Source organism: Paenibacillus farraposensis, assembly GCF_020736845.1.
GTDB lineage: Bacteria > Bacillota > Bacilli > Paenibacillales > Paenibacillaceae > Paenibacillus > Paenibacillus farraposensis.
Map to the genome: position 1 here is coordinate 57672 of NZ_JAFFQR010000029.1, position 57671 is coordinate 115342.

At 46.9% G+C, this 57671-nt stretch carries 53 protein-coding genes, 1 tRNA gene and 4 pseudogenes (1 of these 58 only partly in view); 33 read left to right on the forward strand and 25 right to left on the reverse strand.

The features are described from left to right. Window positions 1-1793, reverse strand: partial view of an alpha-glycosidase gene (locus JO375_RS05545; RefSeq protein ID WP_229523512.1) — the 5' portion only. The gene continues 10 nt to the left of window position 1, outside the view; 1793 of the gene's 1803 nt are visible here — the first part of the coding sequence; it begins with the start codon at window positions 1791-1793; the stop codon falls past the left edge of the window. Window positions 1794-1942: 149 nt separating this feature from the next. Between JO375_RS05545 and JO375_RS05550 the strand changes: the two genes are divergently transcribed. Genes JO375_RS05550 through JO375_RS05570 form a run of 5 tightly spaced genes read left to right on the forward strand, consistent with a single transcriptional unit; the run spans window position 1943 to window position 6465 of the window. Further along, complete coding sequence (locus JO375_RS05550) at window positions 1943-2617, forward strand: response regulator transcription factor (protein WP_229523513.1); 675 nt, start codon at window positions 1943-1945, stop codon at window positions 2615-2617. Next, window positions 2617-4047, forward strand: a complete 1431-nt coding sequence (locus tag JO375_RS05555; RefSeq protein WP_229523514.1) for a sensor histidine kinase — start codon at window positions 2617-2619, stop codon at window positions 4045-4047. Before JO375_RS05550 ends, JO375_RS05555 begins: the two co-directional genes overlap by 1 nt. Before the next feature lie 59 nt (window positions 4048-4106). After that, window positions 4107-5024, forward strand: coding sequence for an ABC transporter ATP-binding protein (locus JO375_RS05560; RefSeq protein WP_229523515.1), 918 nt, complete (start codon window positions 4107-4109; stop codon window positions 5022-5024). Continuing rightward, a complete protein-coding gene (locus JO375_RS05565) occupies window positions 5021-5737 on the forward strand; it encodes an ABC transporter permease (RefSeq protein ID WP_229523516.1) in 717 nt (238 codons plus the stop codon). Before JO375_RS05560 ends, JO375_RS05565 begins: the two co-directional genes overlap by 4 nt. Continuing rightward, window positions 5737-6465 (forward strand): ABC transporter permease, encoded by a 729-nt coding sequence (locus JO375_RS05570; RefSeq protein ID WP_229523517.1) that lies wholly within the window; start codon window positions 5737-5739, stop codon window positions 6463-6465. Before JO375_RS05565 ends, JO375_RS05570 begins: the two co-directional genes overlap by 1 nt. A 93-nt stretch (window positions 6466-6558) precedes the next feature. Here the strand turns inward: JO375_RS05570 and JO375_RS05575 are convergent, their stop codons facing one another. Next, complete coding sequence (locus JO375_RS05575) at window positions 6559-7515, reverse strand: L-lactate dehydrogenase (protein WP_229523518.1); 957 nt, start codon at window positions 7513-7515, stop codon at window positions 6559-6561. 533 nt (window positions 7516-8048) lie between these two features. Here JO375_RS05575 and JO375_RS05580 point away from each other — a divergent pair. Continuing rightward, entirely contained in the window at window positions 8049-8858 is an 810-nt protein-coding gene (locus JO375_RS05580) for a MerR family transcriptional regulator (RefSeq protein WP_229523519.1), read from the forward strand. 153 nt (window positions 8859-9011) lie between these two features. Then, window positions 9012-9833, forward strand: coding sequence for a serine/threonine protein kinase (locus tag JO375_RS05585; RefSeq protein ID WP_229523520.1), 822 nt, complete (start codon window positions 9012-9014; stop codon window positions 9831-9833). A 142-nt stretch (window positions 9834-9975) separates the two neighbouring features. Here the strand turns inward: JO375_RS05585 and JO375_RS05590 are convergent, their stop codons facing one another. Both JO375_RS05590 and gntK read right to left on the reverse strand, forming a co-directional pair. Continuing rightward, a complete protein-coding gene (locus tag JO375_RS05590; RefSeq protein ID WP_229523521.1) occupies window positions 9976-10155 on the reverse strand; it encodes a hypothetical protein in 180 nt (59 codons plus the stop codon). Window positions 10156-10262: 107 nt separating this feature from the next. After that, on the reverse strand, window positions 10263-11816 hold the full coding sequence (gntK, locus tag JO375_RS05595) for a gluconokinase (RefSeq protein WP_229523522.1): 1554 nt from the start codon (window positions 11814-11816) through the stop codon (window positions 10263-10265). 186 nt (window positions 11817-12002) lie between these two features. On the opposite strand from gntK, the gene map reads away from it, so the two are divergent. The 3 genes and pseudogenes from map to JO375_RS05610 all read left to right on the forward strand — a co-directional run bounded on the left by map (window position 12003) and on the right by JO375_RS05610 (window position 14422). Beyond that, the gene (gene map, locus JO375_RS05600; protein WP_229523523.1) at window positions 12003-12749 is read left to right on the forward strand and encodes a type I methionyl aminopeptidase; all 747 of its coding nucleotides are present in this window, start codon (window positions 12003-12005) and stop codon (window positions 12747-12749) included. Window positions 12750-12993: 244 nt separating this feature from the next. Then, window positions 12994-14044 (forward strand): annotated as a pseudogene (locus JO375_RS05605) (transcriptional regulator); the annotation flags it as partial. A 213-nt stretch (window positions 14045-14257) separates the two neighbouring features. Continuing rightward, complete coding sequence (locus tag JO375_RS05610) at window positions 14258-14422, forward strand: aspartyl-phosphate phosphatase Spo0E family protein (RefSeq protein WP_229523524.1); 165 nt, start codon at window positions 14258-14260, stop codon at window positions 14420-14422. A gap of 386 nt (window positions 14423-14808) precedes the next feature. Here JO375_RS05610 and JO375_RS05615 read toward each other — a convergent pair whose 3' ends face one another. Continuing rightward, entirely contained in the window at window positions 14809-15357 is a 549-nt protein-coding gene (locus JO375_RS05615; RefSeq protein ID WP_229523525.1) for a TetR/AcrR family transcriptional regulator, read from the reverse strand. Window positions 15358-15474: 117 nt separating this feature from the next. Here JO375_RS05615 and JO375_RS05620 point away from each other — a divergent pair, with 117 nt between their 5' ends. From JO375_RS05620 to JO375_RS05630, 3 genes are all read left to right on the forward strand, one after another. After that, window positions 15475-16518: an SDR family oxidoreductase gene (locus JO375_RS05620; protein WP_229523526.1), complete on the forward strand. Its 1044-nt coding sequence runs from the start codon at window positions 15475-15477 to the stop codon at window positions 16516-16518. A 56-nt stretch (window positions 16519-16574) separates the two neighbouring features. Continuing rightward, window positions 16575-16844: a hypothetical protein gene (locus tag JO375_RS05625; RefSeq protein ID WP_229523527.1), complete on the forward strand. Its 270-nt coding sequence runs from the start codon at window positions 16575-16577 to the stop codon at window positions 16842-16844. Between the two features lie 309 nt (window positions 16845-17153). Continuing rightward, window positions 17154-17363 (forward strand): hypothetical protein, encoded by a 210-nt coding sequence (locus JO375_RS05630; RefSeq protein WP_229523528.1) that lies wholly within the window; start codon window positions 17154-17156, stop codon window positions 17361-17363. Between the two features lie 284 nt (window positions 17364-17647). Here the strand turns inward: JO375_RS05630 and JO375_RS05635 are convergent, their stop codons facing one another. The 3 genes from JO375_RS05635 to JO375_RS05645 all read right to left on the reverse strand — a co-directional run bounded on the left by JO375_RS05635 (window position 17648) and on the right by JO375_RS05645 (window position 19184). Beyond that, a complete protein-coding gene (locus tag JO375_RS05635; protein ID WP_229523529.1) occupies window positions 17648-17797 on the reverse strand; it encodes a hypothetical protein in 150 nt (49 codons plus the stop codon). A 245-nt stretch (window positions 17798-18042) separates the two neighbouring features. Continuing rightward, complete coding sequence (locus tag JO375_RS05640) at window positions 18043-18540, reverse strand: CcdC family protein (RefSeq protein ID WP_229523530.1); 498 nt, start codon at window positions 18538-18540, stop codon at window positions 18043-18045. Window positions 18541-18707: 167 nt separating this feature from the next. After that, window positions 18708-19184, reverse strand: a complete 477-nt coding sequence (locus JO375_RS05645; protein ID WP_229523531.1) for a disulfide oxidoreductase — start codon at window positions 19182-19184, stop codon at window positions 18708-18710. A 237-nt stretch (window positions 19185-19421) separates the two neighbouring features. Between JO375_RS05645 and JO375_RS05650 the strand changes: the two genes are divergently transcribed. Further along, window positions 19422-20048, forward strand: a complete 627-nt coding sequence (locus JO375_RS05650; RefSeq protein WP_229523532.1) for a nitroreductase family protein — start codon at window positions 19422-19424, stop codon at window positions 20046-20048. A 168-nt stretch (window positions 20049-20216) separates the two neighbouring features. Here JO375_RS05650 and mprF read toward each other — a convergent pair whose 3' ends face one another. Continuing rightward, window positions 20217-22859: a bifunctional lysylphosphatidylglycerol flippase/synthetase MprF gene (gene mprF / locus JO375_RS05655; RefSeq protein ID WP_229523533.1), complete on the reverse strand. Its 2643-nt coding sequence runs from the start codon at window positions 22857-22859 to the stop codon at window positions 20217-20219. A 212-nt stretch (window positions 22860-23071) separates the two neighbouring features. Between mprF and JO375_RS05660 the strand changes: the two are divergent. Together JO375_RS05660 and JO375_RS05665 are read left to right on the forward strand one after the other, a co-directional pair. Beyond that, window positions 23072-23251, forward strand: a pseudogene (locus tag JO375_RS05660) (AAA family ATPase); the annotation flags it as partial. Window positions 23252-23476: 225 nt separating this feature from the next. Continuing rightward, on the forward strand, window positions 23477-24679 hold the full coding sequence (locus tag JO375_RS05665; RefSeq protein ID WP_229523534.1) for an MFS transporter: 1203 nt from the start codon (window positions 23477-23479) through the stop codon (window positions 24677-24679). Between the two features lie 62 nt (window positions 24680-24741). Here JO375_RS05665 and bioC read toward each other — a convergent pair whose 3' ends face one another. The 7 genes from bioC to JO375_RS05700 all read right to left on the reverse strand — a co-directional run bounded on the left by bioC (window position 24742) and on the right by JO375_RS05700 (window position 32138). After that, entirely contained in the window at window positions 24742-25608 is an 867-nt protein-coding gene (bioC, locus tag JO375_RS05670; protein ID WP_229523535.1) for a malonyl-ACP O-methyltransferase BioC, read from the reverse strand. Further along, window positions 25598-26332 carry an alpha/beta hydrolase gene (locus JO375_RS05675; RefSeq protein WP_229523536.1) on the reverse strand — a complete coding sequence of 245 codons (735 nt, stop codon included), beginning with the start codon at window positions 26330-26332 and terminating at the stop codon, window positions 25598-25600. Before JO375_RS05675 ends, bioC begins: the two co-directional genes overlap by 11 nt. Next, entirely contained in the window at window positions 26329-27495 is a 1167-nt protein-coding gene (gene bioF, locus JO375_RS05680) for an 8-amino-7-oxononanoate synthase (RefSeq protein WP_229523537.1), read from the reverse strand. Before bioF ends, JO375_RS05675 begins: the two co-directional genes overlap by 4 nt. Further along, window positions 27479-28219, reverse strand: a complete 741-nt coding sequence (gene bioD / locus JO375_RS05685; RefSeq protein WP_229523538.1) for a dethiobiotin synthase — start codon at window positions 28217-28219, stop codon at window positions 27479-27481. Before bioD ends, bioF begins: the two co-directional genes overlap by 17 nt. Before the next feature lie 14 nt (window positions 28220-28233). Then, window positions 28234-29601: an adenosylmethionine--8-amino-7-oxononanoate transaminase gene (gene bioA / locus JO375_RS05690; RefSeq protein ID WP_229523539.1), complete on the reverse strand. Its 1368-nt coding sequence runs from the start codon at window positions 29599-29601 to the stop codon at window positions 28234-28236. 351 nt (window positions 29602-29952) lie between these two features. Continuing rightward, the gene (locus JO375_RS05695) at window positions 29953-30909 is read right to left on the reverse strand and encodes an ArsR/SmtB family transcription factor (protein ID WP_229523540.1); all 957 of its coding nucleotides are present in this window, start codon (window positions 30907-30909) and stop codon (window positions 29953-29955) included. A 269-nt stretch (window positions 30910-31178) separates the two neighbouring features. After that, window positions 31179-32138, reverse strand: a complete 960-nt coding sequence (locus JO375_RS05700) for a flagellar export protein FliJ (RefSeq protein ID WP_229523541.1) — start codon at window positions 32136-32138, stop codon at window positions 31179-31181. 339 nt (window positions 32139-32477) lie between these two features. On the opposite strand from JO375_RS05700, the gene JO375_RS05705 reads away from it, so the two are divergent. Continuing rightward, complete coding sequence (locus tag JO375_RS05705) at window positions 32478-33110, forward strand: NAD(P)-dependent oxidoreductase (protein WP_229523542.1); 633 nt, start codon at window positions 32478-32480, stop codon at window positions 33108-33110. Window positions 33111-33155: 45 nt separating this feature from the next. Further along, the gene (locus JO375_RS05710; RefSeq protein WP_229523543.1) at window positions 33156-34880 is read left to right on the forward strand and encodes an NAD(P)H-hydrate dehydratase; all 1725 of its coding nucleotides are present in this window, start codon (window positions 33156-33158) and stop codon (window positions 34878-34880) included. Here JO375_RS05710 and JO375_RS05715 read toward each other — a convergent pair. After that, window positions 34864-35358: a hypothetical protein gene (locus JO375_RS05715; RefSeq protein WP_229523544.1), complete on the reverse strand. Its 495-nt coding sequence runs from the start codon at window positions 35356-35358 to the stop codon at window positions 34864-34866. The two genes, JO375_RS05710 and JO375_RS05715, sit on opposite strands and share 17 nt — an antisense overlap. A gap of 222 nt (window positions 35359-35580) precedes the next feature. On the opposite strand from JO375_RS05715, the pseudogene JO375_RS05720 reads away from it, so the two are divergent. Beyond that, a pseudogene (locus JO375_RS05720) lies at window positions 35581-36385 on the forward strand (HAD hydrolase-like protein). 69 nt (window positions 36386-36454) lie between these two features. Here JO375_RS05720 and JO375_RS05725 read toward each other — a convergent pair. The 3 genes from JO375_RS05725 to JO375_RS05735 all read right to left on the reverse strand — a co-directional run bounded on the left by JO375_RS05725 (window position 36455) and on the right by JO375_RS05735 (window position 40336). Continuing rightward, window positions 36455-36607: a 3-oxoacyl-[acyl-carrier-protein] synthase III C-terminal domain-containing protein gene (locus JO375_RS05725; protein WP_229523546.1), complete on the reverse strand. Its 153-nt coding sequence runs from the start codon at window positions 36605-36607 to the stop codon at window positions 36455-36457. Window positions 36608-36950: 343 nt separating this feature from the next. Beyond that, window positions 36951-37982: a ribonucleotide-diphosphate reductase subunit beta gene (locus tag JO375_RS05730; RefSeq protein ID WP_229523547.1), complete on the reverse strand. Its 1032-nt coding sequence runs from the start codon at window positions 37980-37982 to the stop codon at window positions 36951-36953. A gap of 20 nt (window positions 37983-38002) precedes the next feature. Continuing rightward, entirely contained in the window at window positions 38003-40336 is a 2334-nt protein-coding gene (locus JO375_RS05735; protein WP_229523548.1) for a ribonucleoside-diphosphate reductase subunit alpha, read from the reverse strand. Window positions 40337-40857: 521 nt separating this feature from the next. Here JO375_RS05735 and JO375_RS05740 point away from each other — a divergent pair. Beyond that, window positions 40858-41211 (forward strand): MTH1187 family thiamine-binding protein, encoded by a 354-nt coding sequence (locus JO375_RS05740; protein ID WP_229523549.1) that lies wholly within the window; start codon window positions 40858-40860, stop codon window positions 41209-41211. A 74-nt stretch (window positions 41212-41285) separates the two neighbouring features. Next, window positions 41286-41357: transfer RNA gene (locus JO375_RS05745), tRNA-Thr, on the forward strand. Window positions 41358-41478: 121 nt separating this feature from the next. On the opposite strand, the gene JO375_RS05750 is transcribed toward JO375_RS05745, so the two are convergent. Beyond that, the gene (locus JO375_RS05750; RefSeq protein WP_229523550.1) at window positions 41479-41649 is read right to left on the reverse strand and encodes a hypothetical protein; all 171 of its coding nucleotides are present in this window, start codon (window positions 41647-41649) and stop codon (window positions 41479-41481) included. An 876-nt stretch (window positions 41650-42525) separates the two neighbouring features. After that, window positions 42526-43350: a hypothetical protein gene (locus JO375_RS05755; protein WP_229523551.1), complete on the reverse strand. Its 825-nt coding sequence runs from the start codon at window positions 43348-43350 to the stop codon at window positions 42526-42528. 573 nt (window positions 43351-43923) lie between these two features. Here JO375_RS05755 and JO375_RS05760 point away from each other — a divergent pair. Next, window positions 43924-45057, forward strand: a complete 1134-nt coding sequence (locus tag JO375_RS05760; protein WP_229523552.1) for a fibronectin type III domain-containing protein — start codon at window positions 43924-43926, stop codon at window positions 45055-45057. Window positions 45058-45364: 307 nt separating this feature from the next. Here JO375_RS05760 and JO375_RS24725 read toward each other — a convergent pair whose 3' ends face one another. Next, on the reverse strand, window positions 45365-45934 hold the full coding sequence (locus tag JO375_RS24725; RefSeq protein ID WP_322098699.1) for a hypothetical protein: 570 nt from the start codon (window positions 45932-45934) through the stop codon (window positions 45365-45367). Window positions 45935-46560: 626 nt separating this feature from the next. On the opposite strand from JO375_RS24725, the gene JO375_RS05770 reads away from it, so the two are divergent. The 5 genes from JO375_RS05770 (at window position 46561) to JO375_RS05785 (ending at window position 50519) form a co-directional block, all read left to right on the forward strand. Beyond that, entirely contained in the window at window positions 46561-47406 is an 846-nt protein-coding gene (locus JO375_RS05770; protein WP_229523553.1) for a discoidin domain-containing protein, read from the forward strand. A gap of 172 nt (window positions 47407-47578) precedes the next feature. Next, entirely contained in the window at window positions 47579-47659 is an 81-nt protein-coding gene (locus JO375_RS24955; RefSeq protein WP_007428610.1) for a putative holin-like toxin, read from the forward strand. A gap of 568 nt (window positions 47660-48227) precedes the next feature. After that, entirely contained in the window at window positions 48228-49112 is an 885-nt protein-coding gene (locus tag JO375_RS05775) for a glycosyltransferase family 2 protein (RefSeq protein WP_229523554.1), read from the forward strand. Between the two features lie 417 nt (window positions 49113-49529). Beyond that, entirely contained in the window at window positions 49530-49790 is a 261-nt protein-coding gene (locus tag JO375_RS05780; protein ID WP_229523555.1) for a hypothetical protein, read from the forward strand. A 135-nt stretch (window positions 49791-49925) separates the two neighbouring features. After that, complete coding sequence (locus JO375_RS05785; protein ID WP_229523556.1) at window positions 49926-50519, forward strand: dienelactone hydrolase family protein; 594 nt, start codon at window positions 49926-49928, stop codon at window positions 50517-50519. A gap of 36 nt (window positions 50520-50555) precedes the next feature. Here the strand turns inward: JO375_RS05785 and JO375_RS05790 are convergent. After that, a pseudogene (locus JO375_RS05790) lies at window positions 50556-51245 on the reverse strand (ArsR/SmtB family transcription factor). A 234-nt stretch (window positions 51246-51479) separates the two neighbouring features. On the opposite strand from JO375_RS05790, the gene JO375_RS05795 reads away from it, so the two are divergent. Continuing rightward, the gene (locus JO375_RS05795) at window positions 51480-53147 is read left to right on the forward strand and encodes a CoA-disulfide reductase (RefSeq protein WP_229523557.1); all 1668 of its coding nucleotides are present in this window, start codon (window positions 51480-51482) and stop codon (window positions 53145-53147) included. On the opposite strand, the gene JO375_RS05800 is transcribed toward JO375_RS05795, so the two are convergent. Next, window positions 53132-53500, reverse strand: coding sequence for a VOC family protein (locus JO375_RS05800; RefSeq protein WP_229523558.1), 369 nt, complete (start codon window positions 53498-53500; stop codon window positions 53132-53134). The two genes, JO375_RS05795 and JO375_RS05800, sit on opposite strands and share 16 nt — an antisense overlap. 141 nt (window positions 53501-53641) lie before the next feature. Here JO375_RS05800 and JO375_RS05805 point away from each other — a divergent pair, with 141 nt between their 5' ends. The 5 genes from JO375_RS05805 to JO375_RS05820 all read left to right on the forward strand — a co-directional run bounded on the left by JO375_RS05805 (window position 53642) and on the right by JO375_RS05820 (window position 57635). Continuing rightward, window positions 53642-53962: a hypothetical protein gene (locus JO375_RS05805; RefSeq protein ID WP_229523559.1), complete on the forward strand. Its 321-nt coding sequence runs from the start codon at window positions 53642-53644 to the stop codon at window positions 53960-53962. A gap of 268 nt (window positions 53963-54230) precedes the next feature. Then, window positions 54231-54353: a hypothetical protein gene (locus tag JO375_RS24480; RefSeq protein ID WP_267497667.1), complete on the forward strand. Its 123-nt coding sequence runs from the start codon at window positions 54231-54233 to the stop codon at window positions 54351-54353. A 138-nt stretch (window positions 54354-54491) separates the two neighbouring features. Further along, the gene (locus JO375_RS05810; RefSeq protein ID WP_229523560.1) at window positions 54492-54800 is read left to right on the forward strand and encodes a hypothetical protein; all 309 of its coding nucleotides are present in this window, start codon (window positions 54492-54494) and stop codon (window positions 54798-54800) included. Window positions 54801-55557: 757 nt separating this feature from the next. Next, the gene (locus JO375_RS05815; protein WP_229523561.1) at window positions 55558-57060 is read left to right on the forward strand and encodes an HD-GYP domain-containing protein; all 1503 of its coding nucleotides are present in this window, start codon (window positions 55558-55560) and stop codon (window positions 57058-57060) included. A 227-nt stretch (window positions 57061-57287) separates the two neighbouring features. Continuing rightward, entirely contained in the window at window positions 57288-57635 is a 348-nt protein-coding gene (locus JO375_RS05820; protein ID WP_229523562.1) for a hypothetical protein, read from the forward strand. Window positions 57636-57671 lie beyond the last annotated feature (36 nt).

Sequence of the window (57671 nt, forward strand, 5' to 3'; positions counted from 1 at the left end):
CTTTCGGCTGTGCCCTTCCCCTTTTGCGCAGGCTTCATGGACCCGGCAGGTGCTGTCTTCAGCACAGCGTAGCCGTAGGGTGAAAGCCTGGCATGCAAGCCCTCCGGTCCAGTGGACCACTGGCTTTCGCCAAAGGCCAATTGCCATTCCTGCTCGGGAATGTCCAGCTCAAAAACGTGCTCCTCACCGGAACGGTTGAGCAGAACAAGCAGCACTTCCTCCTCGCTGCGGCGCTCGTAGGCAAGGGATGAGCCTTCTGGCCGTGCCTCCAGAAACGTAAGGCTTCCCTTACCGCGGAAGGCCGAATGCGCCTTGCGAAGCGCAATCAGTTCGCGATAAAAGTCGAATAGCTCATGATCCTGCTTGTTGGTGTCCCACTCCATGCACTTGCGGCAGCCTGGGTCGGCTTCTCCATCCAGGCCGATCTCATCACCGTAGTAAATGCAGGGCGCGCCCATGTACGTGAATTGGAACATAGCGGCCAGCTGCATCAGCCGCTTATCACCCCCGCACAGCGTCAGCAGGCGCGGCGTATCGTGGCTGTCCAGCAGGTTGAAGGCCACTTCGGATGCCTGCTGCGGATAGCGGGCCAGCTGTTGCCCGATGGCAAAGGCAAAGCTTTGGGCATCAGTCACTTTTTTGACGAAAAAATCATTCACCGCATAGGTGAACGGATAATTCATCGTCGCGTCGAACTGGTCACCCTGAAGCCATTCTGACGATTCATTCCACATTTCGCCCAAAATATACGCATCCGGATTGGCCTGTTTGACCGTCGTACGGAATTCTCGCCAGAAGGCGTGATCCACTTCGTCAGCCACATCGAGCCGCCAGCCATCAATGCCGATCTCCTCGATCCAATACTTTGCCACCCCCAACAGGTACTTTTTGACCTCGGGATATTCGGTGTTCAGCTTGGGCATCATCGGCTCCAGGCCGAATGTATCGTAGGTTGGTGTGCCGTTGACCACTTCGAGCGGGAAGCTATGTACATGGAACCAGTCCTTGTAGGGTGAGGCTTCGCCTTTTTCCAGCACGTCAACGAATGGCTTGAAGGTACGCCCTGAATGGTTGAACACCGCATCGAGCAGTACCCGGATTCCCCGGTCGTGGCAGGCGTTCACCAGTTTTTTTAATATCTCCTTGTCTCCGAAATACGGGTCCACCTCCATATAATCCTCGGTATCATATTTGTGATTTGTTGTCGCCTTGAAGACAGGGTTCAAATACAGTGCGTTAATCCCCAGTTTGCTCAGGTAATCCAGATGATCCAGAATACCCTGCAGATCGCCACCGAAAAAATTGTCTTTTTGCGGCGTGCCGCCCCATGCCTCGGCATCGTTCGGGCTAATGGAAGGGTCTCCGTTGGCAAACCGTTCAGGGAAAATCTGATAAAATACGGCATCTTTTACCCATGCGGGAGGCTTCAAAATATCTATCGGATTCAAGAATGGGTATTGGAACAGATTATCTGCATTTTCAGGCTCCTGGGTCGTAAAATCATTCTCATGCATCCACAGGCGTTCCTCGCCATCTTCCAGCAAAAATCCGTATTTTAACCGGCGATGAGTCGGTTTGACAATGCATTCATAGTAATCAAACCGTCCGTCCGTGGCAAACTTGGACATCGGAACAAGCTGCCGGGTACGGTCCCAGTCGTATTTGTCTACGGTTAGAGCGTGAACGGCAGTCAGGTCATTTTTCTTGGTGCGAAGCCGCAAAAATATCGTTTCATGATCATAACCAAAAGCCCAATTCCGTTTCGGGTGATGGTATATCGCTTCCAGTAGCATGGAATAGCCTCCTTTTTGGCGAGTAAATAAATTTGAAATCGGATCGCGTATGTCGTATAAGGTAGTTATTAACCTTTTTGGTTGGGTTATGTACCATACATGATATAATGCCCATTCCATAAAAGAAAAACGATAAGCAGGTGTCAGATATGAAAACCAATGTACTCTACATTGAAGATGATCAGGATATCGGTGTCTGGACGCATCAGTACCTGGAAGAACACAATTACGCTGTGAAGTGGCTGCGCAGCGGGGAGAAGGCGATGGAAGCAGCACGTTCGTGCCAATTAGTGATTTTGGATGTGATGCTTCCCGGTCTGGATGGTTTCACCATTGGAAAACGGCTCAAAAAAGAATGCCCCGAACTTCCGATTCTTATGCTGTCAGCGCGTACCTCCATTGACGATAAGCTGCAAGGGCTGGATTTTGCCGACGATTATGTGACAAAGCCTTTTCACCCGGATGAGCTTATTGCGCGGATGGAGATTTTGCTGCGCCGATCGGGAGCTGTACCCGAGGAATCCTTACAGCTGGGGCATCTCTCCGTGTTTTCTCCGGATAACCGGATTATGAACCGTGATACCGGGGAAGAGATTACGTTAACAGGCAAGCAATATCATATTTTTGCTTATTTGCTGCGGCATTTGGGCCAGATTATGACGAAGGAGCAAATGTATGAGGCGGTATGGGGAGATCCGTATATTGACGGAGACAAAACCCTGATGGTCCATATTCGGCATCTGCGCGAGAAGCTGGAGCTTGATCCTGCGAATCCCCGAATCATAGAGACAATCCGTGGTGTAGGCTATCGGGTGAAGGCATAATGAACGCGCTGCGTAAAGGTTGGAATAGGCTGCACCGTAGCCCGAGGCCTGGTCAGGGATGGAGATTTCGCAGTTCATTGTTGTTCCGCTATCTGCTCATTATTGTGGTTGCCATGCTGCTGTTGCCTATTGTGTTGCCTGCTACGGTAGTTTTCTATAGTCTGTTGATTAAATGGGAATCGGATCTTAAGCCTAAAAATCCACATTACCCCTCCAGCAGCTTTACTATAAATAGCTGGCATCGCGAAGCCATTGCTTTGAAAGGGGCAGCACCAGAGCAAATATCAGCCCGCCTGCGCCAAATACAGCGAGACACGTTCCCGGATTCACAAATATTCTGGGTGAATGCAGCCGGGAGAACAAGGCTGGAACTACCCGCACAACCGGATGTCCCGAAACAATGGAGCGCATCGCAGGCGATAGCTTTTATGAAGCAAGTAAGCGATGAGGGACCGCTTACGATCGTGGCCTTTATTGGCGGCGGCAAAGACGATATGAACCAGGGCTATATGGTATTAAAAGTGCCCCGTTCCTTTTTTGAGCAGCCGAATACGAATATCAGCATGTTGCTATACAACCTCTTTTTTATTGTATTGGTGCTGGCCGGTTTTATATTCGTGTCTCTTCTATTCTTTGTAGGTATCCGGCGCAGGCTGGTACGGCTCCAGGCGGCCATGTCGCAGCGGGGCGAGGATGGGCTGCCTATTCTTGTGACCACCGGACGGCCGGATGAAATCGGCAAGCTGGAGGAAGCGTTCAATCAGATGGTTGAGCAGTTGGCAGAGAGCCGGGGACGTGAGCGTCAGGAGGAAGAACTGCGCAAAAGGCTGGTTGCCGATCTGTCACACGATATTCGGACGCCGCTTACGGTTGTGCGCAGCCATTTGTACACACTGGATGCGGAAAATCTGAGTGTCAGAGCAAGGCAGTCCATTACGTTAATGGAAAACAAGCTGAAAGACCTCGGCAGTCTGATCGACAATCTGCTCATCTATAATTTACTGTCCAGTGGCAAATACACATTGAATAATGAACCGCGCGATATCCTGCGGCTGGTGCGGGAGTGCGCGGCCAGTTGGTATCCCGTATGGGAGAAGGAAGGCTTTGAAGTAGATATCGACCTGCCTGAGCATAGTATCGTATGGAAGGTCGATGAGCAGGGCTTCCGCCGCTTGCTGGATAATATTTTCCAAAATGTAGTTCGCCACGCCGCTTCAGGCCGCTATATTGGTATTCATATACAGGAGCATCACGGGAAATCGTCATTAGTTATTGCAGATAAGGGGCCTGGCATGGAGTGGCAGTCCAGTGAAAAGGGGACCGGCATTGGGCTGGCGATTACGGAATTGCTGGCTCGGGAAATGAATCTGAAGAGGGATATTGTCAGTTCTTCTGCTGGCACACAAATCCGTTTTTTAAACAAAACTTAAACAAAGGATTCCCTCAGCTTTAAACTTGGTACGCTACGATAGGTATCGAGGTGAGGAACTTGAACGAATCCATTATTGAAACGAAAGGTCTCAGTAAAATATACAAAGGCCGTGTTGCAGTTAATCAATTGGACCTGAAAATAGGACGTGGAGATATTTATGGCTTTCTGGGCCCGAACGGAGCGGGCAAAACGACAACGATCCGAATGCTGCTCGGACTCATTCGCCCGACCCGCGGAACGATTCACATATTCGGACAGGATATTCGCAGACATAAGCTCGATATTTTGCGTAAAGTCGGCTCCTTGGTAGAATATCCTTCGTATTACGGTCATTTGAATGCAGTCGAAAATCTGGAGGCAATTCGCCGCATTTTGAATGTGCCCAAAGCGAACATTGCGGAAGTATTGGAGGTCGTCCGGCTGACCAAGCATGCCAAACGTCCGGTCAAAGGCTACTCGCTGGGAATGAAGCAGAGACTGGGCATTGCAGCTGCGCTGCTGGGGAATCCTGAAGTGCTTATTCTGGATGAGCCTACCAATGGTCTGGACCCGGAGGGCATTCAGGAAATGCGTGAACTGATTCGCTCGATGCCCAAGGAACGGGGGATCACCGTCCTGGTATCCAGCCACTTGCTGAGCGAAATTGAGCAGATGGCCAGTACCGTCGGTATTATCCGTGAAGGAGAACTGGTCTTCCAAAATACAATTCACAATCTCCGTCAGGAATCCTCAGGAGGAATTCGTATCGTAGTATCGGAGCCGGAGGGCGCTCAGCTGATTGCACGTGAGCAGGGGTACCATTCGGTAAAGAACGGGGCTGCGCTTGATTTTGAAAACATGAACGATGCGGCTGTTGCGCTACTGATCAGAAGATTGGTCGAAAACACGCATGCTGTGTATCGTGTGGAGGAACGCCGCAAATCGCTGGAGGATATGTTTATGCAAGTGGTAGGCAAGGGAGGGGGCTCCCTATGATGCTGCGAGCGCTGACTGCGGATCTGCTCAAAGCGCGGAGAAAAGGAATCTGGTTCCTGGTATTCCTGGGTCCCCTGGGGTTGGTGGCGATGCAGGCGCTAAACTTCGGACTCCGCTATGACTATCTGATTCCGCGCAACAAAGGCCGTTTGTGGGAAGCCTTGATGGGCAACATCGCTATGTTTGTTCCCCTTGCGGTGGTGCTGGGGGCCACCATGGTTGCTTCCATGCTGGCGAATGTGGAGCATTCATCCAACTCCTGGAAGCAGCTGCTGGCTTTGCCTATATCGAAATTCAGTGTGTATATGGCAAAGCTGATGTTGGCTATCGGTATGCTGTGCGTATCCTGTCTGCTCCTGACGATTGGAGCGTGGGGGCTGGGAATGCTCCTTGGCTTTGGGGGAGAGCCAGTACCGGTAGGCGAATTGCTGCGGATCGGGTTTTGGCCCCTGAGCGGCGCGTTGCCCATACTCGTACTGCTGTTGTGGCTAACAGTCACGTTCCAAAATCAGGCGCTGCCTGTAACACTGGGCATTACGCTGGGCATCGGCAGCATGTTTGCCTCACAGCTGTCTGAATGGTTTCCGCTAGCTTGGCCGCAATTCGCATGGATTGCGCCGCATGCGTGGGTATTTGCGTCCGTCGGATGTGGGACGGGAATTCTTCTCAGCCTGCTGACAGCGGCCCATTTTAGCCGAAAGGATGTGGCGTAATGTTCGGAGGATATATACGGCTGCTTGCTGTCGAACGGATAAAAATGGCTAAATCGCCCGTCTGGCTGCTTGTGCTCATCAGCCCGGCGGTTGCCGTTCTGATTGGTCTGCTGGCAAACCCCGCAGGAAATTGGGTGGCGCTGTTGTCCGCCATGCTTATAATACATGCGCTGCTATTCATGCCGATGCTGACCGCCGTGTTTGCATCCCTGGTCTGCCGATTCGAGCATGGAGGCGGCGGCTGGAAGCAGCTGTTGTCACTGCCATTATCCCGCACCAGTCTGTACGCAGCCAAGCTGACGATCATCATGGCCTTGGTCGGATTGACCCAGCTCTTGTTCGGGGCGTCGCTGCTGGGTATTGGAGCGATGCGGGACATGAGCGGACCGATTCCTTGGACCGTGATTGTCCAAAGTCTGCTCGCAGGCTGGGCGGCCTGTCTGCCGATGGCTGCGCTGCAGCTCATGGTGTCCTTCCTGTGGTCCAGCTTTGCCGCGCCGCTTGCTTTGAATTTTGTCTTCACTGTACCGAATATGCTGATCGCCAACTCCCAGACATACGCTCCATACTATCCGTGGGTACAGCCTTTACTTGCGATGATGCCGAGCGGAAGAGACAGCTTTGGAGCGTTCGTGGTGCCAACGGGGACACTAATGACCGTTGTACTGGGGAGCTTTGTTGTGTTTGCATTGGCGGGTCTGGCGGCATTTCGTTATAAAGAGATATAGAAAAAGCTTCTTGCGCCGATTTAATCGGTACAAGGAGCTTTTTTGGATGTGCTGCTCGCTGTTGCTCCAACATCTAAAGGCAACTTCTGTTGATTACACGAGGCCAGGCATGGCACGAATATTATTGCTGATGAGGCGGCAGGAGGCATCGAATTTGATCTGCTCCTCTGGATTTAGCTCCAGTTCGATGATCTCCTGAATTCCTCCGCGGCCGATGATCGCTGGCACGCCTGTGCAGACATCGGTATGTCCATACTCGCCATCCAATACGGCAGAAACCGCAATAATTTTACCGTCATCATTCAAAATGGAACGGGTAATGTAGGCCAGTGCATTGGCAATCCCAAAATAAGTGGCGCCTTTGCGGGTGAAGATTTCCCAGCCTGCATCCTTCGTTTTGCGGGCAATGTCCTCCAGATCTACGTGGCTGAATCGCTCTTTATGCTGACGCAAAATGTGCAAGAGCGGTTTTCCGCCAATCGTGACGTGTGACCAGGCAACGAATTGCGAATCGCCATGTTCGCCAAGGGCATATCCATGCACGCTGCGGGGATCGATGGAAAATACTTCGGAAAGCAGCGTCTTGAGGCGGGATGAGTCAATAGAGGTGCCTGTGCCGATCACCTTGTTGCGCGGCAGACCGAAAATACTCTGCACCAGATAGGTCACGATATCGACAGGATTAGCTGCAATGACGAAAATACCATCGAAACCATTCTCCATAATGGCTGTTACAATCTCCCGAGTGATAATCACTGCGTTATCCAACACCGACAGGCGGTCGTGTCCCTGCTTCGGATTGGCCCCTGCTGTTATAATTACAACATCCATATCTGTGCAATCTGCATACGTTCCCGCATGTACCTTAGTACGTGTGGACGTAAAATCCATACAATGAGATAGATCGAGCGCATGTGCCAAGGCCCGGTCATATGTGCGGTCGATCATCACGATTTCGTCACAAATAGACTGATTGACCATAGAGTAGGCACAGCTCGAACCGACCATTCCCGCACCAACAATCGCTACTTTCCTCGCCTTCCCCTTCATTGATGCTTCCTCCTCGTTCCAGTGAACGTTAATATGCTATAGATAATGTTTGAAATCCATCTTACGTTACATAACATAACATGTTGCTCGTTTTTTGAAAATATCCATTGTGTTGCCTTTATGCCGAATAATTTAAAAACAAGTGTAAATAAAGCTGTTTTTTAGGATAAGACAAGGGATGAATGTAAAATAATCGTTGTTTTAAATGGAAAAAGAATAGTGTGGTTCCATCTTATCGTTAGAAAACATCTATGTGAGCTAAGGAAAATATAAAATAAATGTCAAAAAACATTACATTAGAATGCCGGAAGTATTACATTTATGTGAAGCTTTGGAAAGGGTCTAATATTTACGAAACAGCAGCATCTTTAGGCATGTCGTTTCTTGCATTTTTTTTGAATTTTGGGTGATGACAAAGGTTCCTAGCAGTCTGCAATATTAGAACTTTTTTGCCAAAGGGTTTCCAGTTGATTTCGCGAAATGTACATATACAAGCTTATTTCTTTCCATACCATCCGGGGAGGTAATGAATAATGGAAGAAAGCAGATCGACGATGGAAGCAGCCAAAATGTTGGGGATCGGGGCAAGTACCCTTCGTAAATATGCGGCAGCACTGGAGGAGCAGGGATATGTGTTTCAGCGTTCTGCGAACCAGTCGAGAATGTTCAGTCTGGAAGATGTAGAGTGCTTCACGATCATGCGAAGAGCGCTGCGTGAAGAGCATATGACGATGGATCAGGCAGTACAGGCGGTGCTTGAGCGAGTAACCGCACCATGCGGAGGCGAGGAGGAAATCTGCTTGCCGCCCGTCTCGGATGCGGAGTCGCTGGCTGCGACCTGGCAGGAAATATTGGCGGCATCTGGAGGTAGGGATGTGCCTGTGAACCTGGCGGAGGCCGCTGCTGCTGCGGAGTTCGCAGGCTTGCAGGAGAAGCAGGAACGTTCAGAGGAACCAGTGCGGCTGCAGCCACAGGGGCCGTATCAGTCGTTGGCGTCAACTATTGAGCACAGGCTGGAACAAGCACCTGTATCGGTACAAACACAGGAACCTATTAAGCCGCAAGACTTGATGCAGATGCAGGATATGATGCAAAGCGCTTTGCTGGAGATCCGAAGTCGCTTAGATGAGCTGGAAGCAGAGCATAGTCGTTTGGTGGCCCAAAATATGAGCCTGTCTAACCAACTGGAGGACCAAAAACGCTGGATGAAGGAACGGGCCGACGAGGAACGGGATCGAAAGTTAATTACCAATTTGAGGACCTATCAGGGCAGGCAGCGTAAATCCCGAGGCTCACTGCTGTCCTGGCTTGGCTTAGCGCCGCGCAGACGTAGAGAGGCATAGCTAACTTTTCATCATTCGGACAAGACCATTAAACCTTCCCGGTTCTGGTGGTCTTTTTTGTGATGCTATAATAGCGGTAAAGTCAAACCAAAGAACCGGAGGGCAAGCCGCAGGAAGAGCTTTGCCGAGGCATGTACAGGAAAGGACAGGATTATGTTTGCTTGGTTGCGAAATGTTTATCAATCATGGATAGATTACCCGAAACAGCCTGGCGATTTACTAAGCGAACGTTATCGTATTTTTTCGCTGCTGGGCATGGGGAGCTATGGTCTGACCTATCTCTGTAGGGACGAGCACAGCGGGCAGGAGGTTGCGGTCAAGCTGCCCAGACCGAGCAAGCGGGCCAAGGCTGCTCAGCTGCTGCGGCGTGAGGGGGATATTATGTGCCGGATGGACCATCCCTGTATTCCGAAGCTGCTAGAAAGAGTGGAGCATCCGAACGGAATGTTCCTGGTGATGGAATATATCTCGGGCAGGACGCTGGAGGAGCTAATCTTTGAAGAGGAGCGTACCTTTACAGAACGGGAATGCATTGTCTATATGCTGGAACTGATGGAGCGGGTTTTGCATGTACATGATCGTGGATATATGCATCGGGATATCCGCATACCCAATGTGATTCACCGTGAGGGGAAGCCGTACCTGATTGACTTTGGCCTTGCCCTGGCGGTAGGAGAACGGCAGGAGGATATATTTGCTGAAGCCATGCTGGACAAGCGAGCGCCTGAGCGGCAGGACGTCGCTGTCTATAGCGATTTGTATGATGTCGGCCACTTGATGCTGTTTATGCTGTATAGCAGCTATGAGCCTCAGCCGGATCAACCGCCGGGCAGCTGGCAGGAGGAGTTGGAGCTCAGTCCACCTGTGCGTCGTGTGCTGGAGCGGCTTTTTCAGCTTCGTCCACGGTATGAGCATGGCCGGCAATTTGTGCTGGAGCTGGAGGAAGCATTGTTGCAACTAAAGGATCAGCCGTAAAACTGCCCTGCAACAAGAAGGGCGCACAACAATAAAGCGAAGGCCCTTTTCGTTCAGGGCCTTCGCTTTATTGGATTGGAAGGAGCTTGCAGGCTTCCTTCCTGCGCTTCGATATATTCCGTCACGTTCGCTTGCTGCTCGGCTAGGAACTGGAGTAATGACGGCGTTTGTCCTTGTAATATTGGTGTCCATTATGACTGTTTTTGTAGCCGTCCGATGAAGAATAACGTCTACGGTCGTTATAACGTTCTGAGCTGCTGTAGCGCCGATTGTGGGAATGAGAGGTGGAATGTAGCAGGCGGTGCAGTATGTTTTTGAGCATCGTCTAATCCTCCTTCTGATCCTGTCCAATTGAACGTTCATCTCATATTCTGATATAGACAGGTTGTTATGAAACGGTAATACGCAACCATGATGGGATAGGTTCCATTAATTAAAAGCTTGTAAGGACTTGGCCTGAAACGCTGCCATTTCCTTGAACTCTTCTTCAAATTTACGTGAGATGCGGATATAAATCGGCAGTAAATTACGGTAAATATCCACATGTTCTGCCACAGGCTTGTGCTGGTGAGTGGTGCCAATCATACTGGATACAGCATCCAGTGAGTCAATCCGTCCCAGTGCATACAAGCCCAGAATAGCTGCGCCGAGACAGGAGCTTTCCAGGCTTTCAGGGATAATGACCTCCTGATCGAAAATATCCGCCATAAGCTGGCGCCACAGCTCAGAGCGTGCGAACCCGCCTGTGGCGTGAATGACCGACGGCCTGTCGATGACCTCTTCCATCGCGAGCATGACTGTGCACAGGTTGAACAGCACCCCCTCCAGTGCGGCGCGAATCATATGCTCTTTTTTGTGGCGCAGAGACAGGCCGAAGAAGGAGCCGCGCGCATTCGGGTCCCACAGGGGGGCGCGTTCGCCGGATAAGAACGGGAGGAAGAGCAGGCCGTCCGAGCCAGGACGCACCTGTTCTGCGATTTGAGTCAGCACATGATACGGATCGATTCCCAAGCGTTTGGCCGTTTCTACCTCGGAGGCTGCAAATTCATCCCGTATCCAGCGGAACACAATTCCGCCGTTGTTGACCGGACCGCCGATCACCCACAGCTTTTCGGTCAACGCGTAACAGAAAAAGCGTCCCTTGGCATCGGTCAGCGGCTGATCGACCACAGTGCGGATGGCTCCACTGGTACCGATGGTGACAGCGACAACCCCCCGCTTGATTGCATTCACGCCAAGGTTGGACAAGACGCCATCACTGGCTCCGATCACAAAAGGAGTCGTTTCCAGTAGCCCCATGGCATGCGCGTAGTTCTGATCCAGTCCTTTCAGCACATGAGTTGTCGGCACCAGCTCGGACAGCTGCTTCTTTGTCACACCTGCAATACGCAGCGCTTCCTCATCCCAATCCAGCTGCCGCAAATTCATGAGGCCTGTCGCGGAGGCAATCGAATGATCAACCACATATTGATGGAATAACCGGGCCAAGACATATTCTTTAATCGAGATGAATTTGTATGCCTGAGCCGCAATATCTGGTAAATCACGTGTAATCCACATCAGCTTCGTCAGCGGTGACATGGGATGAACGGGCGTCCCGGTGCGCAAATAAATGCCGTGTCCATTGTACTTATGCTTGAGCGCGTCAGCCCATTTGGCGCTGCGGTTATCTGCCCAGGTGATGGAGGCGGTCAACGGCTTGCCGTTCTGGTCCACCGCCAGTACGCTGTGCATGGCCGAGCTGAAGGAGACGAAGAGCACATGTTCAGCTGGCACTCCGCTCTGTTTCATGACCTCTTGCACCGTCGTCACCACGGCTTTGAAAATGTCCTCCGGGTCCTGCTCCGCCGCATCCGGCTCGGGTGTATGCAGTGGATAGCCTACATGTTGCTGAGCGGCAATATGGCCGTTTTCTTCAAAAAGCACTGCTTTGGTACTGGTTGTACCGATATCGACGCCGATCATATATCGGGTATCTGCCATAGTTAATCTCCCCTTCACTTACCGTTATTGGCTATTATCGTTAAATTAACACACTCATCAGTATAATCAAACCGAAAGCAGCCGGAGAGAGAACCGTTTCCATTTCGCTGCATTTAGGGTTACAATAGAGGCAGCAAAAAAAGCAGTGAAAAGTGGAACGAACAAGGAAAAGAAGGAGACCGTTTAATGATTATCATTAAAACTAAAGAACAAATTGAAAATATGAAAAAAGCGGGCGAGATTTTGGCCGCATGCCACCGGGAAATTGCCAAAATGATCAATCCTGGCATTACGACACTGGAAATTGACGCCTTTGCTGAATCATTCATGAAAAAGCATGGTGCAACGCCAGAGCAAAAGGGCTATAACGGATACCAATTTGCCACTTGCGGATCACCTAATGATGTGATTTGCCATGGGTTTCCCAATAAAACACCGCTTAAGGACGGGGACATCGTCACCATCGACATGGTTGTGAATCTGAACGGCTGGCTGGCGGATTCCGCTTGGTCGTATGCTGTAGGTACTGTGTCTGAGCAGGCACAAAAGCTGCTGGACGTTACCAAGGAATCTCTGTATAAAGGGATCGAGCAGGCTGTTGTCGGCAACCGGATTGGCGATATTTCTCATGCGGTTCAAACCTATGCGGAAGCGGAGGGCTTCTCGGTCGTACGCGAATTTATCGGTCACGGCATCGGGCAAGAAATGCATGAGCAGCCGCAGGTTCCACATTATGGGCCGCCGCATCGCGGGCCGCGCCTGAAAGAAGGCATGGTCATTACGATTGAGCCGATGCTCAACACAGGCACGTACCGCAGTAAAATTGATGCGGACGGCTGGACCGCACGTACGCTGGACGGTGGCTTGTCGGCGCAATACGAGCACACGCTGGCCATTACAGCGGACGGCCCGATCATTTTGACCCAGCAATAAAAAGCAGATATGTAGAAGAAGGCTGTCCGAAGGACAGACTGAAGGCCACTTGCTTGATGCAAGTGGCCTCTGCTTGTTACCCGTTAACACCGTGATTGAAAGGAGCAAATATCATCAGCATAAATGTAACTACTAATGTTTTTCTCATGTGAATGCACTCCCTGTAAGATATTTTGATACTTTGTTAGCTGTTCCGTTGTTGCAAACAGACGAACGGTTTCAAACATGGAAATAGTTGTAATATTCTCTCTTTGAACTGGCTGAGGATTTGTTCCACAAAGGATATCGGGATATAACAGCTTACCTTTATGAAAACGTGGCTGAGAGCGAAAGAAAACAACATTCAGAACGACTTGCTGTATGCCAGTATCGGCTGTTCAGCCTTCGGATAGGGAAGGATCAGGCTCAAAATCTTCAAACGGCTGCTAAATTTGAACCTTTTGTCGACCGTTTGGATGAAGTTGACCAACTGGATGCCCTGAAAGACTTGGCAAACGTGTATAGATCATTGAAATGTGGGATAAGGTCTATAAATTTTCATGTCAAATGTATAAGTTAGGACAGATTCAATACGATTTAGCTCATAACTCCAAGCGTGAAATTAAACTGGATAAGAAACTTAGCAGGCCTCTTTTTGTATACATAGCCTACGCTGAACTGTTGTGTGCATATGCTTGTGATGCGAATGGAGATCATGAACAGGCTTTAGAGCATATACATGGCTATACTACTCTAAATTGGGTTAAGGAAACTGATTCAGATACAATCCAATGGTTAGGTAAATTTGAGCAATGGGCTAAAATTAATACCTACGTTAATAGGCTTATGTCTGGAGATATGAGTGTGCTGTCAGATTACGTTGGCCATATATCAGGCGGACAACATATTTTTGCTGAGCTTTTAAACGTTGTAGAAGTAGCTAATCGGTACAACATCGACATTGATCATATTCTTCAGCGCTTCGAACCCCAAATTGCAGTTTATCGAGATCAAGCATACACGAGTATATTAACAGAGCAGCAAGTTATATTCGAAGAAACTGTACGATTCTGGTATAAGTTGGCCAAATACAACCTGAACAAAGGCAGATATTCATATGGTTTCAAATGTTTAATAGAAGCTTTGGAAAATGCTGGTATAATTAACCATGCGCTACTTATTTCTAATTGTGCAGGCTTATTTTTCCGTTTCAGTGAATACGCTGATCCTGAAACACGGGCACAATTTTATTCTGCTTATGAGGAGGTGTGGAAAAAAATGATCAAGAAGATGGCTTTAGTTTTGGCAACAACTAGCTTTTTACTGGTATTCGCACTACCAGTTCCAGGCGGAATCGCAAGTCTAACATTATCCAAGTTCAAGGGCATATTGGCACGGCTTAATAAATTATCCAATTATTACCATAGACCGACTTTCATGCTGGTCTTTTTTTGTGACTTTTTGGCTAAAAAAGATCATAATGCTTTTGTTCATTACCTCCTAAAATGATTCATTAGGGGGTAATGAACATGAACAATGATGAAAATTTAACGTTAAATCAACAGATAGAAAGTGCCAGACAACGATTGCATGATCTTTATAAACAATATGGTTTTGGACATGCTTGCGTACTTGAGCAGGCTATGTTTTTGGACGAACTAATTAATCAGTACAATCGTATGTATTCAGAATAAACATCAATATGTTCAGTCAGAAACCACATCCTTCCTTATGCAAAAATATGCCTCTTCCCAATCCCACGTAACGATTATAATATTCTATAAAATGGATTACTTGAGATAAAAATAAAAGCACATCCTCATGTAATAAAATGTAAATATATTATTATATTGCTTCGCTTTATTCGTCAGTGTTCAGGTGTGTGGAAAATAAAACTTAAAGGAAAACGATAGCTGGATCGGCTACATTTAGTTGGACAACAAAAAGGCCGGCTCATCGGCCGACCTGATTCACCGAGGCTCGAAAGCTGCGGTGTTGTTCCTCATTTGATTTTCCATGATATAAATTTACCACAGCAAAAGTCCAGTGGCGGGCCACTTCTAGGCCATAATCAGGACAATTATAGGCCACAAAAAAACTCTTGAAAAAGTCGAATGAGTGTTGAGATTTCTTCTATAGTTTCTTTTTGGCCATTCTTTATCCACATCACCCAAATTTCAAAAACACCAGCACTCATAAAGTGAATCCAATAGTCTCGTTTCGCACCTGTCCAGTCTGGAAAGGGAATGATCTCATCATAAAATTGAGTAATATGGTTCTTAAAAATTTGATAAAGTAACCCTGTGTAATCACTTTCAATGGCTAATTGAAAATCATGGGATAATTCAAGAAAAAAGTTGGTCATATCTGTTATTTTTTGTTCATGATTTCTTTTGAATGCAATTTTATTGAATATATCCGCAAATTTAGGTTCGTAGTACTCCACCAATACATGTTCAAGACTTTCGTAATTTCTATAAAATGCCATCCGGCTGACTCCAGCTTTTTTAACGAGTTCTGAAATCGTCAATTTTGATATTTTTTTTGTTTGCAAAAGCTCCAGCAATGCAATAGTAATCCATTCTCTTGTGTCTTTTTTTAAAATTTGTGCGTGTTCAGTTGCTGCCATAACACTTCCTCCATTTTGTCACATATGCTTGTTCCTTCATTGCTATTGATAATGTTCAGTCTTATTATAGTGTACAACATGTTACAGGTGTAACGTTAACTGAGAGGAGTATTTACGATGTCAGCAAATAACAAACCATTAGTGCTTGTGACCGGAGGTTCAGGTTTTATCGCCGTTCATATCATTTTGAAATTATTAGAAAAAAAGTATCGTGTGCGAGCAACACTTCGTACAATGAGTAGACAAGGTGAAGTGAAAGCCATGTTAATGTCAGGCGGGGTGACAAATTTCGAGGATTTGTCATTTGTTCAAACAGATTTAACTTCTGATAAGAACTGGGATAATGCTATTAAAGGAGCAGATTATGTCATCCATGTCGCTTCTCCAACACCCAATAAAATTTATAAAGATGAAAATGAAATGATTCAACCGGCACGTGAGGGTGTTTTACGAGTGTTAAGAGCAGCACGTGCTGCAGGTGTCAAACGTGTTATTTTAACTTCTGCTTTCGGAGCGATTGGTGTGGGACATAAGCATCACATAGGGCCGTATACCGAAGAAGATTGGTCCAATACGGACGCAAGGATTCATCCATATCAAAAGTCCAAGACACTCGCTGAAAAAGCTGCTTGGGAATTTATCCAACAAGAAGGGGACGGATTAGAATTTGCAACAGTAAATCCTGTTGGTGTGATGGGGCCAATCCTAGGTAATGATTATTCTCATTCAAATGATATTGTTCGCCAAATGTTAGAGGGCAAACTAAAGTATGTCCCAAAAATTTATTCTGATTATGTAGATGTTCGAGATGTAGCAGAGTTGCATATTTTAGCAATGGTGCGTTCCGAAGCAAGTGGAGAGCGCTTTATAGCTTCTAGTGCAGAGAATCTTTCAACGTTAGAGATTGCGAATATTTTGAGGGAAAATTTAGGGGAAGATGCTAAAAACGTGCCGGTGAGGGAAATTCCGAATATTATCGTTCGTTTTGCGGCGGTTTTCAATCCTAAATTAAGAATGATTGCAACACTCTTGGGAAAAGATATGTCAACGAGTAATCAAAAAGCCAAACGTCTACTTGGATGGACACCACGTTCGGCAGAAGAAGCAATTATAGCAACTGGTAAAAGTATGATGAAAGTCATCAAAGGACAGATGAAGTAACATCTTGACAATCCATCTGTGAAAAGTTCATATTTGTCATTAAGCTGTCTGTAACCTTGCTGACACTCATTTTTTTATTGGTAATTTCCATCCCTGTTTCCGCAAATCCAGCAGAGTCAGACTCACAAGGCTTAGAACCCTTTAAAGATGCAAGTACAAAAAGCGAATCGGGAATTGACGACTACTTAAAACAAATGGGCTTTACTGACGAAGAATTAGACTTTACGTCATTGGGATTAAAAAAAGACATTGCAAGTAATGGTGACACAAAAATAAAAGTCGAGAAATTAGACCCTGAAGTGGTTGTTAAAGATGAATTTGGCTAGACAGTCGCACCGTCAGATAAAATCTCCACTCAGGATGTCAGGGATGGAATTTTCAGATTGCACGGCTATGCAATTAAAAATGGTTCTGCAAATAGCGCAGAAAATAGATACTCCATTTATGCTCAGTATAGCTGGGACAGAGGCCCTCTAAATTATTATACCGATACACTTGCAATGGCCTGGCAAAGTAAGGTAACTCCTTATGGATCACCTTATAGCGTCCATAACTGGAGAAGTGGTTCCCATCTTTATCAGTACACCAATGAAGTATAGAAGAATTAAAATGAAGGCAATTCTTTTGAGGTAGATATGTTTGGATATCCAGATCCACAAGATGGTTATGCAAAACAAGAAGTAAGAGCTCCAAAATCACTTGCCGGCCAAACTGGTTCAGTGAAAATTGGTTATGCTCACAAGACCATTCCTGGTGTAGCATTAGCAATACTTAATTATTTCAGCATTGACTTCTCTGGCGCAGGACAACAGGAATACACAGACAGATTCAATTTCTCTTTCTAAAATAATTCACAAAAAAATAAAGGTACCGGGCAAAGATTATGCCGGTACCTTTAAATTAGTTGGAGGTCATAAATATGGTCTATTTATACATGCTTATCAGTCTCATAGTGTTTAATGTTGTGGTTTTCATTCTCTCTCTGTTTAATATTCATATAATTAAAGGTGATGAAACAGTTTATATATTGTTAGTCTTGATAATTGGCATTCTCCTTCATAATTCCGAAAATAAGAAGAATAAGTAAGCTTACCGATCAGACATCAATAGCTCCGCCTCCTTATTAACATTATATGTGGCCATATCCTCCGTCTGTTTGCTGATCATAATTGGTAGATTGATGTTCTCTATAGGTATACGCCTGCGTAATCGCCGCTTCGCGCCGAACAAAACCAATCTGCCGGTACTGCCGGACCGTCTCCAGATATTCCTCCACCACGAGGAGACCAACTGAAAAACTACTTTGATTTTTAGAAATTCAACATTTTTAGGGGGTCAAATATGATTCCCGGAACACGAAACGAGCCTTAGAAGCGATTCTAAAGGCCCGTTTTCTTCTCTTCTCCATTATCGCTATTCCCTCAACCGTGGTATAAATTTGGTGAGGTTAAAAGATGATGATCCTTACGTGTCTTTTGATTTATACAGCAGCATGCCAATGCATGCATGTGAAATATCCGTTTGTCAGATGCGGATTTCCGTCTCGTCCGGCACAAATTGGCGATATTGAAAATACATACGCAGCCGCCAGTGCAGCAAGGTGCCGAAGGCCAATATGAAAAATAGCCCTGCTGTCTGGGGAATGGTAATGTAATGCTCAATAAACTCGTGCAGCAGCAGTCGGACGATCAGCAGGCTGAACAGGATAAAAAAGAAGGTGCGTGAGCGTTGCACGAAAACCTGTCCATCCTGCAGTTCAAACTTGGTGCTGCGGATCAGCGGATAGGAAAAAATAAACCAGCCTATCAAAAAAGCGCCAAGTGCCCAAAGCCAGGGAACCCGTACCTCCGGCACAACAAACATCATAAAGCCAGTGCTCATGCCGAGCGGCGGGATGATAATCTTTTTGGCGTTAATGGGGCGGTGACCTGTCTTCATACGGATGAAAATAGCCGAAATTGCGATCAGGATCATGCCGAAGGTCGCACCATATTGCAAAATCGGGGTGCTGATATGAAACATGGACTGAGGCCCCCTCTATAAGGAATATAAGCGTTATTGGACAGACTGCAAATCCTTATCATTATACCACAAATTTAATGGATATATTTAGTTGCAGTCTTTCCTCCGGCAAGCGGATTATACGCTTCTAGGATGGCACCTGGCCCTATAATCAGGTCTCTCTTATGTTATGCGACTTCCCCGGCTTGTACCCCTACCTGCGCTGATTTTTTCTCCTGGCGCATGATATAACCCATAGCTGCAATAATAAGGATAAAGGCCACGAGGGCAAGAAAAGGAATGGTGATAAAATCAAACCAGTTCAGGTAATCCTGTTCACAGGATACTCTGCCGCAGGAGGTTGAAGCTTGCGCAGCTGCTTTGGCGGCTGCATGGATACGCTGAATGGTAAAGTGGTAGGCCGCAATTGCACCTCCAATGATCGCCAGTGGCATGACATACCGGCGTATTCCTGTATCTCCCCTAAAATAAGCAATTCCGAGTAACAGGGTCAGGGGATACATCAGAATGCGCTGAAACCAGCACAGCTTACAAGGTTCATATCCCAAAATTTCACTGAGATACAGACTGCCCAAGGTGGCCACACAAGCTACTATCCAGGCAGCAAACAAAGCAATATCCGTTTTTTTAAACGATCCAATCATTGTAGCACTCCTTTTTCATTCAAATGGTGATAGTATGAACTCATCGTGTCTTGTCCGATCGGCGGGCACCTGCCGATGTGATTGTCTTATTTTGTATTGTACTGTATTTTGAGTGCTGGGTCATTCTTAAACATGTTGACATCATTCACTAGCATTTTTATAATTACATTAGTTTAGGAAGTTAATAAGGATTTAAAGATAAATATATATTATGTGAACAATAGGAGTGTGCCCTGAATGTCGAACATCCAAAAAAATGAAACTCTGTCCGTTATTAGTGAGAGACACGCTGTAAAAAGTTATGTTAAAGATTTCAAATTGCCAGCAGAAGATCTGGAGGCTATTTTGACAGCTGCGGTACAAGCTCCTTCGGCCTGGAATCTTCAGCACTGGAAATTCCTCGTCATTGAGAGCGAAGAGGACAAGCAAAAATTGCTGCCTATCGCCTACAACCAAGGCCAAGTAGCGGAAAGCTCCGTAACGATTGCCGTACTGGGGGATTTGGAAGCGAACCGTAACGCAGTTATTTATGATCAGGCGGTACAGGCGGGCACAATGCCGGCAGAGATCCGTGACGCTTTGGTAGGCCAAATCAACGGCGCATACCAAAATCCGCAAATCGCTCGTGATGCAGCGGTTTTGAATTCCGCTTTGGCAGCCCAAAACATAATGCTGGCTGCCAAGTCTCTGGGCTATGACACTTGCGCTCTGGGCGGATTCATTCCGCAGCAGCTGATTGAGCAATTCAACATTCCTGAACGATATCTGCCAGTTATGCTCATTAGTGTAGGTAAGGCACAAGTGCCGGCACGTCCATCAGGACGTTTCCCGCTGTCTGAAGTTGTTGTAAAAGGCAGCTTCTAATAAGAGTTGTTCTCTCTAAAGCAAAAGGGTGTTCCTGCAACCATTGATATGCTCCCCCATACAGTAACAGGTTTTTATTTTTCACCTGTCTACTGTATGGGGAGCAGTTCTCGTGGTTGAGGGAACACCCTTTTCTTGTGTTAAGGTTTGTTGTAAGTATGCTCTCGTTTAGTCGGAGCGTTTGGACACCAGATATATCAGATCCAGTGTCAGGATGGGCAAAAAGACAGAAGCCGGATAGGCCAGATAGCGTGGCTCCCACTGCGGCTTGAACTTGTCTTTAAAGCGCCGAAGCCCCTGAAAGCCGTAGAAATGTCCGCCGTATTGAAAGACGAGCCGGGCCAGCTTTTCCTCACGCAGTGCTTTTTCGCTTTGCCCTACTTGCGACAGCGGTGCCATGCCCAGATTAAATGTCGTATAGTCGTTCTCTTTGCCCCATTCAATGATCCGTGTAAATAAATAGTCCATCGTGCCATTTGGCGTGTCTGGCAGGTGGCGCATCAGATCAATCGAAATGGTCTGTCCATGATCATATGCAGGGGCCATGGTAGCGAAAGCGATGACCCTTCCTTCCGGGTCTTTTAACAATGCAATCGGTGCTAACTGAAGATAAGGCTCCTTAAACCAGCCAAGCGAATACCCCTTTTCCTTGCGTCCGTCCAGCCAGATATTTGAAATATGACGCAATTCCTCCATGAGTGACGACTCTATAGGCGGCTGGATCATTTCAAACGAGTAGCCCTCGCGGTCAAAACGGTTTTTGGCACTGCGCAGCGCCTGATTGCTTTTGCCCGTCAGCGTAAAGGACTCCAGCGGCACCAGCCCTTCCTCGCCTAGCTTGAAAAAGCGATAGCCGTTCTCATGATAAATGGACAGATATGTCGGTGATGCCTGATAAAACACAGCCGTCAACGCATGCCGGTCTGCGAATCGCTGGAATTCCTGAATCGCTTTGCTCACCTGCTCTTTTGGACCGAGCGGATCACCCAATACAACCAGCTTGTCCCGGCTGCGGGCATAAGGAATCACGACTTGTTCATCCTTGGTCCAATACAGATATTTATCACCGAGAAAAAGCATATGAGAAACGAGATTGCCACCCTGCCGTTCCAAAAATGTTTTTAGCTTGTCCAGCTCTTGCGCATCGGGGAGACTACCGATTCCGCGTTGGGGCCGAAGGAAGAAATACACCGTCAGGAACACCCATGCCAAAATCAGGCTGAACACGGCGGTAACCCCGTAATCGCTACGGTTCATGAAAAAATCAAGATGAACCTTGGCGTGAATATGACGCATAAACGGAGTATTGGAGCCTGCCCCGATCATAAAATAAGCCCCGGTCACGAGCAGAGATAATCCGCCCCATATGAAAATGTTGTGCCGATTCAGTGGCGCACTGACCCGATAAAACCGAGAGCGCGAAATCCACAGCATTAACGCGACAAACAGCAGGAACAGGGCTTCTTCAAAATCCAAACCTTTGATAAAGGTGAAAACAGAGCCCGCCAGCAGCAGGGCCAATGCCAATCGCAATGCTCTGCGAATACGCAGCGATATCCCGTGGGACAGGACGACGAGCATAATTCCGATGATGACCGAGATTTCGTGCGATAAGCGCATGACAGGCAGACTGAGCAAATGCTCGGCAAAACGGAGCCGATATAACAGGCCGGGCGTAGCCGCCGACAAGAGAAGCACAACGCCGGAGACAAGTACCAGCTTGCCTAGCGCCCATACACCCAGATCGGCCAAAAACCGGTATTGTCCAGGCCAGCCCCATACCTTTTGCCAGGCATTGAGGGAGTAGTCCCAGCCCGTCTCGGCCAGCTGGCTCAGGCGTTCGCTGCGCGGAATCATTTCCAGCGCGGCCAGAACCAGGCCGATCAGCCACGGAATGATGAAATAAAAGACGCGAAAGACCAGTAGCACTGCCAGTGCCCGATCCGGATTGGCGCCCGCCAATTGCAATCCGAGCAGGGCGATGATGTCGAATGCCCCGACTCCTCCGGGTGCGAGACTGATTAGTCCGGCAATCGCGGCAATGACATAGATGCCGAATATGGCATAGACCGGCAGCTCATGGAGCAGGTATGAGCCGATCCATGCAAAGGTAAGCCCAGCCATCAGCCATTCCAGCAGTGAAGCGCCAATCGAGGCGGAGATGGTGAGCCAGGAAAGCGGACCCTCGCCTTTATTGAACCATTTGGCGTAACGCTTGGATCGTTGCAGGATTAGAAACAGCGGCAGGTACAACGCCATTCCCCATAACGCCCAATGAAGCCATGGATGAGCATCCAGTACGGGTTGTACCGGATACAGATGGACAATGGCTCCCCAAGCCAGTAAAGACAATCCGGTAATAACGACAGGCGAAAGGAATACGACCGCAGAGGTAATGACACCCAGCGGCACGCCGCTTTTTTTGTACAGAACAGTGCGTAGCCCCGCGCCTGTAAAACCTGCAAAGCCAAAGACATTATTGAAGGTATTGGAGATCCAGGCGTACCGAAATGTCACTCCAGGCTTGACCTGAAGCTTGAAATGATACCTGATCACATAATCGTATGCACTCATGGCTGCCACGGCTGCCAGCGAGAACAAGCCGATTTCAATGAGGAACGCGGCATCCATTCGCCGCAGCTCATGCAGCATGCGTGCCAGATTGAAGCTTTTTAGCTCTCGTCCGGCCTCCCATATAATAAAAGCGAGTACAGCCAGCGGTAACAAAATACGTGTCATTCGCTGCCTGTAGATGGTCATCATGAACTGTACGATTCTAAAGGATTGGATCGGTTTGTGATTTGAATTCATAGATTCACCTGCTTGAAAAAGAATACTCCAAGTATAAAACATGGAGATAGTATACCCCGATCAACAGAGGCTAGTATATATTATACCTGTAAAAATCACGGGAATAACAACAGAAGGGTTACGAAAATGGGATTTCAGATTGATCGCTGTAAATAGTTCCAATATAATGATGAAATACCTAGTATATTGCTTGCAATGGAGCTGAACCGGACATGAGCATATGGGATCGCAATTTGTTTATACGCCGATTGGAGCTGTTGTGGCCTCCAGACGCTGACAGGAGCCAATACCCGTTTAACTTAAAGGCACTTCATCAGTGGAATGAGCTCCAATTCCATCCGTCTGTTACCTATATTGTTGGAGAAAACGGTGTGGGTAAATCGACGCTTATCATCATGAAGCAATTTCTGAATAATAAGGACAAGATGCTCCGGGAGTTGTTCGAAGACCCCCAATAAGGAATGACCAGAATGAAAGGAAACATTCTGGCCTAGCGGAAGTATTTTGTGATTGTTATTTGTCTTCTACTCTATTAATATAATGAAGAGTTTTGATATAATAGCTGAATAAGATTTTCGTATACGAAATAAGGCAGCTCAGGAGGACAAAAACGCATCATGTCAGATTCACAACAGTTGAAAATGGGGCCGCTGCTCATTTTGATGATTAATATGTTTATTGCCATGCTGGGCATCGGTCTTATCATTCCGATCCTTCCCAAATTTATGAGTTCCTTGGGAGGCAGTGGTGAAACGGGAGGTTATCTGGTTGCCGTATTTGGCTTGACCCAGTTTCTGTTTTCGCCGTTAGCTGGGGAATGGTCCGATAAATACGGACGCAAAAAAATGATTATTATCGGTCTAGCGGTCATGACGGGATCTTCCGTGATATTTGCTATAGGGCATTCGTTGACGATGCTGTATGTTTCCCGTTTGCTGGGAGGCGTGGGAGCTGCCTTTTTGATTCCTCCGATGATGGCTTATATTGCCGACATTACAACGGTACACAATCGTGGCAGAGGAATGGGCTTGCTCGGCGCGTCCATGTCGCTTGGTTTTGTTATCGGCCCTGGTGTAGGCGGCTTGCTGGCTGATATTTCAATACGTACACCTTTGTATGTCTCGGCCGGTGTATCGGGCTTGGCTGCGTTGATCTCATTGATGTTCCTACCCGAAACTTTGTCGCCCGAGAAGCAGTTGAAGTTTCGGAATACCAAGGTCAAACGCGATAATGTGATTAAGCAGTTTGCCCTTTCTTTCCGCAAGCCGTACTTTATGCTGCTGATTATGGTATTCACGCTCACTTTTGGGTTGGCTCATTTTGAAACGATGTTTCCTTTTTTCGTCACAGGCAAGTTTCATTATAATGAGCGGGACATTGCCGTTATCATTACGATAGGGGCACTGGTCGGAACGGTGATCCAGGCTGTGGTCATCAGTCCGCTGCTGAATCGCTTTGGCGAAAAAGGAGTTATTATAGGCTCCTTTCTGTTTTCTGCGATCTCCCTTGTGCTTATGCTGCTCTCCGGCAATTTTTATTATGTACTCGGAGTGTCGGTTATCTTCTTTACCGCCACATCGCTGCTGCGTCCATCCATCAACACCGCTTTATCCAAAATGGCGGGAGATGAGCAGGGCGTTGCTGCCGGGATGAACAATGCCTATATGAGTATCGGTAACATTCTGGGACCTGCGCTGGCGGGTACGTTGTTCGAGGTGCATATCAATTTGCCGTACATTTTCGGAGCGGCCATTCTCCTTCTTAGTCTGGGACTGGCTGTAAAATGGAACAGCAGAGGCACACAATCGACGGCGGCTTAGTATGCTTGAAAAGCAGGACGTTTCTTGACGAAACGTCCTGCTTTTTTTATATTCTTTTGTGATCATTGAGTTTTTGATGCCTGAATAAGTACAATATCATAAGTCGCTGCAACACCTTCCGGCGTGCTGAAACGGTCTTCATACTCTTTATACAGGCTGGTGAACAGACGCCGCGATCCGAGACTGCGGGAAGCAACGGCTTCTGAAGTGCTGGCTCCCACTGCTTTTACAGATAATAGAAAATCCCTCGGTGAAGCGTATTCTTCCGTTAACGGCGTGCATTGATATTGAATGTTGGAGAAACCGGCTGTTGTTAACGAATCTATCCATTGATTTGCAGATTGAAACGATAGTCCATGTCTCTGAGGCACCATATTTTCAGCACGGTACACCTCTTCAAAAGCCGTATGCAACTCGTGGAAGGTATCAGGCCCGAAGGTCGAGAAGGCGAGTATCCCTTCGGGGCGAAGCAGTCGATACAGGTAATTCAGTGTTTGCTGTGGTTGGCTCAACCACTGAAAACAAGCGCTGGAAACGATGAGATCGAACGAAGAGACAGGCATGTTAGCTGCCCACTTTTCGACATCGGCAAGCAAAAAACGGATATCAGATAATGGCCTATCGTTCGAGCCTGCAGGGTTTGCAGTGCTTAGCACACGCTGCTCAGCAGCCAGAAGCATTGCAGGTGCTATATCCAGCGCAGTAATAGACGAATGCGGCCATCTGTTCACCAAAATTTCAGTTAGAATGCCAGTTCCACATCCGATCTCAAGCAAGCTGAGATTGTTGGAATTATCAGCATTTGTCTGTTTTATAAGAATATCTGCGAGCATATCCGCCATGGTGCGCTGCACGTGGGCATGAGTATCATACAACCCTGCCGCGCTGCAGTTAAATTGCCGCGCAATCGCTGCTTTTCTACTGATCATGCCACCAACTCCTAATTGATTCAGCAATAAGGGCCTCCCTGCCCACAAACGGAGCATGTCCACTATCGGGTATGGCTAGAAGCTTTGCCTGAGACAATTGCATGAGCAGCTCCTCTGCCGCCTCGTAAGGACATATCTGATCCTCGGTACCGTGAATAAGAAGAACCGGACAATGAATGGCCGGAAGCCGGGAAAGGCATTCCACATGACGGAGGGTTTCAAGCCCGGCGATGAGTGCCGGAGTTGTCCAGTTCCCGATAAGGGAATGATGATTCCCGGGCTCCGACGCTGCCTCCAAGGGCGTAAATATCATCTGTCTGAATTTGCGCTCTACAGCCTGTCGATCTCTTTGGAGTCCGGTGATCATCTGTCTGACATAGGCATCTGCCCAGCCGCGATTCTGTTGTTCTTTGGGACGGGTAAACCTGGCTGTTGCTGAAAAAAGTATCAGTCCATCTGCCAGCTTCTGATCCGCGAGTTTTAGTGCCAATAGCCCGCCCAGTGACCAGCCTCCTATCAGCAAAGGACCGGAGCAAGAGGAACGCAGGCTTTTGGCTGCCGTTTCGGTCAAATGCAGCATCTCCTCAGAGGAAGCGGCAGCGCTGTATTCTACAGAAACATGATGAAAGTCAGGGAGCAGCCCGCGAAGCCGATCAAAGACCTTATTTGACATACTCCACCCGGTCAGCCACAGGATAGTGCCGCCTAATTGTGACCGCATCATTCCACAACCCCCAGTTGAAGTCCTAGCCTGCAGATTTTCGTAATGGCATCTGTCAGCTCCTCCAGGGAATGTGCAGCCGATAAAGAGAAGCGAATTCGCGCAGTACCCTCGGGTACTGTTGGAGGACGAATGGCTATCGCAGCAATACCTTCGTTTTCCAGAGCACTGCTGAATTGCAGAGCCTTATGATTATGGCCCAGCATTAAGGGTACAATTGCAGAATCACCGTTACCAATATTAAAACCCGCTTTACATAATGAGGAACGAAAAAATTCGCTTGCCGCCAGCAGCCGTTTACGACGCCAGTGTTCTGTTTGTACCAGCTTTAACGCCTGGATAGCCCCTGCTATAAGAGAAGGGGGTAATGCCGTTGAATAGATAAGCGGCCTCGCCTTATTCATCAGCCATTTGATGAGTGTCTCACTCCCGCAAACATAAGCTCCGTAGATGCCAAACGATTTGCTGAGTGTTCCCATATGAATATCCACATCATTTTTGACTCCGAGTGCAGAGGCCAATCCTTCTCCACGTGGACCGTAAACCCCTCCGCTGTGTGCCTCGTCTACCATCAGCAGGGCATTGAATTCCTGTTTGAGTGCAATAAGGTCGAGCAGATGCGCTTGATCACCATCCATGGAAAAGACTGTGTCCGTAACAATTAGCTTCCGCCGTTTATCACGAAATTTATACAATAAGGCACGCAAATGCTCAATATCGTTATGGCGATACCGCGCATGCTCGGCGCGGCTCAAAATAATGCCGTCGACTATGCTCGCATGGTTGAGCTGGTCGCTGAATACCACATCGCCGCGGCCCACGAGCGCGCTAATGACACCAATATTGGCTGTATACCCGTTTGCGAAGACAAGCGCCGCATCACAGTTTTGCCATGTTGCCAGCGCTTTTTCAAGCTGTGCATAGGGCTGCCGATTGCCGGTCACAAGTCTGGAGGCACCGGCGCCGGCTCCTTCCTTGAGGAGTGCATCACGCATCGCTTCAATAATGGCGGGATGGCGGGCAAGCCCCAGATAGTCATTCGAGGACAAGTCGAGCAGTACTCGTTCGCCACACATCACATAACCAGGACTTTCGGGGATAGAGACATGGGTACGCAAGCGACGTTCCAATGATTCGCGATGTAATGCCTCAAGTTCTTGTTTCATCCAAAGGATGATCATCACCGCCTTGTAATAACAATGCTTGCCTGATTGGCACTAATTGAATGCTTCTTCGAACAGAATGGATAAGCGTCTCGGGATTAGCCTCGTCATGTAAGTATGGAAAATGTCCAAGGACCTTCAGACCGCCGCTGTAGCGTTCGATGAGTTCTGTATTTGTCGCAATACTTGGATCATCTAGTGCGTCAACACCTTCGCTGTTGTTTATAATGATGCCTACAATCGGGATTCCGCGCTGCTGTAAGAAGGAAATGGTCAAAAGGGTATGATTAATGGTACCCAGACCGGCTCTGGCCACGATCAGAACAGGTACTTGAAGCATTGAAATCAAGTCTATCACCAGCGCGTCTTCAGTCAGCGGTACAGCGACCCCGCCCGCGCCTTCAATAAGCAGTGTCTGATAGCGCCCGATAAGTGGTTCACCTGCAGCGATAATTTCCTGAAGACTAAGCGTCACACCCTCCAGCCTGGCGGCAAGCATTGGGGACAGCGGTGCTTCAAATGTAAAAGGTGCAACAGCCTCGGGGCGTTCACAGATGCCTGTGCTTTGCAGCAGACGTTCGGCATCGGTGGCTCCTCTGCCAAGAAGGCAACCGGACTGCACTGGCTTCCAGACACCTGCATCCAGACCTTCGGCACGTAGCGCAGCGGCAAGAGCCGATGTCACAATTGTCTTCCCAACGCCGGTATCCGTACCGGTTATAAACATTCCCCTTAATGTGCTCATATCGTGAACCCATTTTCGGTGACGTCCATAATGGATGCTGCCAAAATATCTGTCATGGCATTTAACTCTTCCTCGGTGCTGGCAAGCGGAGGGATAAATACGACAACATTGCCAAGCGGTCTTGTAAGCATGCCAAGCTTTTTTGCACACTCGGCAGTGCGAACGCCGATCCGGTCTTCCCAGTCGTATGGCTCGCGTGAGGCCTTATCTCGTACGAGTTCGATTCCGATCATCAGGCCCTTTTGCCGAATTTCCCCGACATGCGGACGTTCTTTAAGTGCCATAAGCTTTTGCTCGACGAGTGAGGCCTTTGATATAACGTCTTTGAGCATATCCCGCTCCTCCATTCTTTTTAAACTGGCCAAAGCAACGGCACAGCCAAGCGGGTTTCCAGTAAAGGAGTGTCCGTGAAAAAACGTTTTTTGTTCTTGATAATCGGCATAGAAGGCATCGTATATCTCGTCAGTCGCAAGTGTCGCGGCGACGGGCAAGTAACCGCCGGTGAGTCCTTTGCCGACAACCATCAGGTCAGGCGCAACGCCTTCCAGATCGCAGGCAAACATGGCTCCTGTACGACCGAAGCCTGTTGCGACTTCGTCCGCGATGAGAAGTACCTGGTGTTTGCGGCAAAGCAAGGCCATTTCCCGTAAACAGCCTGGCGGCATGATGATCATTCCTGCCGCTCCCTGCACGATCGGCTCCACCATGAGAGCCGCAATTTCATCCCCGCGAGTCTCAAGCAAATGGCGTAAAGCGGTTAAAGTAGACTCCATTGCACCCGCAGCGCCGCCTTTGTGGCGGTAAGCATAAGGATAAGGAATGACCTCTGTGGGAAACAGCATCGGCCGGAACACATCATGATATAGTGGAATCGCGCCGACGCTGACTGCCCCGATGGTATCTCCGTGGTATGCTTGATTCATCGTAATAAATGTCTTTTTCTCATGTATGCCGCGGTTGTGCCAATATTGAAACGCCATTTTGATTGCGATTTCGACACCGGTTGCTCCTGAGTCGGAGTAAAACACTTTGTTTAAGCCCTTGGGGGTGATATTCACCAGCTTCTCGGCCAATTCAATGGCAGGTATATTCGCCATTCCAAGCAGTGTAGAGTGGGCGACTCGCTCTAACTGATCCGTGATAGCCTGATTCAGTTCCGGTACGTTATGACCGTGTACATTCAGCCAAACAGAAGAGAATCCGTCATAATAAGACCGGCCCTGAATATCATACAGTTTGACACCTTGACCACGTTCAATAATAAGAGGGTCCGACTTGTTGTAATCTTTCATTTGAGTAAAGGGAAGCCATAAGTGCGCCTTATTCATTGCGGCGAGACGTTCATATTGCGTAATGATCACCATCCTTGGTCAATCTGGTATTTTTAATTGTCAACCAAAATAAATATAAATTGGTTGACAATCAACTCCAACAATATATCAAAACGAGAAGTTTATGTAAAGAGAATCCAATGTGCACTTTATACAGGAACCTATGCATCAAGGGAGGACAGAGGGATTTATGTCTGTGCATTTGCGTGTAGAAGATGGTGACCTGCGGATAATCGGGGGTGTAAGGGGGAGTGAACGTCCTTCTTTGATTGAACCTGCACGGTAGCTGCAGAGCATGGAAAGCGAGCATAATAAAACACGGCGCTTTGCTTCCATGAAAGGCATGGGGCATACGCCGTGTCTAGGTTAAAAACGGATGAACAGCTATTTGGCTGTATCGCCAGCTTCTATCGCTGCTGTTTTGTTGTGGCTTTCCGCAGGTTTGTAGTACAACCGGAACAGGATATCCTGGTTGTAGTTACCGAATCCGGTGCCGAACAGGGTTACCCCTCCAATATGCTGGGCATCATCCAGTATAGCGATACGGAATTTCCATTGCTTCTGATCAATCAGCGCCTGGCTTAAAGTCACATCGGAGATCTGCTTGCCGTCCATAAAAGTACCCTCGGACGTAATGCGAAGTCTTTTGAGCAGGCCGTATTGATTGATGAAATCCGGCCACCATGCGGGTGTGTATTTACCGCGGTTATCCCCGAAATCCCCCGGGCTGGTCCAAGTACCCAGGTTGACATCATTTAAAAAGAAAGTAATATCTGAAGGCCAGTTATCATTGGTGAAAGGGGCCTCAGATGACAGTTCCATTGAAATTTCCAGTTCCTCGGCCTTTTGGCTGGACAGCAGGAAATTCGGTACCTTATAATCCATATACCCTTGGCTGAACCATAGGATTTTGGCATTAAAACGTTCCGGGTCCAGGAATGAACGAGGCTCATCGAATTCGCCGATGATTTTTTCGATGGTTGCCAGCCCGCAGGTCGGCTGAATTTCAAAATCCGTAAAGTGGCCGACAGAAATCTCCGTCTGGTGAAATTGCCGCACATCCTGCTGATAGCGTGGCATGGCGATTTCAATTTTGTCGGTAGCCAGCGAGCATACCTTTTGAACCCCGCCTCGTCCTGGCAGCATTTTGGTCGAAATAATGGACGCTTTCTCCAGCTTTTTAACATGCATGGTCATAATTGCACTGCTAAGTCCCAGCGCCTCTGCCAGCTCGCGTATATTCATAGGCTTTTCCGCAAGCAGAACAATCATATTCAGCCGAACTTCACTAGCCAGTGCTTCATATACGGGAAGTGATTTTTCAGAAATGTCCAGTTGCATAGTTCCTCCAATTCTAACGCACATCATCAATGGATGGTAGTTAAACATATATGTTTTTTTAATATTCATACATAAAAAACGATATAATTTACATTTATATAAACAATATACCCTTTCCTTCATTGCTGGTACAACCCTAACGCCCCAAAAAGCCGAAAATTGTTCGAAAAACAGGACACCCCTGAATCATTCGCTGTTAGTGGGATGTCCTGGTGATGGTATGTGGTTTCAAAGGCTTATACTGCATAAGGCCGTGCGTAACCAGCATGCTAGGAACGGATATGTTCCTCTGCGAATGAAGAGTCGGACGTTCTGCCCTTGCCTGTCGCATGCCCTGCTGGATGTGGTGAATCTGCCTTCATCAGACCTGGCTGGCCGACATAAGGACGATCACTCCGCGAGCGGCCACGTGTAATCCAGAAGCCGATCAAGAACAGAACGAACTGTGCAGCCAGTATGTAGGGAGCTGCCTCCGGTCCGATCCATTGGAACAGGGCAACGGCGGCCATCACGATAGATAACAGGCTTGTCGGAAAATGGGAAGCCGTTACGTCCAGATCATTTTGTTTGCGTAAGGTCATCAGCCGATATACATACAGCAGCGCGATCAGACCAGATGCGAACCTCATCCATGTACACCCGATAAGCCAGTAAGCAGATGGTTCGCTATTAGCCAGACTACTATCCATGTTACTGTACGACGTCAAATCCACAAGCAGCCGCGAGATCAGCCAGACGATCCCGGCCAGCGCCAGCGGGCCAGCTGCAGGACGAAGCAGCTTCCATAAAGCGGTTCCCCAGCCCGGAGCATGGGACTCCAGCAAAACAAGCCGCCGTTCTTCAATCAATTTATTCATTTCACGCTCCAGGGATTTGAGAAGCAACTCACTGCGGGAAGCATCGCATTCCCGGAGGGATGACTGAACCTGCTCCTGCAGGTGAGGAGTTAAATAGGGAGCCGCCTTCGTCTCCTGAAGGGCATGAATCAGTTCATTCGGCTGCTGCTGCTTTTCGGTGCTGCTATTCTGGATATTGGTTTGGAGACAGCCTGCTAACCGCCCGTAGATGCGCAGCGATTCCTGTAATTCATTTAGCCGCTGCTGACGGGAATTTCGAAGCTGGGCAGCGCTGTGAACATACAGCCATACCAGCAGGGATAACGCCAGCAGAAGGGCAATCAGACCGGGTGAGATATATGCGGCTAAGGCCGCTAAGTCCGTCAGGGACACCCGCAATCCCTCCTTCCATTGTTCTTTCTACACTATTGCACAGACCACATAGGGTTTTCAAGGGCTTGTCTATTTGCAGGCCAAGATATATGAAGTATTTTTTGATAAAATGGATAAGATTACAATCGTTGAGAGGAATTCAACCATGAATAAAAATATAGATATTGCCGCAGAACATCATAAGACATTGAATCAACCGTCCGGGCAGCTTTGCCACGCTGATTGCCGATATGCTAGCCGATCGCTTGTATGCGCAATTGGGCTTCAATCGGCCGGTCCGAGATCGGAAGGGATGTACTGATGGATAATAAGTAAATTATAGAAGGAAGGCATGTTCATATGAAAGTGATAATTTTCGGAGCAACGGGAACGATTGGCCATGCGCTGGTCAGGGAAGCGATCAAGCGCAAGCATGAAGTAACGGCCGCGGTGCGTAATCCACAGCGGATGACGGAGCAAAGCGAGTATTTAACGGTCGTTCAAGCGGATATTCTAAATCCGAACTCCGTTACGGAGGCGGCAGCAGGGCATGATGCTATCATTAGCGCTTACGGTCCCACATTCGGAGCCGAGGAAGAATTGCTTGAAGCAACCCGTTCTTTATTGGAAGGCACTGGGCGTTCTGGTGTGGGGCGTATACTTGTAGTTGGCGGAGCCGGAAGCCTGAAAACAGAAAACGGTGAACGCCTGATGGATACCGCCGAGTTCCCGGAGGAGATCAAGCCACTTGCAGCTGCGCATGCTGAAGCATTCGAGCTGTATCGTACGGCTGATGTGGATTGGACGTACTGCAGCCCTGCTGGCATGATCGAACCGGGGAAGCGTACCGGACATTTTCGCATTGGCTTGGATCATTTAGTGGTGGACGAACTAGGACACAGCCGGATCTCGGTGGAGGACTACGCGGTAGCCCTGATGGATGAGCTAGTGGCAGGGGAATTTGTCAATTCCCGTTTTACGGTCGGTTACTAAGCGATACGTACATCAATACGTATGGCGATGCGGGAGGGGAAAAGCATGGATATAGTGACTGCTGATGAAATGCGGCAATTGGATCGGTATACGATTGACAAGCTGGGGATTCCGGCCCTCACGTTAATGGAGAATGCCGGGCGTGCGGTAGCCGACGAGGTAATAAAGCTTTGTGCTGTGAAAAGCAGAGCAAGCCATGAAAACACCGGGGGTACTGCCCGAGACTACGTCAACCCAATACGCGCTGCTGACGGAGCGGAGAGGTTCAGGGAGCAGGCAGCAGAAGAGGCCATTCAGGCAGGATCGCGCGAACTGCCGTACCATAGCGGGGGCATTCGGGTGGAGCTATGGAATGACGGGCGCCGTGCCGCATTGCAGCGGGAGCACTGGTATATTCTCGTAGGCAAAGGCAACAACGGAGGTGACGGATTGGTAGCGGCCCGCCGCCTGGCTGATGCGGGCCTGCGCGTCACCGTTGTCTACGCCGCCTCACCGGATACATTGCGTGGCGAGGCGGCTGCCGGGCGCGATGTCATCGCGGCGTTGGGCATCCCGGTTATCGTTTACGGACGGGATGATCTCGATTTGCGCGATGCAACAGGCATCGTCGATGCCTTGCTGGGCACGGGCACGCAGGGCCCGCCGCGCGAGCCGTATGCCTCGCTGATCCGCGAGGCCAATGACAGCGGCGCACCGATCGTATCGGTTGACGTGCCTAGCGGTCTCGACACTGATACAGGCTCGCTGCACGAGTATTGTATTCGTGCGTACGTCACCGTATGCCTCGCCTATCTGAAGCGCGGACTCGTCCAGTACCCGGGCGCTGCCGCCGCAGGCGATGTAGTGGTGCGCTACATCGGTATCCCGCCCGCCCTTGCCCGTGAGTGCGGCGTGCAGCTGCGTCTTCTGACCCGCGATACGCTGCGCGAAGCGCTGAACGTGGACGTAAGCCGCAGCCGCGTGCCGGACGGGCACAAGGGCACTTACGGGCACGTGCTTGTGGCCGCCGGAAGCCTGCGCATGAGCGGCGCAGGCTTGCTGGCCGCACGTGCTGCCCTGCGGATCGGCAGCGGCCTTGTAACGTGGGCCGTGCCCGAAGCGCTGCTGCCACACGTGATCGGCGCCGCGCCGGAGCTGATACTCGCTGCCGCTTCGACAGGAAGAGACGGCGAATGGAACGCCGACTCTGCGGACGAACTGCTGCAGCTCGCACAGGCGCGCGATGTGTTGGCCGTCGGCCCCGGCCTCGGCCGCTTCACAGGGGACACAGGCTGGCTGCGCTGCCTGTGGGAGCAATATGAGGGCCCGCTCGTGCTCGATGCGGATGCCCTGAACATCCTTGCCTCGGCAGGGCCTGAGCTGGATGGCTGGAAGCCGAGAGGCGCGGGGGCCGTGCTGACGCCCCACCCTGGCGAAATGGCGCGCCTGTTGGGCATCCCGGCGGCAGAGGTGCAGCGTGACCGCATTGCCTATGCCCGGCAGTACGCCCGGACACGTGGGGTCACACTGGTGCTCAAGGGGGCACGTACCGTCATCGCGTGCCCGGATGGCTCAGCCTACGTCAATACGACTGGCCATGCCGGCATGGCGACAGGCGGTGCGGGCGATGTGCTGACAGGCATCATCGCAGGCCTGTTGGCCCAAGGCTTGAACACCTCGCAGGCAGCGGCCTTTGGCGTATATCTGCATGGCATAGCCGGCGAAATGGCCGCGCGCCATCGTCAGCATCCGGCCGCCGTGGTGGCCGGTGACATTATTGAAGCCCTATAGGCCAAAGGAGCAGCGGCAGGAGGAAGGCCAGCAGGATTTGTACCCCATATTCACGGTTCCGCCAGTGCCTTCCCCCATAATACAGCAGCGTGATTCCTGCTCCAGCTATGCCGCTGCTCCATGAAATCCCTGCTCCTTCAGGGGACATCCAAGAACCCAGCAGGAGAAAAATACTGAATCCTGTGACAACGTACAGACTGATCTGCTCGGGTCTTCGCAGCCAGGGTAAAAAATCGAGCAGCACATCGGCGGCAAGAGCTGCTGGCAGGGCAAAGCCATAGGCCCATAACTGTGCGGTCAGCTCACCGCTATTGCCTGCTATAGTCACGGGCATTCCCGTTATTTCCTCTGCCAGGTAGCAATACATCCATAAGAGGCCAAAGACCAATCCCCCACAGGCCAGTTTGTTCAGCGCATAACAGCCAAGCTCCATCCGCCAAGGCATTTTGGAATTAAATTCATTCCAAGGCTGTCTCATGTGGCGACTCCTCCTTATCACGTCAAGTAATCCGTATCCAATGAAGGAATTAATTCCTATTACAATCCGCTTACGGTTTATGACATTTCAATCAGCAAGAGATAGACCGGAGTGTTACTGTCCGTCTATTTGTGTATCCGCGAGCGACTGAACTCCGAGATCGAATGATGCAAATGCCAATAAACATTGCGGATAGCCGCGGTGGGGAGAGGCGGGAATTGCATGATACAGGCAGTTGTTTTTAATCTCGAAAGTACATTGCTTGACCCCGGGGGGACGGGGTCTGATCCAGGGCATGCTTGATATTCTTAGATGGAAAGGTGTTCAGGTAACAGAGGATCAGATGTCTCATGGGAGAGGGCTGCCGCTCCGCGATCATATTGCCCGTGTGCTGGGACTGTCAGAGGTTCGCAAAAAGTGGCTGGAATACTTTGGCACACATCCTGGAAGAACGGATATTGAGCATATTTATCTTGAACTTGTTCCTGTTCTCCGTTCCTTGGTGCAGAGCGCTGAGCCTGCTATCGGCATAGACAAGGCGCTGCAAGAATTGCAGGATCGCCGTATTCAGCCAGGTGCTACGACATCCTGCCCGATGGAGATGCTGAGCCCTATTTTCACACCTGCACATTCGCCCAATACGCTGGATTGCATGGTATCTCCGTGTGAAGTGTCGCAGGGTCGTCCTTATCCATGGATGATTTATGAAATTGCACATCGTTTGCAGGTGTTTCCGCTCAGCGATATTGTGAAAGTCGGAGATACTGCAGCTGATATGCAAGAGGGAAGAAATGCCGGTGTATGGACGATTGGTGTGCTCAACCATAACGAAGCCGCAGCACAGACAGCGAGCCGTATAGTGGACGACAGTGTGGCTGAGGAACGGCGCAGACAGAGCGTGTGCGGATTAAAAAGGGCAGGGGCTCATATCGTCATGAACACATTGGCTGATTTACCGCGTATTTTACGTGAAATCGAAATGCTCCAGCATACGGGAGGCTATCCCTCATATACCAAGCAGGTATAAGCAGCGTTGAAGCCGCCGTCGTAATCGGACAGGGATGAGGCTTGAAGTGCCTGAATATATAGTTCTAGGTTATATGTATGCGCCATACCAGGCGAAGGTGAACTTCCAATGAGTGGTGAATCCGTAGGTTTCAATATTTACAAAAAATTTATCCAGTGGAACCTTCAACTTGTCTGCGGTATGCTCAATGATCCGGATATTGGCCTGATGCGGAATAATCAAAGCGAATCATCCAGGCTTAATTCTAACTCCCTATAATCTTCGTCAGCATAGATTCCAGAATGCGTACCCCGAATTTGAAAACCTCTCGTCCATGCATCGCAATCGGCCCTGTTACAGGGGAGATCAGCATGTCTGTCCCACGTTCTTCCGAGCCCAGCAAGGAGAAGGACGGAAAAGCCCCAGACCGGGATTGAAGAACAGCGGCTCCTGCCCCGTAAGGGGCTGCTTTTCGATTTTCTGAGCGAGGCTTTTAAACTTTAAAATTAACGAAACAGGTTGGAATCAGAGGAAGAAAGAAAAAAAGCCTTAACCCGGCGATACCCGAATTAAGGCACTGAAAGTTTTACAAATCGTCAAAACCGTTGTCATCTCCGACCTTGCCATAATTGCGTGATTTTGCTTCAAAAAAGTCTGTTTTTGTGGCATTCAGCGCTTCATCCGAAAATGGCTTGATCCAAGGCATGGAATTTACGTCCACACCTTCAAAGGCTTTGTCCATACCGAGCAGCCGTAGGCGCATATTCGCCATGTATTTGATATAGTCACTCAGTTCGTTCAAGTCAATGCCGCGAACCTCCTTGAGCGTATAATGCGCCCAATTCGTTTCCAGCTCTACTGCACGATTGATCATGCGGTAGACATAGTCCATGTTTTCCTGTGTGTTCAGCTCAGGGAAATCAGCCAATAGCTGTTTGAACACTTCAGCAAAGAAGTAGCAATGTTGATTTTCATCGCGCTGAATATACGAGATCATTTGACTGGTCGCCATCATTTTTTGATCACGAGCCAGATTGTAGAAGAAAGCAAATGTACTGTAAAAGAAAATGCCCTCCAGGATCAAATCGGCTACCATCGCCTGGAAAAAAGTCTGCGGACTCTGCTCATCGCGGAACTCCTGGTAAATAGCAGATATGAACGTGTTGCGTTCCAAAAGGACAGGATCATTTTTCCAGTATTCGAAGATTTCCTTCTGCTCCTGCTCTGATACCAAAGAAGACAGAACATAGGAATAGGACTGATTATGCACTACTTCCTGCTGTCCGATAATGGCCGAAATAGCTTCCAGAGAAGAATCGGTAAAATAACGTTTTATATCCCCGACAAACATCGTTTGCATGGAATCCAGCACGGCCAGCAGACCGATGTTAATTTTGAATGTGCGCTGTTCTTCGGCATCCAGCAATGGAAACTGGGATGCATCCTTGGACATCGGGATTTCATCCGGAATCCAGTGGTTGAGCAGCAGCACTTTATACAGCTTGTACATATGCGGCATCCGAATATCGTTCCAGTTCAGAATACCGGAGTTCTCGCCTTCAATAATACGGGTAGAGCGGTTAGGCGCTTCCGTGTTAAAAATCTTTTGCAACTGCATGGGAGATTCTCTCCTTTATTTTAGGATGCGCAGCTTTCGCATTCTTCAATCGTCAGTGCACGGCTGCGTACATAATAGGTTGATTTCATACCCGCTTTCCAGGCATGGATGTGCAGAGCCAGAAATTCCGTAGCCTTAATGTCCGGACGCACATACAGATTAAAACTTTGGCCTTGGTCAATATGCCGCTGACGTGCAGATGCCATGTTGATCGAAGCATGCTGATCCAGCAGGAAGGCCGTTTTGTAGTACCAGATCGTTTTTTCATTCAGGTCCGGTGCAGGATTAGCAATCTTGTAGGTGGTTTTCTCTTCATAGGAAAGCAGTTCATACAGTGGATCAATGCTGGCGGTAGAACCGGCAATAATCGACGTGGAACCATTAGGGGCAATGGCGAACAACCATGCGTTGCGAATGCCGTTTTCTTTCACTTCTTGTGCAAGCTCATTCCACTCGGACGAGGTGACGAATTTGCCTTCACGCGCACCGTCTGTATAGCCGCGGGAAGTGAAATAATGCCCGGTTTCCCAGTCAGAGCCTTCAAACTTGGCATAACGCCCTTTTTCCTTTGCCAGCTCCATGCTGGATTTAATCGCGAGAAAGTTAATTTTTTCGTACAAATGGTCGTTATAGGTTACCGCTTCATCCGATTCCCAGCGGATACCTTCGAGTGCGAGCAGGTGATGCAGGCCGAACGTACCCAGACCAATCGCGCGATATTGGCTGTTCGTATATTGGGCTTGCAGCACCTCAATATTGTTAATATCAATAACGTTATCCAGCATGCGCACCTGAATCGGTACGAGACGATCCAATACCCCTGCCGGAATGGCGCGAGCCAGGTGGATAGAATTCAGGTTGCAGACGACGAAATCGCCAGGGATTTTGGAAATGACAATGCGTGTTTGTCCGTCCTTTGTCACCAGTTCTTCTTTTTCCACGACAGTTGCAGATTGATTCTGCATAATTTCCGTGCACAGATTGGAGGAATATACCATACCGTGAGCGCGGTTCGGGTTGGCCCGGTTTACCGTATCACGGTAGAACATGTACGGTGTGCCTGTTTCCAGCTGCGATTTCATCAGGCGTTTCATGATGTCGATGGCAGGCACCGTAATACGGGAGAGCGCGGGATGTCTTGACGCTTCCTCATATTTGTCACGGAAAGAGCCGGCACCAAAGGATTCATCATAAAAATCTTCCAGTCCCAGTGCACGTCCTTTCTCATCCTTCCAACCCATCACCTGCTTGACTTCATGCGGGCAAAACAGATTCCATTCACCCCGTGCTTCGACCTGCTCCATGAACAGATCGGGCAGACATACGCCGTGGAACACGTCATGTGCACGCATCCGCTCATCACCGTTGTTCAGCTTCAGATCAAGGAAGGCGAGGATATCCTTGTGGAATACGTCCAGATAAACGGCAATCGCGCCTTTGCGTGTACCCAATTGGTCCACGCTGACGGCTGTATTGTTCAGCTGGCGAATCCACGGAATGACGCCTGAGCTTGTATTTTTATGTCCGCGGATGTCCGAGCCGCGGGCCCGTATTTTACCAAGGTATACGCCGATACCGCCGCCCATTTTGCTGAGACGGGCTACATCGGTATTTGAATCGAAAATACCTTCCAGCGAGTCGTCCACCGTGTCGATAAAGCAGCTGGACAGCTGTCCGGCCACCTTTTTCCCGGCATTGGACATCGTTGGGGTCGCAGCCGTCATGTACATGTTGCTCATTGCCCAGTACGCTTCCTTGACCAACTCCATGCGCTTATCCGAAGGCTCCCGGTGCATGAGGTACATCGCGATAATCATGTACCGTTCCTGTGGCAGCTCCATTACGCGTCCGTCAAAATCGCTCGCCAAATAACGCTCAGACAGCGTCAGCAGCCCGATATAATCAAACAGCAAGTCATTTTTCGGCAAAATGGAGGCACCTAACTCCTCAATTTGCTCTTTGGTATAGCAATCGAGCAATTCCTGACGGTAGATCCCCTTTTCGACCAGTTCTGTAATCAATGGATACAAAGCGCCGTAAGGTTCGTCTGCATAGGACTTGTAGCGGCGATGAGTGGCCGCTTTTTTGTACAAGGAAGTAAGCAAGGAACGCGCAGCAGCGAATTTCCAGTCTGGTTCCTCTTTGCTGACCAGCTCAAGTGCAGCCATGGTAAAAGCGTTGCTGATTTCCTCTCCCGTGACTTCATCGCGGCGCAGCTTGCTGTTTACACTGCGGATCAGGCGCTCTTTATCGAGCTTGTCCAATCCGCTGAGTATACGGTCGGCATATACCAAAATACGTATTTCATCAAAAGCCAATTGGCGATTGTTTGGTTTGGTTACGAGCTGTGGCATAGAATGAATTCCTCGCTTTCCTGATTTGGAATACTTGCTTGGGGAAAAGACATGAAGGTGATCGGATCATGTCGACAAAGTGACAATGAAAAAAATAACAGCTTTTAGGCTGTATGTAATCCCATAACATAGAAATAGCGATGCGTTTGCCAATCAAGAAGGAGAAAGCTGTTTTCTCATGCGAGTTATCGGCTACATCACTATATTTAGAACTGTTATGAATATTTAACCCAACATATTGTGTGTAAAAACTTAAAATTTAAATAAGTGCAAGGAGTATTATAGCAACATTTGAAGCTGTACGTAAAGGAAAAGGAATGGAAAATCGAAATATGTACATGATCCGCGGGGTATATTTGAATTGAAGCCGTCTGAACGATACAATAAATAATAAAGAGGTTTACTTCAGAAACAAAAGCAATACATATGATCTTATTGTGCAATAAGGTTGTTTCATCCGACATTGTTTTTAGATTTTTGAAGAAGTGTAGTTCATTTTAGAATGAAGGGGGAAGTCCACGATGGCCATTGCAGAAGTGACTGTAATCCCGATTGGAACAGGCAGTACCAGTCTGAGCGACTATGTCGCCCAGATGCAAAATGTGTTGAAGGCGCAAAAAGGAATTTCCTACGAGCTTACCTCTATGAGCACGATTATTGAAGGTTCGTTGGACGATGTATTTACCGCCATTGCCGCGCTGCACGAGGCGCCATTCCTGTCAGGAGCCAAGCGCGTCTCCACTTCGGTCAAAATCGATGACCGTCGCGACAAGCCTTCTTCCAGCCGTCAAAAGCTCCGTTCCGTCGCTGATAAGCTGTCTGGCACCGGGATAGGAACAAGGAACGTCACTGAACTAAATCCAAATCCTAGTTGAAAAAATGGATGTAAGTCATTGATTTTTATGTAAGGAAGAGTATAATAGTTTCTGTTGTCAGCTTATACTGACTCGCTGGTGTAGCTCAGGGGTAGAGCAACGCACTCGTAATGCGTAGGCCGGGGGTTCAATTCCCTTCACCAGCATCCTTACAAACACAAGCACAGCGCGGCTTTCAAGCTTTTTGGAAGCCGTGCTTTTTTGTTGTCTTTATTTCCTACAAACCTTATTCGTAGGAATCTAACATGAGTATGGACAGTTCAGAAGCTATTTCTTCTTTTTTTCATTCTTTGAGAGAAGTATAAAGAATATCACAATCAAAATAATCCCCACTAAACTGTAAATAATATTAATATTTTCATTTTTAAACTGAGTAAAAATAAGTCCGATAATAGCGATAAGTAACACAATGAGTGAAAATAACATTTTTATGTTCATTATTACATAACCTCCTAGGTATTGATATATTTATTGCATTGTACCATATTCTAGCATAATATAGTTGTGTACCAAAAAAAGTTAAAAGAGAGATGTTCATTGAAATCGGTTCTACGAAGGTCTATTTCCAGCCTTTTGGCACTCATTGTTATGTTTAATATTGTGGGTTATAGGCCAGAGAAGATGGCTATACTATAACTCGTGCGTTAACTTTTGCTATAACTTACTCAGCTAAAGATGCCGGTCCAGAATTGATTAGTGCTGCAGTAAGCTTTTTCAGTATCGGACAGATATATTCGTCTTGTTTTGAATAGTTTCTTCATTAAACACCCTTTAAGGGTGTTTTTGTGTGGAAATATATAAAGCCACAGCCGTTAAATATAACCAAAATAAATAATCTTAATTAATGGATCAGAATGTAAAATAGGCGATCCGAATGACGAACGATTGTCCGTTGACTTTGTAGTGGTCAAACGTTCCAGTTTTCCATAACTATGATCCATAACCCAAATATAGTCCGCCTTTCCGCGTACTTCCCGGTTGTGTTTGTATACAAGTTGGTTACGACCTATATTGAAGTAGATGGTATAAAGTAAATTTACGGCCTGGTCTTCATAATCTGCTAACTCTGCAACGGTTTGTACTTCTTCAGGAGCCAGAGTAGATTGAAGGATGGATGTGTAATCGTGATAGAATTTATCATGAGATCGTCTTCTTTTTGTATCATTTGGTGGTACAAACGATTTTACAGAAAAGACGACCCACCTACCATTTTATAGTTATTCTACAGGACTGTTTTTCGTAATCAGTTTGATTTTAAAGTAGATGTAGAAAAGGACTCCGCTGGTATATAGCCAGTAAGGAGCCCTTTGTGGTTTATTTAGTTGAATACTCGCTTACTTCAAACGTGAGTATTTTATTGAATATTACATAGTCTTTACGGCTACTGAATGGTCCTTTGTTATTGGAATGCTTATCAATGGCATAAGATGCTGTACCAGATCCAGATTGTTTACCTTCATACCATGCGATAAAGGAGTTTACTTCTTTCATGCTCAGGTCGAATTCTTTTTCCAAACCATTATCCATTGTTACAACCAAAATGGCGCGATCACCAGTTGGTTGTGAAGGTTCTGACGGTTCAGGTTTAGGGTTTGGTGTCGGATTAGGACTAGGCGTTGGATTAGAACCAGGTGCCGGTTTAGGATCTGATGTTGGAGAAGGTTCCGGTGCTGGTACTGTGTCTTTACTGTAGAAAAAGTCGAGTTCGCTTATATTTATGTCTTCACCACTAAGTGAATAAAGAGCGATGAATCTAACGCGTTCAACTGTTTCTTCATCTCGAAGCTTCTTCAGTTCTCCATTACCTCCGTTGGTTTCTAGTGAGGATTTCCAACTTGTGTCTCGATCGTAAAAAGTAATTCGTAAATTTTTGGAATCACTTTTAAGCTTATATGAATCAATAGTTCTATCTGTACCTAAATCAATCCAAAGCACGTTATCTTTAGGAAGTAAATAGCTTGTTTCTTCATTGTTATCTGTTATAAGCGTTGTACTTGTCTCCGGTCTTCCATCAGGTAACATTGCATCTACACTTTTTCCGTTGGCATAACCACCAGTGTAGGCGCTTACTGATGACAATGGAAGGAAAATGGTAATAAGTAAAGCGAAGCATAATATTAAATTGAATTTCCTTTTCATGTATAAATCCCCTTTTTGTTTTGTTTGCTTAGTAAGCATACAAAAGTGGAAAAGGGTTGTCTAAACATTAATATCTATAATATGGAAATAAAAGTTTAATTGTGGATTTAAATTTTCTCACTCTCTCTAGTTCACCATAACTGAAAGTTCTTTTTTGTTTTGCGACAAGCTATGCGATACTTCGACATGTCTCCCAATATAGTATAAAAGAGCTTAACTATTAATGGAGGTGTCTTATGGTAAAAGGAATCGCAAGAAGATTAATTATATTCTGATCGGGACTGTAAGTGGAAAAATAATCAATTTTGCATTATCAAAACGTGAGAAATAAAAAGCTCTACTAACCTAATTGGTCGGCAGAGCTTTTTTAATTGATCAGTTTGAATTTAGAGTAGATGTGAAGAGGGACTTCGCTGGCTATAGCTGGCATGAGTCCCTTTTTTTATACCCAATAAAAAATAAATATGCAAATATATCGATATAATTATAAATCTGCAAGTTTATGTTTAGACAATATGAGAGTGTTAATCTATCTTTATGGATATAGAAGATATTCATAGGGGGCTAATAATCATGTCAAAGAAATTCTTGGCTACGGTTTTATCTTTTTTTCTAATTAGTATCATGTTACTACCGTCAGCTACACATGCAGCTGCATCAAATAAAACAGTAGAAGGGATGCTTGGATTCTCACCTCCAGCAGGGACTACTGCAAAAGCTAGCAGTATCTATAGCAACTATGTAGCGGAAAATTCAATAGACGGAGACACCGAAACGTTTTGGAATGCCGGTACACCCAAAGGGAATATTGAATTAATTTTTCCTAGCCCAATCGAAATGAATTTCGTTCAGATTACGACTGGTGCTTTGCCACCGATAGCGGTTTCATACACCATTTATGGATTAGAAGGTGGAAAGTGGGTACCAATAAGTGAACAAATAAATCATACTTTAACTGCTAAATATACAACGTCACAACCCGATAAAGTGAAGCTTGGAACCTATGATGGTATAAAAATTGATGCTGACGGAGGTGAATCATGGTTAGCATTTAACGAGATAACTATTGGCATGGTGGAAGCAATTAATCTTAAGGGTCAGCCACAGAACTCATCTGCTAAATTAAGTTGGAATACAATCAAGGACGCTACTAATTATAAAATTAATTACGGTACAGAACCTAATAAATATACAGATTCAATTGCTGTAGAAAAAGACGCAGCTGGTAACTATGTCATTCCTAATTTGACGAACGGGAAGACTTACTATTTTCAAGTAGTAGCTATTTTTAATGGAGTCGAGACGGCTATTTCTAATGAAGTGGCTGTTACACCAAATGAGCCTCAAACGACTGAGACGACAACTCCGGGTAATCCTTCTACGGGAGAACCAAGTCAACCAGGTAAGTCTGGTACAACAAATCCAAATGATCCATCAACTGGCGAGCCTAAGAATTCTCAAACACCTTCAGGAAACCGTGCCATTCTGGTGGTCACCATGACAACGGGTTTGGAGAAAGAATTCGACCTGAGCATGAAAGAGGTTAATGACTTTATTGCTTGGTATGAAGGAAAACAGGCCGGGTCTGGATCGGCTTCGTATGCAATCAATAAACATGACAACAATAAAGGCCCATTCAGCAGCCGTAAGGACTACATGTTGTTCGATCGTATCCTGACGTTTGAAGTAAGTGAATACTCTAAATAAAGCAAAATACCCTGTTCTTTGCGACAGGGTATTTCACTTATTTTATCCCGGCTATTTTTCTAACAAATCTTCTACCGAAATACGGATACTGTAATACCTGATGGGATCATGTTATGGTTGGATAGGCTATAGGAGCCCTGTAAAACTCATCATAATTCTAATTAACACACTTGTGATGCGTAGGCTGGGGATTCAACTCCCTTCACCAGCATTCTTATAAATGCAAGCATGCGCGGTTTCCAAGCTTTTTGGAGGCCGAAAAAGGACTCCACTGGCTTTTTAGCCGGTATGAAGTCCTTCTTGTTGGTTATTTAGTTGAATATTCGCTTACTTCAAACGTTAAAATCTTATTGAAGATTACGTAATCTTTACGTTTGCTGAATGGTCCTTTGTTGTTGCTGTATTTGTTGATTTCGAATTTGGCAGGGCCAGTTCCTGCACCACGAGCATCGTACCAGTTGAGGAATGTATTTACATCACTCATGGGAAGATCATATTCTTTTTCCAAACCAGTAGTCATTGCTACCACGAGGATAGCCCGGTTGTCACTTGGTTCTTCGTGCTGTGTAGGTGTTTCGTGCTGCGTGGGATTGTCCTGTAATCCAAGATCTACTTCTATAACAGCCCATTCACTTGAATCCGAGTTCGCCATAAGCCTCCAACCTTGAGCAGTGATTGGCTGGGGTAATTTAATAACAGTGGTATCTTGCAATTTCAAATCATATGTACCCACATCTTTCCACTGACCATCATTTAGCTTTTGAACAATTACACTTGAAACAGAGAAACCAAAATCATAACCTATATAAGCAATACCTTTGGTACTGATCTCAGGCGAAGACTGCCACCATCCAACGTTTGGAGAAACCTCGTTCATAAAGTTTCCATCAAAAGCATAGTCAGGCTTAGCATTGGGTGCATTGCTGCTCGATTATTGCAGTTCCTCCAGACGGTGCAAATGTAGCAAAAATTGTTGAAACTTGAAATCCCATGAAAACTAATAAGAAACTTAGGTAACACATAATTTTTTCATGATTAACTCCTTAAACTTATTCTAACTCACCATACAAAAATCAATAAAAAATGTCTAAATAATTACGTATATAAATTCAAATAAAAGTTGAATCACAAAATTATTTAATGACAACATGCGCGATACTTTGCATGTCTCAAGATATAGTCTTGAGAAGATTTAATATTTTGCCTGGTTATGCATTAGGCAAAGGAGTAGTAGTTACGTAATGGGATATAAGCTGAATGCCATGATGTTTTATATTTTTCTGACCGGGACTGTAATTGGAGAAATAATCAATTTTGCAATTCAAAAAGTGAGAAGTAAAAAAGCTTTGCTAACCTGATTGGGCGGCAGAGCTTTTTTATACCCAATAAAAAATAAATATGCAAATATATCGATATAATTATAAATCTGCAAGTTTATGTTTAGACACAATTCCTCAATTAAATTATTCTTAGTTCTATTAAACATATTGGAGGATTACCTTAATGAAAAAAGCATGTATAACAATTTTATTTTTAGTTCTTTTATCTCTTCCCTTATCGAATGCTTTTGCCGCCGAGACGGAGTATTCAGAAAATTTAATTCCAAATATGACAACTCACACTTATCCATCTGGTGTGGCAAGCGCAAGTAATGAATTTTCATACGCATATAGATCTTTTGACGGAGATTTTGCTACTATCGAAAGCGCGTGGGGATCAGATGAAAATACCGCATGGTTAAGATATGACTTCCCTAAACCTGAAGTTATTGAACAATATGTTATATATCCACAGACAACGGCTACTGACCGGGCCCCTAAAGATTGGACTTTCGAAGGCTCAAATGATGGGGTTACTTGGAATGTGCTAGACACTCAGTCAAATATCACTGGATGGGTAGATAGCACTCCCAAAAAATTCACTTTTTCTAATTCTAATTCATACAAGGACTATAGAATTAATATTACAGCAAACAATGGAAGTCAAATTTTGGCTATTAGTGAGTTAGAGATGATGTCTAAAGTATCGAGCTCCACTCCTAATACAGGAGGATCCACTCCTAATCCAGGAGGGTCCACTCCTAATACAGGGACAAATGAACCGGTTCCAAGCGGAAATCGTGCAATTCTGGTAGTTACCATGACAAACGGTTTGGAGAAGGAATTCGACTTAAGCATGAAAGAGGTCAATGATTTTATTGCATGGTACGAAGGCAAGCAGGCCGGGTCTGGATCGGCTTCATACGCCATTAACAAGCATGACAACAATAAAGGCCCATTCAGCAGCCGCAAGGACTACATGCTGTTTGATCGTATCCTGACGTTTGAAGTAAGTGAATACTCTAAATAAATAAAAACTTTGCTAACCTTAATCGGTTGGCAGAGCTTGTTTTTTTATTTTTGAATGGAGCATGTGGCAGATAAACCAAAATAAAAAAGCCCTCATACATAGAGGGCTTGTGGTATAATTTGGATTGTACAACACACCTTGAGTGACGCACCCTCCGAGAGGAGGTGATGCGATGCACATTTCGTTCGGTGAAGTGCTTACTTTCGGGATATTCCTGATTGCTTTGCTCACTTACATTGATAAACGCAAATGACCCGCTCATAGGTTGGCACCAGTGCGGGTCAAATTCCTGTAGCCAAGCAACTTTCAGGAGGGTTTCCCCACTCAAGTTGTTGTGCTGGGGATCGGTAGGCCGCCGATCCTTATTTCTATTCTTATGTTATCATATCCGTTTTATGCAAGCAATGTAGTTTCCTTCTCCTTAAAACGGACAATTGTCACATCGATAAGGTGAATACTCTAAATAAAGCGAAATACGGATATCTATAATAACCTGACGAACCTTGTTTATTGTCGGATAGGCTATAGGAGCCTTATAAAATCCATCAAAGCTCTAATTCAACGCACTCGTAATACGTAGTTCGGAGGTTCAATTGCCCATTACCAGCATCTTTACAAACGCAAGGACGGCGCGGCTTCCAAGATTTTTGGAGGCTGCGCTTTTTTGTTACCGATTAGTCCTGTCCACCAGTAGTCCAAATACATACATTGTAGCGTATCTAATAATATTTGTGGTTATCGTGTGCTAAATGCGTAGAGATTCTTTCTCACTATTACTAAAGTCGATTGTTATAAAATTGCTGACTAGAGGGGGATTTTTTATGCCACGAGCTTCAGTTATAATGCCAGTTTATAATAATGCGGCATTTGTTTTGGAGGCAGTACACAGTATTTTAGTTCAAACCTATTCGGATTTCGAATTAATTCTGATTGATGATGGTTCCACAGATGGATCTGCTTATCTGATTTCACAAATAACAGATCCTAGGGTAGTTAAAATCTTCCATGGTACAAATAGAGGGTTGGTAGCCACGCTAAACGAAGGTTTAAATATGGCAACAGGCGACTACATCGTTCGAATGGATAGCGATGATTTTTCTACGCCAGATCGACTAGCTGTGCAGATATCATTTATGGATCAAAATCCCTGGATTGATCTATGCGGTGCCGCTTATACTACTTCAATAGGAGAAGTGACTAGAGTTAATCCAGTCAGTCATGAAGAAATTAGAACATGGTTGCTTTTTCATTGCTGCATCTGCCATCCTACCATCATAATGCGCAATAGCATGATTCATCGGCTAGGCGTTCAGTATGATAGTAATTATCCCCATGCCGAAGACTATGAGCTGTGGAACCGATTAGCGTCTCAAATACAAATGGCTAACCTCCCTGTAAATTTATTGTACTATCGTCAACATCAAGGACAAGTGTCCAATCAGCACAGGGCAATACAAGACGTTGTCGCCCGGAGAATTCGACAAAGACAGTTCAGCCAGATGGGCTTGGAATTATCGGATGAAGAAAATAAGATCATGGTGGACATTCTTCAGTTTAATGTGAATGCAAATGATTACAATAGTTACGCTAAAGCTTTGGGATTTGCGAATTGGGTGCTGGATCAAAATCGTAAGTATTCGGTTTACAATCAGGAACTATTAAACATGGCTTTTTCACGGTGCATAGCCAGGATTCCATATCAATAACAAAGGTATCAGCAGTAATCCGCACGCATCGGTGATTAAAGATAGTTTGGAAATAGAGTAGATGTAAAGAAGGGCTCTGCCGGGGAACTGGTAAGAGTTCTTTTTAATACCCAATAAAAAATAAATATGAAAATATATGTATTATATTTATAGATCAGTAAGTTTATGTTTAGAGATATGCTGCAACATCAGTTGGACAAGCAACCACCAACTCCAGAAAGTGGATGGCAAACTCCAACTGGAGGGAGCTATTCCGGGGTTACTGAAAAGTATACTCTTAGCTCATCTCTACATTCTATTAAAATTGTCTAAACATCAAATTACATAAATTACAAAATAAGATGTATAATTCAATTTAATATTTTCGATAACACGCAAAATGTTGATGGTAGAAGGAATCCAGCTATTGTTCACCGAATGAAATTAATAGAGGTGATGATCGTTTTGAATCGCACATTTAAAAAATTGAAAACCGATATGGAGCTGTTTGGAGCTGCTTTGGTTCAGGCGCATGTATATGTAGTATCCGTTGATGAGGAACTACGCGTGACATTTGAGGATTATGGGGGAGTCGTAGAGGAGATTAAGCCGGAATCAATTAAGATAGCGGGTAAAATATTTATGCGAGACCCGCTTGAATTTCGAGTAGGTCTAGCAGCAGGGGGAAATGGTGGATGAACCAATAATTCCGCGGATTGATCGTATCTTTGAGCTATTCAATCGGATATCCTCCGAAGTGTTAGCCAAGTATAAGTATCCATATCTAAATCACTTGTTTTCCTATATTCGAACCTGGTTGGAGGTACACACATCATGATAAGCATTGAACAAAAGTCGGAGACTGTAATCGTTGTGCTGCATGAGATTTACGGGATTAACCAGCATATGCAGCATATGTGCCGATTATTATCGGATCAGGGTTATGACGTTATTTGTCCGGATTTACTGGGAAGAGAAGCTCCTTTCGAATACTCGCAAGAGGAAGCCGCCTATCGGAATTTTGTAGAAAATGTAGGCTTTACCCAAGCTGCAAGTCAAACTAAAAGGATGTTATTAGATATTCAAAATCGCTATGAGAAGATATTTGTCCTCGGATTTAGCGTAGGGGCAACGATTGCCTGGTTGTGCAGTGAAGAACAGAAGGTTGATGGAATCGTAGGTTATTATGGCTCACGTATTCGGAATTATCTGGAAGTAAACCCGCAATGTCCAACACTGCTATTTTTCCCGCAGGAGGAGGCATCGTTTGATGTGGATGAGCTAATATCAACTTTAGATAACCGCCCTAATGTCAGGGTATACCAATGTAACGGACAGCATGGATTTAGTGATCCGTACTCCTCGCGATATCAGGTACATTCTGCTCAAACATCATGTAACAAAATGCTGGATTTTTTTCGAGACTAAATGGCGCTTTTATGTGTAAATGAGGTGCGTTTTCATCTAGCTAACGTCTATTGAGAATACTTCTTTAAATCCTCTTACACCCTCTGCTGTAATGCGTACCGCCCGGATTGCGGGGCGACGTTCAATCCAGTTCAATGCCAGCAATCTGTCCAAAAGGGCATTCCCCAAAGCACCGGCAAGGTGGTGACGCCGTTCACTCCAATCCAGGCATTTATGTGAGAAGGAGCGGCGTTGTTGTCTTATTTGCTTAACGTCAATCTGAAAATCTGCAAAGAAAGCCTCTCCTTTCTCGGTGACATGAAGTCGGCCCTCATCCTCGAAAAGAATCCCCTTTTGAATGAAGGAGTCCATAACCTGTACGCCTAAACGACCTGCAAGATGATCGTAGCAAGTCCTTGCTACCCATAGGGCCTCATTCTCGGAGGCATGTTTTAAAGATTTGATTTTAACGGGCGGAGCTATGGACGAAAGAGACTCCATCACTCGGGCGACTTCAGGATTGGATATGCCAAAATAGCGGTGCCGCCCTTGTTTTTCTACAGTAACGACTTGTGCCTCGGTCATTTCAGCTAAATGAAAGCTGGCTGTTTACGGTGTGATGCCCGCCATATAGGCCAACTCGCTTGCGGTATGGAACCTGCCGTCTAATAAAACGGTAAGGATGGCAGCACGGGAAGGCTCGCTGACGAGAGAAGCAATCATGGCTACATTTGATTTGGTGCTCATGGCACAGGGATCCCCCTTTGTAATTCATATTTCTGTAATCCATACTTCGATGAAGGTTGAAATGTTTCTATTTTTCGCCATTATTTCGGTCTGGGTGACCATTTGGGCAAAACCTTCCGCTCGGAAACATGAATTGGCAGGGTGATCGTGGAGAGCCTCCACCTTTTTTATGTTGACACTATACCCCCGTAGGTATATATTATACCCTATAGGGTATATAAGGAGGCGAAGTAAATGGGCAGAAAAATTGTTATTATTGGCGGGGTCGCAGGCGGCGCTTCGGCGGCAGCAAGATTGCGCAGATGGAATGAGGAAGACGAGATTATTTTGTTTGAACGCGGAGAGCATGTTTCTTTTGCGAACTGCGGTCTTCCGTATTATATTGGCGGCACCATTCAGGAGCGCGAGAAGCTGTTTCTCCAGACACCCCAAGGGATTAGAGAACGCTTCAATATAGATGTGCGGGTGCTGAATGAAGTGGTACAAATAGACCGTGGGCATAAGCTCGTTCGTTTCCGCGACGTAATGACAGGAGAAATGAATGAGCAGCCGTATGACATTGTGGTGTTGTCGCCAGGAGCCAAACCCATGGTCCCGGACATTCCCGGCTTATGTGAAGCTGCGAACGTATTTACGTTAAGAAACATTCGTGACACAGATACCATTAAGGCATATATAGATGAAAGACAGCCGCAACATGCCACGGTGATTGGTGGCGGATTTATTGGGCTGGAGATGGCCGACAATTTACGGGAACGAGGCCTTGCGGTGACCCTTGTGGACATGGGACAGCAAGTGCTTAATCCGCTGGACCCTGAAATGGCCCAAATGGTGGAACAGCATATGAAGCTGAACGGGGTGGAGATACGCTTGGAGGAAGGAGTCGCGGCTTTTGAAGCTCAGGGTACACGACTCTACTTAACCTCCGGCGGTATGCTTCAGACGGATATGGTTATTCTGGCGATTGGTGTTGTTCCTGAAAATGAGCTGGCCAAGCAATGCGGATTGGAGCTTGGTATTCGCGGGGCGATTCAGGTTAACGCCCAGCTGCAAACCAGTGATCCGGCCATTTATGCGGTGGGGGATGCCATCCAGGTCAAAGACCGCAATCATGGTTTTGCCACCATGGTACCGCTCGCCTGGGGAGCCAATCGCCAGGGGCATTTGGTGGCAGATCACATTAACGGTCAAGCCATTGCCTATGAGGGTGCGCTCGGAACATCCGTCATCAAGGTGTTTGCATTGACCGCCGCTGCTACAGGAAATAATGAAAAAACATTATCACGGCTGGGTGTTCCCTACCAGGCTGTTCATATCCATCCCGGCTCACATGCCGGCTATTATCCCGGGGCATCACCAATTTCCATCAAGCTATTGTTTAATCCGGACACAGGTATGATATACGGAGCACAGGCTATTGGCGCCGATGGAGCAGATAAAAGGATTGATGTCATTGCGACAGCTATTCGCGGCAAGCTGAACGTCCGTGAGCTGGCTGACCTTGAGCTTGCCTATGCACCTCCATATTCTTCGGCCAAAGATCCTGTGAATATGGCCGGTTATGTGGCTTCCAATATTATGGATGGGCTTGTCCGGACGATACAGTGGCATGAGGTTGACGATTTTCACCGAAATGGCGGTGTGATTATAGATGTCAGGGATAAGGCAGAGCTGCGGGCTGGAGCCATTCCAGGCTCTGTCCATATTCCGTTGCCTGAGCTTAGAGACCGGATGTCGGAAATCCCTCGTGATCGGGAGATCGCTGTTTCTTGCCAGGTCGGTTTACGCGGATATATCGCGGCCAGAATTTTGGCTCAATCCGGTTATTCGGTAAGAAATGTTGATGGCGGCTACAAGACGTATTCGGTCATGGCTGCCGAGCATGCTCATCTCTTGAAATAATTCATGACCCATTCAATCTGATTCAGGTGATCCGTTACTTGGCCGTGCAGCGCACCAAAGAAGGTATCCTGCAGTTCTACGGTGATGGTCCCTTTTTCGGCAAATGCGTGGTAAGCGCGCTTAAGCTCCTCCTCACTCTCACAATCAAGAATGATTTGTACATGCTGTGCTTTCAGCGGTTTACCGTAGGAATCGGAAAAATGGATAAGACTGTTGCCCAAGTGAAGCTCTGCGTGTAAAAACTTGCCTTCCTGCTTGTTCAGCACTTTGATTTCTCCACCTAATACGGATTGATAATAATCAACCGTCTGCTGTACATCGTTTACAATGATATAAGGACTTGCACTTTTCATATGATCGTTCCTTTCAAGTCTTAGATGTAGGGTTCCTGTGCTATTCATTATATACGTTATTTGTTATGTATACCCCTTTTCTCATCAAAAATGGCTTGGTTCACTGTGTGACGTCTGTTACAATAGAAGAGACATTTACGAATGGGTAGAAAAGAGGTTGAACAGGTGGGCATTTGGGAAGCAGTTATCTATTGGGTGATCTTGGTGATCTCCGCGCTGTGCGTGATCGCAGTATCAGGCAACCGTAAGACGGCAAGCACAATTATTCTAGTGCCCGTCGTTTTATTTTGTACCATATTTATGATGCAGGGCTCCATGTTTACTGCCATGAACCACCCGACAATGGGAGGAAATGTCGGTTTGGGCATGGCATTTCTGACAACCTGGGTAGTCAGCGGAATATTGTTTGTCGTAGCGCTTGTGATTGCTTTTATTAGATACAGCAAGAGGAATAAGGCGTAATTCAGCTTTAATCTCAGATAAAGAAAGGTTTTCGGCAGATGCCGGAAGCCTTTTTGTATTCTTTTTTATCGGCGGGATGCCTGCCAAGTTTATCTGCGTCTGGTCTGTCATGTATCATATATGCTATGAACCATATTTGGTCAGCATGCACCGAAATAAGCGCAAGGATATTTAATGTTGCGGATTTGGTAAAAATAGAGTGGAAGGCCAAAAAGAGGTTTACACTGCTAGCTGGAAAGTGTATACATAAAATAAGGAGGCGAATGCTATGAGTGATCGTGCATTTCATTTGTTCTACATTATTTCCCTGACGGTGCTGGCACTAGGAAGCGTTGGCGGAATCGGCTGGTGGCTGCGATCGATCAGCCGCGAGGAGAAGGAGAAAAACTGAATTTGGATGGGCATACAAGCCCAAATGCATCTTCCGGTAGGAAGGTGCATTCTTATGTGTTATAATGGGAACATATGTTCTTTATCATGATGATTCCGGTCCATGTCTGCCGGGAACCTGACAAAGGGAGGAAAGACGATGTTGCCTGATTTGGAACGAAAGCTGCTGCGTATTTTGTATAATTATTTTGCCCAGCATCGCCACATGCCGACGATGACGGAACTCACGATCAAAACGGGCAGGCGTGACACTGAAATTACAGCTGCATTGCGTCATATGGAACAAGAGCGCTATATCACATGGGAAAATAAAACAGGCACCCAGCATGTGATTCTACTGGAAGGGTGGGAGCGTCCTTCGTCCCCAAGGAACACTCCAGTGGACACAGGACACCCCATTATTCCAACAACGCCGCCGGGTAGCACGGAGTATTGGACGGATTATTAGAAGATCTGGATGATGCCAAATCCTGAAGTCTGAAAATTAATGAGTTTTTAAGGTGAATATCATTTAATTTTAAGAAAGAGAAACTATAATGACTGTATTAACCCCTTTTTGATCAAGCTATAGGCCCTCCCGATGTTTCGGCAGGGTCACTTTTTTTTGTTCATAGAAAAATCCCCCGGGGATCATCCGGGGGATGCTGCAGCTGCGTAGAACTGCACGGCCTGCTCAAACTTCATATTTGACGGCATCATATATGTTCAACCCCTGCTGCCTTGCATAATATGGTCAGCATGTTCATAAGGGGCAGTCTGATTCCACTGTTCATTTTCCAAACGACAAAAGCCCTACCTCTCTTTCGTCCTTGCGGCTCCGATGACCGCGCCAGTGTGAATGTGAAAATCTTTTGGCAAAAGCTCAAAATTCTACATTAGGGTTATACATAAAATTTGGAGAAGCTCCATGCGGTGATAAGGAGTGTAGCCTGTTGCGCGGAATCCTATGAGGTTAATACATACTTTAGTAGTATAGCAAGAATGGTTCTGATTTACAAGGGATTTTTGTTTTTTTTTTTTGATTGCAGATTGGAATAAAACCATATACACAACATGTTACACCCAGGCTGGCAATCACGACAACCGCCTATCAGCGGATATACGGTTGTTTTGTTAGGAAAGAAGGTTAACTTTTGACGGTTGGACTCCGATATTGAATAAACAAGATATTTTATAAGCGTACGGATGAAAAGAGGGGTAGCAATTTGCCAATCTATAAGCGCTTTATTCAGCATGTTATCCTGAACTATGTCATAGGTTCGTTTACCGCGGTATTATTGGTAGGTGCGATTTTTCTGTTTTCCACGTTAAATATAGCCCACTATGAATTTCTCGGGCTTGCGAAAATCATCGTAATTTCCAGTGTCATTATGATTGGCTGTGAAGTCGTGGCGTTCCGGATGCATTTGAGACCGGTTCGTCGTTTTTTTTACGGCAAATTAACAACATTCAAGGATGCTGAAGCGGTGTATATACGGATTCACCATCTGCCTAATCTGTCGGTTTTACGTATTATTGGGCCGCATTTGTTGGGGTTTTCCATTCCGGCAGCAGGGATAGCCCTATGGATGATACATACCGGACAGCTTGCGTTTCCTTTTTATTACGTAGGAATCGCTTGTATAGGGGCTTGTCTGGTTGCTTCTATGCACGCACTGGTTGAATTTTTCCTGACGATGAGAGCAATCCGGCCGCTGCTGAAGGAGCTTCAGGAACAAACCCATCAGCATTATGGGCTGAACCTGTCACTCCGGGGACGTGTGCTGCTGTCGTTGCGGCATAAATTTCAGCTGAGCGCGACGCTGATCGGTGCTTTTCCGTTGTTTTTATTTTGTCTGGCGACGCAGATTCGGCTGGAGCGATCAGATGCGGCACATGCCAGTTCCTACTGGCTATGGGCGGGGACGATTTTAATTTTTGGTGTGGCCTTTGCCTATCTGGGTGGAAAGCTGCTGACCCGTGAGATCGAGCAGCCGATCCATCACCTGTTGGAGAAAATGAACGAAGTAAAGGAAGGCCGTCTGAACAGTAATGCCAGCGACTTGTATTCCGACGAATTTGCGGAACTGGTCGAGGGCTTTAACATGATGATCGAGGGCCTCAAGGAGCGGGAAGAAAAAAACAGTCAGCTGCTGGACAGTTATTTTGCTACCTTGGCGGCAGCGCTGGATGCACGGGATACCTATACCGCGGGACATTCCTTGCGTGTGGCCGAATACTCTGTGCTTATTGGGCGAAAGGGCGGCTTGAGCGAGACGGATCTTGACTTGTTGCGTAAAACAGCCTTGCTGCATGATATCGGTAAAATTGGCGTGCCTGATGCTGTATTGCTCAAGGATGGCAAGCTGACGGACGAGGAATTTGACCTGATTAAAATGCACCCTGTCATGGGAGAAAGCATTCTCCGCCGGGTCGAGCCAGCTTATGCCATGGCCCCTTATTTGCCCGGCGTGCGTTCGCACCACGAGCGCTATGACGGCAACGGTTACCCGGATCAGCTCGCCGGGGAAGATATCCCGCTTTTTGGGCGGATTATTGCTGTAGCGGATGCATTTGATGCGATGACATCGGATCGCCCGTACCGGAAAGGGATGAAGGAAGAGAAGGCGGTCACGATCTTGGAAGAAGGAAAAGGAACCCAGTGGGACTCTCATTTTGCTGAAATATTTGTTCAGGAATGGCGCCGGAATAAAGGCATCATAAGCTGACTCTATAGGTATCTCCATGAGAGCGAGCCATTGCGGTTCGCTTTTTTTATACACGGATGCAGCATCTGCTGGCATGTCGAAAGATAGGACTTCATGTTATGATGTACAAGAAAGGCAAAAGCGGGTAGGACCGGCCTGCCTCCAGTTTTTGTGCTATGAGAGTGTGAGTCCATGCAATTTTCAATGATTTTCTAATCAATTTGGGGATGATGATCGCCGTTGCCTATGTGGCGAACGTGATTTATAGATACGTCTTGAGTCACACCTCTACGCGCTTCAAATATATCAGCTCGGTGCTGCTGGTCGTGTTTGCCGGATGGATCAGCTCTTGCTTTGGTTTTAATTTTAGCGAGACGGTCATTTTTAATCTGCGTTTCATCCCGCTGATTATCGCAACGTTGGTGTATCCCCGTTCTTATACGCTTATTATCATTGGGGTTGCGATTGGACTTACGAGCTTTATCTTTATTTCAAAGCTTCAGCAGCATATGATTTTTGAAGCTTTTCAGCAGGCCAATGGAGGGCCAGGGAAGCACCTTTTCACTGTATCTGCCCATGTGTCCATCCGAGAGTAGGGAAGCAGGCGAACAGCCGTATAAATTAACCTGATA

Coding starts and splice junctions, on each gene's coding strand:
- map (WP_229523523.1), top strand. CDS start 12,003: ATGATTATCATTAAAACTAAAGAACAAATTGAAAATATGAAAAAAGCG.
- JO375_RS05770 (WP_229523553.1), top strand. CDS start 46,561: ATGAAAAAAGCATGTATAACAATTTTATTTTTAGTTCTTTTATCTCTT.
- JO375_RS05590 (WP_229523521.1), bottom strand. CDS start 10,155: ATGCTCAAAAACATACTGCACCGCCTGCTACATTCCACCTCTCATTCC.
- JO375_RS05730 (WP_229523547.1), bottom strand. CDS start 37,982: ATGCAGTTGCAAAAGATTTTTAACACGGAAGCGCCTAACCGCTCTACC.
- JO375_RS05630 (WP_229523528.1), top strand. CDS start 17,154: ATGTTTGGATATCCAGATCCACAAGATGGTTATGCAAAACAAGAAGTA.
- JO375_RS05645 (WP_229523531.1), bottom strand. CDS start 19,184: ATGATTGGATCGTTTAAAAAAACGGATATTGCTTTGTTTGCTGCCTGG.
- JO375_RS05665 (WP_229523534.1), top strand. CDS start 23,477: ATGTCAGATTCACAACAGTTGAAAATGGGGCCGCTGCTCATTTTGATG.
- JO375_RS24480 (WP_267497667.1), top strand. CDS start 54,231: ATGAGTGATCGTGCATTTCATTTGTTCTACATTATTTCCCTGACGGTG.
- JO375_RS05565 (WP_229523516.1), top strand. CDS start 5,021: ATGATGCTGCGAGCGCTGACTGCGGATCTGCTCAAAGCGCGGAGAAAA.
- bioF (WP_229523537.1), bottom strand. CDS start 27,495: ATGAAACAAGAACTTGAGGCATTACATCGCGAATCATTGGAACGTCGC.
- JO375_RS05610 (WP_229523524.1), top strand. CDS start 14,258: ATGAACAATGATGAAAATTTAACGTTAAATCAACAGATAGAAAGTGCC.
- JO375_RS05780 (WP_229523555.1), top strand. CDS start 49,530: ATGAAATTAATAGAGGTGATGATCGTTTTGAATCGCACATTTAAAAAA.
- JO375_RS05735 (WP_229523548.1), bottom strand. CDS start 40,336: ATGCCACAGCTCGTAACCAAACCAAACAATCGCCAATTGGCTTTTGAT.
- JO375_RS05775 (WP_229523554.1), top strand. CDS start 48,228: ATGCCACGAGCTTCAGTTATAATGCCAGTTTATAATAATGCGGCATTT.
- JO375_RS05580 (WP_229523519.1), top strand. CDS start 8,049: ATGGAAGAAAGCAGATCGACGATGGAAGCAGCCAAAATGTTGGGGATC.
- JO375_RS05710 (WP_229523543.1), top strand. CDS start 33,156: ATGGATATAGTGACTGCTGATGAAATGCGGCAATTGGATCGGTATACG.
- JO375_RS05585 (WP_229523520.1), top strand. CDS start 9,012: ATGTTTGCTTGGTTGCGAAATGTTTATCAATCATGGATAGATTACCCG.
- JO375_RS05650 (WP_229523532.1), top strand. CDS start 19,422: ATGTCGAACATCCAAAAAAATGAAACTCTGTCCGTTATTAGTGAGAGA.
- gntK (WP_229523522.1), bottom strand. CDS start 11,816: ATGGCAGATACCCGATATATGATCGGCGTCGATATCGGTACAACCAGT.
- JO375_RS05695 (WP_229523540.1), bottom strand. CDS start 30,909: ATGCAACTGGACATTTCTGAAAAATCACTTCCCGTATATGAAGCACTG.
- JO375_RS05805 (WP_229523559.1), top strand. CDS start 53,642: ATGGGTAGAAAAGAGGTTGAACAGGTGGGCATTTGGGAAGCAGTTATC.
- JO375_RS24725 (WP_322098699.1), bottom strand. CDS start 45,934: ATGAACGAGGTTTCTCCAAACGTTGGATGGTGGCAGTCTTCGCCTGAG.
- JO375_RS05795 (WP_229523557.1), top strand. CDS start 51,480: ATGGGCAGAAAAATTGTTATTATTGGCGGGGTCGCAGGCGGCGCTTCG.
- JO375_RS05705 (WP_229523542.1), top strand. CDS start 32,478: ATGAAAGTGATAATTTTCGGAGCAACGGGAACGATTGGCCATGCGCTG.
- JO375_RS24955 (WP_007428610.1), top strand. CDS start 47,579: ATGCACATTTCGTTCGGTGAAGTGCTTACTTTCGGGATATTCCTGATT.
- bioA (WP_229523539.1), bottom strand. CDS start 29,601: ATGGTGATCATTACGCAATATGAACGTCTCGCCGCAATGAATAAGGCG.
- bioC (WP_229523535.1), bottom strand. CDS start 25,608: ATGATCAGTAGAAAAGCAGCGATTGCGCGGCAATTTAACTGCAGCGCG.
- JO375_RS05740 (WP_229523549.1), top strand. CDS start 40,858: ATGGCCATTGCAGAAGTGACTGTAATCCCGATTGGAACAGGCAGTACC.
- JO375_RS05575 (WP_229523518.1), bottom strand. CDS start 7,515: ATGAAGGGGAAGGCGAGGAAAGTAGCGATTGTTGGTGCGGGAATGGTC.
- JO375_RS05750 (WP_229523550.1), bottom strand. CDS start 41,649: ATGAACATAAAAATGTTATTTTCACTCATTGTGTTACTTATCGCTATT.
- JO375_RS05785 (WP_229523556.1), top strand. CDS start 49,926: ATGATAAGCATTGAACAAAAGTCGGAGACTGTAATCGTTGTGCTGCAT.
- bioD (WP_229523538.1), bottom strand. CDS start 28,219: ATGTTTATAACCGGTACGGATACCGGCGTTGGGAAGACAATTGTGACA.
- JO375_RS05810 (WP_229523560.1), top strand. CDS start 54,492: ATGTTGCCTGATTTGGAACGAAAGCTGCTGCGTATTTTGTATAATTAT.
- JO375_RS05615 (WP_229523525.1), bottom strand. CDS start 15,357: ATGGCAGCAACTGAACACGCACAAATTTTAAAAAAAGACACAAGAGAA.
- JO375_RS05715 (WP_229523544.1), bottom strand. CDS start 35,358: ATGAGACAGCCTTGGAATGAATTTAATTCCAAAATGCCTTGGCGGATG.
- JO375_RS05755 (WP_229523551.1), bottom strand. CDS start 43,350: ATGAAAAGGAAATTCAATTTAATATTATGCTTCGCTTTACTTATTACC.
- JO375_RS05760 (WP_229523552.1), top strand. CDS start 43,924: ATGTCAAAGAAATTCTTGGCTACGGTTTTATCTTTTTTTCTAATTAGT.
- mprF (WP_229523533.1), bottom strand. CDS start 22,859: ATGAATTCAAATCACAAACCGATCCAATCCTTTAGAATCGTACAGTTC.
- JO375_RS05620 (WP_229523526.1), top strand. CDS start 15,475: ATGTCAGCAAATAACAAACCATTAGTGCTTGTGACCGGAGGTTCAGGT.
- JO375_RS05550 (WP_229523513.1), top strand. CDS start 1,943: ATGAAAACCAATGTACTCTACATTGAAGATGATCAGGATATCGGTGTC.
- JO375_RS05570 (WP_229523517.1), top strand. CDS start 5,737: ATGTTCGGAGGATATATACGGCTGCTTGCTGTCGAACGGATAAAAATG.
- JO375_RS05640 (WP_229523530.1), bottom strand. CDS start 18,540: ATGTTTCATATCAGCACCCCGATTTTGCAATATGGTGCGACCTTCGGC.
- JO375_RS05675 (WP_229523536.1), bottom strand. CDS start 26,332: ATGATGCGGTCACAATTAGGCGGCACTATCCTGTGGCTGACCGGGTGG.
- JO375_RS05800 (WP_229523558.1), bottom strand. CDS start 53,500: ATGAAAAGTGCAAGTCCTTATATCATTGTAAACGATGTACAGCAGACG.
- JO375_RS05555 (WP_229523514.1), top strand. CDS start 2,617: ATGAACGCGCTGCGTAAAGGTTGGAATAGGCTGCACCGTAGCCCGAGG.